General features: G+C 60.3%; 40 protein-coding genes. 25 read left to right on the forward strand and 15 right to left on the reverse strand.

What is annotated here, in order from left to right:
* Positions 1-229 precede the first annotated feature (229 nt).
* From HNQ83_RS24625 to HNQ83_RS24650, 6 genes are all read left to right on the forward strand, one after another.
* On the forward strand, positions 230-1141 hold the full coding sequence (locus HNQ83_RS24625) for a TauD/TfdA family dioxygenase (protein ID WP_175391358.1): 912 nt from the start codon (positions 230-232) through the stop codon (positions 1139-1141).
* Between the two features lie 33 nt (positions 1142-1174).
* Positions 1175-2287, forward strand: a complete 1113-nt coding sequence (locus HNQ83_RS24630; protein ID WP_175391359.1) for an ABC transporter substrate-binding protein — start codon at positions 1175-1177, stop codon at positions 2285-2287.
* A gap of 4 nt (positions 2288-2291) precedes the next feature.
* Entirely contained in the window at positions 2292-3197 is a 906-nt protein-coding gene (locus tag HNQ83_RS24635) for an ABC transporter permease (protein WP_175391360.1), read from the forward strand.
* Complete coding sequence (locus tag HNQ83_RS24640; protein WP_175391361.1) at positions 3194-3979, forward strand: ABC transporter permease; 786 nt, start codon at positions 3194-3196, stop codon at positions 3977-3979. Before HNQ83_RS24635 ends, HNQ83_RS24640 begins: the two co-directional genes overlap by 4 nt.
* A gap of 37 nt (positions 3980-4016) precedes the next feature.
* Complete coding sequence (locus HNQ83_RS24645) at positions 4017-4778, forward strand: ABC transporter ATP-binding protein (protein WP_175391362.1); 762 nt, start codon at positions 4017-4019, stop codon at positions 4776-4778.
* 78 nt (positions 4779-4856) lie between these two features.
* Positions 4857-6188, forward strand: a complete 1332-nt coding sequence (locus tag HNQ83_RS24650; RefSeq protein ID WP_175391363.1) for an LLM class flavin-dependent oxidoreductase — start codon at positions 4857-4859, stop codon at positions 6186-6188.
* A 108-nt stretch (positions 6189-6296) separates the two neighbouring features.
* Here the strand turns inward: HNQ83_RS24650 and HNQ83_RS24655 are convergent, their stop codons facing one another.
* Complete coding sequence (locus HNQ83_RS24655) at positions 6297-7181, reverse strand: LysR family transcriptional regulator (protein ID WP_218585556.1); 885 nt, start codon at positions 7179-7181, stop codon at positions 6297-6299.
* Between the two features lie 152 nt (positions 7182-7333).
* On the opposite strand from HNQ83_RS24655, the gene HNQ83_RS24660 reads away from it, so the two are divergent.
* Both HNQ83_RS24660 and HNQ83_RS24665 read left to right on the forward strand, forming a co-directional pair.
* Entirely contained in the window at positions 7334-8542 is a 1209-nt protein-coding gene (locus tag HNQ83_RS24660) for an MFS transporter (protein WP_175391365.1), read from the forward strand.
* 106 nt (positions 8543-8648) lie between these two features.
* Positions 8649-9326, forward strand: a complete 678-nt coding sequence (locus HNQ83_RS24665) for a DUF3313 domain-containing protein (RefSeq protein WP_175391366.1) — start codon at positions 8649-8651, stop codon at positions 9324-9326.
* A gap of 271 nt (positions 9327-9597) precedes the next feature.
* Here the strand turns inward: HNQ83_RS24665 and HNQ83_RS24670 are convergent, their stop codons facing one another.
* A complete protein-coding gene (locus tag HNQ83_RS24670) occupies positions 9598-10032 on the reverse strand; it encodes a VOC family protein (protein WP_175391367.1) in 435 nt (144 codons plus the stop codon).
* A 309-nt stretch (positions 10033-10341) separates the two neighbouring features.
* On the reverse strand, positions 10342-11958 hold the full coding sequence (locus tag HNQ83_RS24675) for an arylsulfatase (RefSeq protein WP_175391368.1): 1617 nt from the start codon (positions 11956-11958) through the stop codon (positions 10342-10344).
* Between the two features lie 655 nt (positions 11959-12613).
* Here HNQ83_RS24675 and HNQ83_RS24680 point away from each other — a divergent pair.
* From HNQ83_RS24680 to HNQ83_RS24690, 3 genes are all read left to right on the forward strand, one after another.
* Entirely contained in the window at positions 12614-12892 is a 279-nt protein-coding gene (locus HNQ83_RS24680; RefSeq protein ID WP_175391369.1) for a DUF2790 domain-containing protein, read from the forward strand.
* A gap of 273 nt (positions 12893-13165) precedes the next feature.
* Entirely contained in the window at positions 13166-13813 is a 648-nt protein-coding gene (locus HNQ83_RS24685) for a hypothetical protein (RefSeq protein ID WP_175391396.1), read from the forward strand.
* Positions 13814-13902: 89 nt separating this feature from the next.
* Positions 13903-14109: a co-regulatory protein PtrA N-terminal domain-containing protein gene (locus HNQ83_RS24690; RefSeq protein ID WP_175391370.1), complete on the forward strand. Its 207-nt coding sequence runs from the start codon at positions 13903-13905 to the stop codon at positions 14107-14109.
* A gap of 247 nt (positions 14110-14356) precedes the next feature.
* Here HNQ83_RS24690 and HNQ83_RS24695 read toward each other — a convergent pair whose 3' ends face one another.
* The 6 genes from HNQ83_RS24695 to HNQ83_RS24720 form a co-directional block, all read right to left on the reverse strand.
* Positions 14357-14821, reverse strand: coding sequence for a hypothetical protein (locus HNQ83_RS24695; protein WP_175391371.1), 465 nt, complete (start codon positions 14819-14821; stop codon positions 14357-14359).
* A 210-nt stretch (positions 14822-15031) separates the two neighbouring features.
* The gene (locus tag HNQ83_RS24700; RefSeq protein ID WP_175391372.1) at positions 15032-15604 is read right to left on the reverse strand and encodes a hypothetical protein; all 573 of its coding nucleotides are present in this window, start codon (positions 15602-15604) and stop codon (positions 15032-15034) included.
* A gap of 905 nt (positions 15605-16509) precedes the next feature.
* Positions 16510-16821, reverse strand: coding sequence for a Rieske (2Fe-2S) protein (locus HNQ83_RS24705; RefSeq protein WP_175391373.1), 312 nt, complete (start codon positions 16819-16821; stop codon positions 16510-16512).
* A 72-nt stretch (positions 16822-16893) separates the two neighbouring features.
* Positions 16894-18438, reverse strand: a complete 1545-nt coding sequence (locus HNQ83_RS24710; RefSeq protein WP_175391374.1) for a class I adenylate-forming enzyme family protein — start codon at positions 18436-18438, stop codon at positions 16894-16896.
* 1 nt (position 18439) lies between these two features.
* On the reverse strand, positions 18440-19597 hold the full coding sequence (locus HNQ83_RS24715; protein WP_175391375.1) for an acyl-CoA dehydrogenase family protein: 1158 nt from the start codon (positions 19595-19597) through the stop codon (positions 18440-18442).
* A gap of 10 nt (positions 19598-19607) precedes the next feature.
* The gene (locus HNQ83_RS24720) at positions 19608-20426 is read right to left on the reverse strand and encodes an IclR family transcriptional regulator (protein ID WP_175391376.1); all 819 of its coding nucleotides are present in this window, start codon (positions 20424-20426) and stop codon (positions 19608-19610) included.
* 243 nt (positions 20427-20669) lie between these two features.
* Here HNQ83_RS24720 and HNQ83_RS24725 point away from each other — a divergent pair, with 243 nt between their 5' ends.
* The 13 genes from HNQ83_RS24725 (at position 20670) to HNQ83_RS24785 (ending at position 36974) form a co-directional block, all read left to right on the forward strand.
* Positions 20670-21440 (forward strand): enoyl-CoA hydratase, encoded by a 771-nt coding sequence (locus HNQ83_RS24725; protein WP_175391377.1) that lies wholly within the window; start codon positions 20670-20672, stop codon positions 21438-21440.
* A 2-nt stretch (positions 21441-21442) separates the two neighbouring features.
* On the forward strand, positions 21443-22960 hold the full coding sequence (locus HNQ83_RS24730; RefSeq protein ID WP_175391378.1) for a 3-hydroxyacyl-CoA dehydrogenase: 1518 nt from the start codon (positions 21443-21445) through the stop codon (positions 22958-22960).
* Positions 22961-22985: 25 nt separating this feature from the next.
* Positions 22986-24185, forward strand: a complete 1200-nt coding sequence (locus HNQ83_RS24735) for a 3-oxoadipyl-CoA thiolase (protein ID WP_175391379.1) — start codon at positions 22986-22988, stop codon at positions 24183-24185.
* A gap of 10 nt (positions 24186-24195) precedes the next feature.
* A complete protein-coding gene (locus HNQ83_RS24740; protein ID WP_175391380.1) occupies positions 24196-25968 on the forward strand; it encodes an acyl-CoA dehydrogenase C-terminal domain-containing protein in 1773 nt (590 codons plus the stop codon).
* Between the two features lie 22 nt (positions 25969-25990).
* Positions 25991-27046, forward strand: coding sequence for an AraC family transcriptional regulator (locus HNQ83_RS24745; protein WP_175391381.1), 1056 nt, complete (start codon positions 25991-25993; stop codon positions 27044-27046).
* A gap of 287 nt (positions 27047-27333) precedes the next feature.
* Positions 27334-28389 carry a 3-keto-5-aminohexanoate cleavage protein gene (locus tag HNQ83_RS24750; protein WP_175391382.1) on the forward strand — a complete coding sequence of 352 codons (1056 nt, stop codon included), beginning with the start codon at positions 27334-27336 and terminating at the stop codon, positions 28387-28389.
* Between the two features lie 187 nt (positions 28390-28576).
* Positions 28577-29398, forward strand: a complete 822-nt coding sequence (locus HNQ83_RS24755; protein WP_175391383.1) for an SDR family NAD(P)-dependent oxidoreductase — start codon at positions 28577-28579, stop codon at positions 29396-29398.
* 27 nt (positions 29399-29425) lie between these two features.
* Positions 29426-30166 (forward strand): carboxymuconolactone decarboxylase family protein, encoded by a 741-nt coding sequence (locus tag HNQ83_RS24760; RefSeq protein WP_175391384.1) that lies wholly within the window; start codon positions 29426-29428, stop codon positions 30164-30166.
* A 111-nt stretch (positions 30167-30277) separates the two neighbouring features.
* The gene (locus tag HNQ83_RS24765; RefSeq protein WP_175391385.1) at positions 30278-31621 is read left to right on the forward strand and encodes an MFS transporter; all 1344 of its coding nucleotides are present in this window, start codon (positions 30278-30280) and stop codon (positions 31619-31621) included.
* 88 nt (positions 31622-31709) lie between these two features.
* Entirely contained in the window at positions 31710-33572 is a 1863-nt protein-coding gene (locus HNQ83_RS24770) for a DUF1302 domain-containing protein (protein ID WP_175391386.1), read from the forward strand.
* The gene (locus HNQ83_RS24775; protein ID WP_175391387.1) at positions 33572-34930 is read left to right on the forward strand and encodes a DUF1329 domain-containing protein; all 1359 of its coding nucleotides are present in this window, start codon (positions 33572-33574) and stop codon (positions 34928-34930) included. The genes HNQ83_RS24770 and HNQ83_RS24775 overlap by 1 nt, the downstream gene beginning before the upstream one ends.
* A 118-nt stretch (positions 34931-35048) precedes the next feature.
* Entirely contained in the window at positions 35049-36068 is a 1020-nt protein-coding gene (locus tag HNQ83_RS24780; protein WP_175391388.1) for a YeiH family protein, read from the forward strand.
* 42 nt (positions 36069-36110) lie between these two features.
* Positions 36111-36974, forward strand: a complete 864-nt coding sequence (locus HNQ83_RS24785; protein ID WP_175391389.1) for an MBL fold metallo-hydrolase — start codon at positions 36111-36113, stop codon at positions 36972-36974.
* A 68-nt stretch (positions 36975-37042) separates the two neighbouring features.
* Here HNQ83_RS24785 and HNQ83_RS24790 read toward each other — a convergent pair whose 3' ends face one another.
* The 6 genes from HNQ83_RS24790 to HNQ83_RS24815 form a co-directional block, all read right to left on the reverse strand.
* Entirely contained in the window at positions 37043-38416 is a 1374-nt protein-coding gene (locus HNQ83_RS24790; RefSeq protein ID WP_175391390.1) for a DUF1329 domain-containing protein, read from the reverse strand.
* 122 nt (positions 38417-38538) lie between these two features.
* On the reverse strand, positions 38539-39579 hold the full coding sequence (locus HNQ83_RS24795; protein ID WP_175391391.1) for a YeiH family protein: 1041 nt from the start codon (positions 39577-39579) through the stop codon (positions 38539-38541).
* Positions 39580-39634: 55 nt separating this feature from the next.
* Positions 39635-40048 carry a GFA family protein gene (locus tag HNQ83_RS24800; RefSeq protein WP_175391392.1) on the reverse strand — a complete coding sequence of 138 codons (414 nt, stop codon included), beginning with the start codon at positions 40046-40048 and terminating at the stop codon, positions 39635-39637.
* A gap of 25 nt (positions 40049-40073) precedes the next feature.
* Positions 40074-41462 (reverse strand): MFS transporter, encoded by a 1389-nt coding sequence (locus HNQ83_RS24805; protein WP_175391393.1) that lies wholly within the window; start codon positions 41460-41462, stop codon positions 40074-40076.
* Positions 41463-41533: 71 nt separating this feature from the next.
* Positions 41534-42532: a flavin reductase family protein gene (locus HNQ83_RS31325; RefSeq protein ID WP_256669174.1), complete on the reverse strand. Its 999-nt coding sequence runs from the start codon at positions 42530-42532 to the stop codon at positions 41534-41536.
* A 66-nt stretch (positions 42533-42598) separates the two neighbouring features.
* On the reverse strand, positions 42599-43660 hold the full coding sequence (locus HNQ83_RS24815; protein WP_175391394.1) for an LLM class flavin-dependent oxidoreductase: 1062 nt from the start codon (positions 43658-43660) through the stop codon (positions 42599-42601).
* 85 nt (positions 43661-43745) lie between these two features.
* On the opposite strand from HNQ83_RS24815, the gene HNQ83_RS24820 reads away from it, so the two are divergent.
* Entirely contained in the window at positions 43746-44669 is a 924-nt protein-coding gene (locus tag HNQ83_RS24820; RefSeq protein WP_175391395.1) for a LysR family transcriptional regulator, read from the forward strand.
* Positions 44670-44900 lie beyond the last annotated feature (231 nt).

Raw genomic sequence — 44900 nt, forward strand, 5'->3', positions numbered from 1 at the left:
GCCCGTGTCATCGTTGACGACCAACGCGAGCAGGCTCGCTCCTACAGAGGATTAATTTTTAAATAAGTTATTAGCTAATAACTAATGGCTTATATCGGTTAGTTGAATTTAATCATTCGATTGTTATATGACGCCTCTTCTATCTTTAGAATAATTTGTGATTAGTCATCGCTGCTTTTATGTCTTTATGATCTGTCCCACAACAACTCGTGAGACAGGAGGTAGCTCGATGACTATTCAAATCAAACCGGTCGCTGGTCGAATTGGGGCACAACTGGAAGGCGTGAAGTTGGGGGGTGATATCAGCGCCGAGGCATTCGAATTCATTAATCAGGCACTGCTGAAATATAAAGTGCTGTTCTTTCGCGACCAACATCTGGATGACGCCGAACACGAAGCTTTTTCCCGTCGCTTCGGGGATCAGGTCCCGCACCCGACCGTGCGTTCCGCCGAGCAGGGCGCTGCGATCCTGCATCTGGACGCCAAGGAAACCCGCGCCAATTCCTGGCACACCGATGTGACCTTCGTGGCCAATTACCCGAAGATTTCCATCTTGCGCGGTGTGGTTATTCCTCCTTTTGGCGGCGACACGGTATGGGCCAATACTGCAGCAGCCTATGCCGATTTGCCCGACCCGTTAAAACAACTGGCCGATAATCTTCGCGCCTTGCACACCAACTTATATGACTACGCAGCACCGCGTAATACCGATGAATCCGGACTCAAGCGTTACCGTGAACAGTTCACTGCTGAAGTTTACGAAACCGAACATCCATTAGTGCGGGTACATCCGGAGTCGGGTGAAAGAAGTTTGTTGTTGGGGCACTTTGTCAAACACATCCAGGGTGTAAGTACCAACGACTCCAAACAATTGATTCGCCTGTTCCACGATCGTATTACCCATGTCGACAACACCGTGCGCTGGCGCTGGCAGGAGGGCGATGTGGTGATCTGGGACAACCGCGCCACCCAGCACATCGCGATCAACGATTACGGCGATGCCCCGCGCATCGTGCGCCGCACCACCATCGACGGTGATGTGCCGGTCGGGGTGGATGGTCGCCTGAGCCAGGCGCTCAAGCCGAGTCCGGATGCGCGCTCGCCGAAAACCGAAGCCGACAAAAAACACCTCGCCGCCTGACGAGCGACTCTCATTGGTACAAGGAAGGCTGACATGAAGCTCAATGGCATTCGCCTGTTCAAAACAGGCAGCATCGCTGCAGCACTGGCTGCGATTCTTGCAATACCCGTAGCCGAGGCCGATGTGTTGCGCATCGGTGTGGCAACAGCCGGTGGCGGTGACCCGGTGACCTTTAGCGGTTCGACGCTGGGCATCGTGCGCAATCAGCAGTTGCTGGAGAAAGCCTTCGCCGGTACCGGGACCGAAGTGCAGTGGTTCTTCTTCAAGGGGGCAGGGCCTGCGGTCAACGAAGCCTTTTCCAACCAGCAACTGGACTTCGCCTACCAGGGCGATCTGCCTGCGGTCGTCGGGCGTTCCAACGGACTGGACACCAAGTTGCTGGCGGCGCTGGGTGTGCGCGCCAACCTGTATCTGGCGGTGCCCAAGGGCTCCCCCCTGAAAACCATCGAGGACCTCAAGGGTAAAAAAGTCGCGATCTTCCGGGGGACCAACGGCCACCTGGTGATGATCAATCTGCTGGCGGAGCACGGGCTGACCGAACGCGATATCAAGGCCATTAACCTCGATACCGGCAGCTCCCAGGCGGCCTTGATTTCCAATGGCGTGGATGCCGCATTTGGCGGACGCGAGTTGTTCAAGCTGCGTGACCAGGGCCTGATCGACATCGTTTACAACAACCCCCAACAGGACGTGCGCTACACCCGCCAGACGGCGCTGGTGGTTCGCGGGGACTATGAAAAAGCGAATCCGGACAAGGTGCAAAAGGTCGTCGACACGCTGGTGGACGCGGCGAAATGGACATCGGACGACAGCCACCGCGACGAAGTCTTCACCGAATGGGCCAAGAGCAATGACCCTGCGAGTTCGCTGCGTGCCGACTTCACCGGGGTCCCCCTCAGGGACAGGGCTTCGCCCCTGGTCGACAACTTCCTGCTCAGCCGTTACCAGGCCGTGGCGGATCAGGCCAAGGAAGAAAAACTCATCCGTCGCCCGGTCAGTATCGATGGCTGGTTCGAGACCAGCTATTTGCAGAAATCCCTCAAGGCCAAGGGACTGGAAAACTACTGGACACCCTATGGCCCGGATGGCAAGCAGCCTGCGGGTAATGCGGTAGCGGTCACGACGACCAGCAAGCAAGGGAGCTAGGCAAATGGCCAGGGCACAGACCGCAAGACTTGAGAAGTATGGGGCGCCGGCATTGCCGAGCGACAACGTCAAACGTCTTCCACCGGCACCCGCTCGCCCGGTCCGCAAGGTCGAGGTGCCACGCACGTCGGCCTGGTCCTTGAGTCTGGGTGACAAGGCCTTGCCCTGGCTGTTGCCACTGCTGTTACTGGGTTTGTGGTACCTGGGGGTGGAACGTGGCTGGCTTTCAGAGCAGGTGCTGCCACCGCCAGCCTACGTTTACCAGGCGCTGTCGGACCTGGTCAGCAGCGGCGATCTATGGATGAACGCGTCGGCCAGCCTGCAGCGGGTGGTCGTCGGCTTCAGTCTCGGTGCATTGCTCGGCGTGGCGCTGGGCCTGGCCATGGGACTGTCCCGAACGCTGGAGGATTACCTGCTGCCGACCTTCAACGCACTGGTGCAAATTCCGGTACTGGGCTGGCTGCCGTTTGCCTTGCTGCTGTTCGGCATCGGCGAGACGCTCAAGTATGTGCTGATTGCCAAGGCCGCCCTGGTGCCGATCACCCTGTGTACCTTGCAGGCGTTCCGCCAGGCGCCCAAAGGCTTGCTGGAAGTCGGCCGGACCTATGGCTTCAGCCGTCGGCAAAGCGTCACCTCCATCGTCCTGCCGGCAGCGATCCCGACGCTGTTTACCGGGTTTCGCCTGGGCTTCACCAAAGCCTGGCTGTCGCTGGTGGTGGTCGAGTTGGTGGCTTCGAGTGAGGGGTTGGGTTACCTGATCGTCTATGGACGCCAGCTGTTTCAACTGGATCTGGTGATGGCGGCGGTCGTGGTGGTGGGGGCTCTCGGTCTGCTGATCGATCGCGGTTTCGACTACGCGGAGAAACGCCTCAATCGCGGTCGGCCAACGGTTGGGGGGCGCCCGTCATGAGTGCAGCTTTGTCATCAGCTAACAGTAGCCACCGCTATCGCGGTTGGGTCTTGCCCATCACGGCGGTTGCCCTGTGGTGGCTGGCTTCGAACCTGGGCTGGAGCGAATCGGGATTGTTCGTTTCACCGGAAAAAGTCGCGGCGACCGCCTGGGATCAAATCACCTCGGACAAATTCTGGCGGGCGATTTCGGCGAGCCTTGCGCGCAACCTCAGTGGCTTCTTTATCGGTACCGCGCTGGGCCTGGTGCTGGGTTGCCTGCTGGGTCTTTCGCGGCATTTCGAACGCCTGGTCGGCCCGAGCTTCAATACCTTCAAGCAAATATCCCTGTTCGCCTGGATCCCGCTGATCTCGGTGTGGTTCGGCCTGGGCGATGTGGCCAAGGTGGTGTTCCTGTCACTGGCCGCGCTGGTGCCGGTGGTGGTCAACACCTGCGACGGCTTGCGCAACGTCCCGCCCAACCTGCTGGAAGTGGCGCGGGTGTACGGCTTCACCCGGTGGCAAACCATTATCGGCGTGATGCTACCCGCCGCCTTGCCGTCGATTTTCACCGGGCTCTACCTGGCGCTGGTCTACAGCTGGCTGGCGACTATCGGCGCCGAATACCTGCTGGTATCGGGGGAGGGGATCGGCAACACGCTGATCGATGGCAGCGAACATTTCATGATGGACCTGGTGCTGTTTGGAATGGTGATTATCGGCCTGGTGGGATGGGGTCTCAACGCCTTGGCCCGGGCACTTGAGCGGCGGATGCAGCGCCTGTACGGCATCGCTGTTCATTGATTACCGCATTGATTGCCACATTGAAAAGGATCGCAACATGAGCAACGGTCTGACCCTGGAACACATCAGCAAGCGGTTTACCTCCAAACCTGGCAGTTCGACGCAATTGCAGGTACTCGACAACATCTACCTCGACATCGCCCCCGGCGAGTTCATCAGCATCGTCGGCGCCAGCGGCTGCGGCAAATCCACGCTGCTGCGACTGATCCTCGGCCTGGACGAAGAGTTCGACGGACGCATCCTGCTCGATGGCAAACCCATCAAGGGCACGGGCCTGGATCGCGGCATCGTTTTTCAGGATCACCGGTTGTTCCCCTGGCTCAACGTCGAGCAGAACGTCGCGGTCGGCCTGAAGAACTCGCCCCTGAGCGCCGGGCAGAAGCGCGACACCGTACGTGAGCACATCGAGCTGGTCGGCCTGCAAGACTTCATCGAGTCCTACCCGCACCAGATTTCCGGCGGCATGGCGCAACGCGTGGCCATCGCCCGTGGCCTGGTCAATCGTCCAAGCGTGCTGTTGCTGGATGAACCCCTGGGCGCCCTCGACGCCTTGACCCGCGCACGCCTGCAGGGCGAGCTGCAGAACATCTGGGCCAAGGAAAAAATCACCATGATCCTGGTCACCCACGATGTGGACGAGGCGGTCTTCCTCGGCGACCGGGTGGTGGTGATGCAGCCCAACCCGGGGCGCATCCGGCGCATTGTCGACGTCGATCTGCCGCGTCCGCGCAATCGCAGCGACAGCCGCTTCATCGCCCTGCGCGATGACGTGTTGAGCGACTTTTCCGAGTTGCATTGAGTCGCGTGTTGTCCCGCCTTTTTCAGATTCGCTTACTCAGGTTCTCCCTCTACGGCTCTCTATTTCAGGAGAAAGGAAATGTCCGAACGCCAGCTCAGCCTCAACCTCTTCATCTACCCCAATGGTCATCACGAAGCCGCCTGGCGTCACCCGCAGTCGGTGCCGGAAGCGTCCATGGACATCGACTACTACCAACAGCTTGCACTGAGAGCGGAACGGGAAAAACTCGACGCGATCTTCTTCGCCGATTCACCGTCCCTGGCCGAGAGCGACCGTGAAGGCCTGCGCATTCGTTTCGAACCGGTGACCTGGCTGGCGGCGATTGCCGCCGTGACCCAACGCATCGGCCTGATCGCCACGGCCAGTACCACCTACAGCGAGCCCTACAACCTGGCCCGTTCGTTCAGCGCGCTGGATCACCTGAGCAAGGGCCGCGCCGGCTGGAACATCGTCACCACCTCCCTGGCTGCCGCCGCTGCGAATTTCGGCCTGGACCAACATCCACCAGCCCATGACCGCTATGCCAAGGCCGAAGAATTCGTGCAGGTAGTGGGCGACCTGTGGGACAGCTGGGAGGACGATGCGCTGGTGCTGGACAAGGCCGCCGGGGTGTTCGCCAACGGTGCGAAAGTGCACTCGATCGACCACGTGGGCAAGCACTACCGGGTCAAGGGCCCGTTCAACTCGCCACGCTCTCCGCAAGGTCGACCAGTGCAGGTGCAGGCCGGCTCGTCCGAGGATGGTCGTGATTTCGCATCAAGGCATGCTGAAGCGATCTTCACCGCGCACCAGACCCTGCAAAGCGCGACCGAGTTCGCCAACGACATCCGCGCGCGGGCGAGGGCAGTGGGGCGCGACCCTCGCCAGCTGAAAATCCTCCCGGGCATCAGTCCCTACATCGGCAGCACCGAAGCCGAAGCCCAGCGCAAGTTCGACGAACTCAACGAACTGGTATTGCCGAACGTCGCCCTCGGCCAGTTGCGCCGCCTGCTGGGTGTCGACCTGTCCGGTCAGGACCTGGATGCGCCTTTCCCGCGCCACCTGGTCAACTTTGAAGGCGGCGAGAGCCAGGCCAGCCGCTTCAAGCTGGTCATCGACATCGTCGACCGCGAGAAGCCAACCCTGCGCCAGTTGATCAACCGCCTGGCCGGTGCTCGCGGGCATTGGGTGCCGGTGGGCACGCCGGTGCAGATCGCCGACCTGATCGAGCAATGGTTCCGCAGCGGCGCCGCCGATGGCTTCAACGTGATGCCGCCGGCGTTCCCCGAGGGATTTGAAGTGTTCCTCGATGAAGTGCTGCCGATCCTGCGCAAGCGTGGGCTGTTCCGCGAGGAATATGCGGGCACCACGCTGCGCGAACATTACGGCCTGAGCCGCCCGGTTTCGCGGTTTGCGTTGAAGTCTGCGTGAGCCCCCCTGTGGGAGCGAGCCTGCTCGCGATGGAGGTTAACGATAACGCGGGCTGACTGAGTGCCCGCGTTGCTCAGACATTCTTCGCGCCATGCACCGCCCCATCAGTCACTCGCTCGCAGCCAGCGCTTGTGCAAGGCGTTCAGTCGCAAGCGCCAGAAAACAACGCGTCTTCGCTGGCAGCCTGCCCTGGTGTGCATAAAGCAAGTTCACCGGGGATGGCGCCGGCTCGTACTCCCTCAAGAGGCGGACCAGTGAGTTCTGCGCGAACTGGGAAGCGGCCTGGTAGCACAGCACTCGGGTGATACCAAGGCCGTTCGTGGCGGCGGCCACCGCCGTATCGGCGGTGTTGACGATCAAGCGCGAGCGAATCGGCACGCGGGTCGTGCCCTTCGCGTCGGTAAACGACCACGCTTGTGATGACGAGAGGCCCGCGAAGGTCACGCACTGGTGATTGCGCAAGTCGGAGGGCGTCTTCGGCGTCCCATGCTTCTCGAGGTAAGCGGGGCTGGCGCATACGACCCGGGTGATCTTGCCCACCTGCCTGGCCGTCAGGCCGCTGTCGGGGAGCGAACCAATGCGCACGGCCACGTCGATGTTCTCTTCCAGCAGGTTCGCGTTGGTGTCGCTGAGCACCAGGCGAACGTTCATATCGTCGGACCGACTCAAGAGCTCCGTGACAATCGGCAGCACATGTTCGCGCCCGAACATCAACGGTGCAGCGACGACCAGTTCGCCCCGTGGGTTCATGCTGCCGCCGATCGCAGTGCGTTCGGCCTCGGCCACACGATCCAGGATCTCGCGAGACGCGGCCAGGTAGTCACGACCGGCATCGGTCAGCGTCAGTTGCCGCGTCGATCGGGTCATCAATCGCACGCCAAGGTGCGCTTCCAGATCCGCCAGTTTTCGGCTGACCGAGGGAAGTGGCATCGCCAATCTCCGCCCCGCAGCTGAAAGGCTTCCTTCATCCGCTGCTGCGACGAAAACAGCCATGGCTTCTATCCGATCCATAATTTCATTTTCCGAGATACTGACTCTTAAATCGGCAGTCTAGTTCTCGATGTTGAGAGTGTCTACATTGCGCTGGCCGAGGAAATCCCGGCATCGCTGCTCTCTCGACGATTTGGAAATTTTGGAAAACTTCAATGACGGACAAAACATTACAGCTTGATGCTGCGGGGCTGAACCTTGAGGCCGATGCATCAACCAGGTGGAGCCTGACCACCTGGTTCGCAGTCCTTTCGATGGCGGCCACCAGCTTTGCATTGGTGTCAGCCGAGTTTTTGCCCGCGGGCCTGTTGACGCCAATGGCGCGCGATCTCGGCATCAGCGAAGGAACGGCAGGGCAGGTCGTCACTGCCACGGCGTCTGTCGGTGCCGTGATGGCCTTGTTGAGCAATGTGCTGATCGGTCGGCTGAATCGCAAGACGGTGCTGATGGGGCTCAGCGCCCTGGCGATCATTTCCAATCTCCTGGCGGCCGTGGGGACCGAGTTCTGGCAAGTCTTGTTGGGACGGGCCGGGCTGGGCATCGCCCTCAGCGGGTTCTGGGCACTTTCATTTGCCGTCGTGGCGAGGCTGGTGGGTACCCATGCGACAGGTCGGGGGATGTCTATCGTCACCCTCGGTGTCTCGCTCGCCACCATCGCCGCACCGTCGATGGGTGCATTGATCAGCGACTGGCTGGGCTGGCGCAGCGCCATGGCCATGACCGCGGGACTGGCGGCGCTTGCCCTGGTATTGCAGTGGCTGGCCTTGCCGGCGTTGCCCGCAAGCACGAGCAACAGCCTTGCCGATGTCCTGCGGCTGACGCGCCGGCGCGGCATTCAACTCGGCATGCTGGCGATCCTTTTGCTGATGACGGGGCATTTTGCAGGATCGGTCTATTTGCGCCCCTTCTTCGAACAGATTACTCATCTTGAAACCGGGCCGATTGCCCTGGCGTTGCTGGGTTTCGGTATCGCCGCTGTGATGGGTAACGTTGTGGGTGGCCGGATGGCCGATGACAATATCCACACGGCCGTCACGACCACCGCCGTATTGATGGCGTTCGCGGCACTCGCGCTGGTGCTTTGGGGCGTGCGCCTGGACGTTGCCTTCGGCTTCGCCGCGTTGTGGGGGCTGGCTTTCGGAATGGCGCCGGTGGTGCTTCCGATCAACCTGTCCCGTGCGGCGCCTGACGCACTGGAAGCCGCAGGGAGTTTGATGATTACCTCCTTCCAGGTCGCCATCACTATCGGTGCGGTTGTCGGTGGTTATGTCGTTGATACCTATGGCGCCATGGGGCCCTTGATTCTTACGGCTATGCTTGCTTCGTTGACCGTCGTGCTGGCGCTGCTACAGCCCCGAAGTTAGACCTGGCAATAGGGAGGGGCGGCGTCCGGGCCGTGACTGGAAACACGACTTGTCGTTTCTGATGTTCTGTTGACGGAACCCGCCTCAACCGTGGAGTGAACCCGCCATGACCTTGGTCCATAAATCGTTCGTTGGCACCGCACTGGCCTGCCTGCTACTCGCCGGTTGTACCTCCCAGGTCACTGAGCGCGAGCAGTACTCCGGTTTCCTGTCCAGCTACAACGACCTGAAGGAGGTGACCACCACCACGGGTGAGAAGTCGTTGCGCTGGGTGAGCCCGTCGTGGAACCCGGATGCGTACGACACCATTGCGTTCAGGACGCTGGAGTTTTATCCGGCTCCAAAACCCAATGAACAGGTCAATCGGCAGACGCTGGCCGACCTCCAGTACTACATGTCCAGGACGGCCAAAAGTGTGCTGGGCCGCAAATACAAAAGGGCGTCCAGCGCGGCCGCCGCACCGGCCGGGTCACGCCCCCTGATCCTGCGTGCGGCCATCACTGGCGTCAGCGCTTCGAACGAAGGCATGAAGTGGTATGAAGTGATGCCGATCGCGGCCGTTGTCGGAGCGACACAGGCCGCTACCGGCCACCGGGATCAAGACACGAATCTGTACATCGAAGCCGAGTTCATTGACGCGAAAACCAATCAGACAATGGCCAAAGTGGTACGCAAGGTATTTGGCAGCCAGCTGGAGAACGAGAGTCAGAAAATCACTACCAAAGACTTTAAAGCCGCTATCGACAAAATGAATACCGATCTCTGGACGTTCGTTCACAGATGAAGTGACTGCTTCAGGACATTGACGACCGTGCAGAACCCTGTGGGAGCGAGCTTGCTCGCGATGGTCGTCAACGATAACGCGGGCTGACTGAATGACCGCGTTGCTCAGACATTCTTCGTGAGCAAGCTCGCGCCTACAGGTCCGGATTCAGATCTTTCAGGGCGGATCAATCTGATCCAGCACCCGGTTCGCCGTGATCTAATGGGGGAGTGAAGGCGTCCTACACGAGGTGGAACCTTGGAAAACTGAGAAAATGCCTGGAGTGTTCCCCTTATTCAGGCTCTTGTTCAACTGCTCTGAAACCCAAGCTTTGAGAGAACCGCAACAGATAGCCATCTGGATCAAGCACCAGGAAATTAAGCTCGCCGTGCAGGCGCTCGTTATCTCGGTACCAACACTCTTCAATGGGTCTGCGCAATTCAATACCAGCATCTTCGAGGGCCCTGGCCAAAGCTTTGGTATCAGAGCACTGAATTGAAAGATTCATCCCTCGACCATAGGGAGATAAGAGGGGGCCCACACGCCATGGAGACTCTTGCAAGTCATCCTGCTCCAGCATCAATTGGCTCCCTTGAAAGGACAGGAAGGCGAATTTGTTTTCTGGCCGTTCATATTCAACGTGGAAGCCCAGGATCCGGCAGTAAAAATCCAGGCTTCGTTTTAAGTCAGAGACAATCATCTCTGGAACCAAAGTGTTCATCTTCATAAACGGACTCCTTGTCGTTGATAACGCACCCTCAAGCACTGGGGCGGCCTGTCCAACTCTGCTCGGTGCGGTTTGTACCACGATATCTACTTTTGATCGCCATTAAGCGACTGGCCGCAACGGGGCGAGGCTTTGCGAAAGGCCGCTTTGGGTCGGAATCAGCCGATTGTGGAAGGCGGAAATCGGCCAAAAGCTGCCGTTGGATGCAGGGGCATGCTTGGTTGTCGCTACAGCTGCCTATTCCATACGAGAATGGATGGCAGGCTCCGACTACCACCCATGACTATGCACTAACGTACCGGCGTTTTTTTACTTGGCCATCGCTGCTCTCGCGGCCTCGATCTTGGCTTTTACAGAGTCGAGGTTGAAACTCGCACCTTTTTGCATTGGTGGGAACTCGATGGCCGTTTCAGCCAGTTTTGCAACCTCCTGCTGAACGAACACGAAGCGCCAGAACTGGAATTTAAACCAATCGAAGTACTGCATGGAGCCATTGGCCGCCTGGTTCTGCGGCCATCCGGCGCGCTCGAATGGGTCCAGACGCAAGTTGGTCAGAACAGGCACGTCGACACTGGTCTTGGCGCCGAGCCAGCCATCAGGCTGATCGATGAAACGATACTTGTAGTCGTCGATACGCACCGCGCCCAAATTGCTTTCGCCAAAATAGAAAATTTCATGACGATTGGACGGACCTTTGCCGGTGATCATCGGGGTTTGGTCGTAGCCGTCCAGGTGAACCTTGTACGTCGTGTCTCCCAATTGTTTGCCTTTGAGCAGCTCGCTCGTGATATTCGGGTTGCCTGCCGCGGCAATGAAGGTCGGAAACCAGTCCAAACCCGACATGATGCCGTTAGCGATCTGCCCCGCAGGTACCTTGTTCGGCCAACGGATGATTGCCGGAACTCGGAAGCCACCTTCCATGACAGTCCCCTTGCCCATGGCAAACGGCGTCTGGCCGCCATCAGGCCAAGTGAAGTTTTCCGCGCCGTTGTCCGTGGTGAAGACCACGATCGTATTTTGATCCAGACCGTCTTTCTTCAACTTGGCCATGACGTCCCCGACGACGTCATCGAGTTGCGCCATACCGGCTTCCTGCTCGGACCAGCCATTTTCTGCATTGCGCATGGCCTGGTACTTGTCGGAGAGGTGAGTAACGATGTGCATGCGTGTCGGATTGAGCCAGACAAAGAAAGGTTTGTTGTCCTGCTTGGCCTTGTCGATGAAATTGAAAGCCTTGTCACGGATTTCGTCGTCGACGGTTTTCATACGGTCAGGGTAGAGGGTACCCGCGTCTTCGATTTTCTGTTTGCCCACTTTGCCCCAGCGCGGCATTACGGTTGCGTCATCAGTGGTGCTCGCCCAACTGTGGACCATATTGCGCGGACCGACCGTGGGCAGCAGCGCCTGCGGGTAGTTGGGGTGGGCCGGATCCTCCATGGCGTCGAGGTGATAGAGGTAGCCGAAGAACTCGTCGAAGCCATGCACGGTGGGCAGGAATTCGTTCAGGTCGCCTAAATGGTTCTTGCCGAACTGACCGGTGGAATAACCCATGGACTTGAGCACGGTGGCAATCGTCACCGCCTGGGAGGGAATACCGATAGGTGAGCCGGCCTGACCCACCGTAGTCATGCCGGTACGGATCGGCAGTTCGCCGGTAATGAAGTTGGCACGGCCCGCCGTGCAACTGGCTTCGGCATAGTAGTCGGTGAAGCGCATACCTTCGGAGGCAAGGGTGTCCAGATTGGGTGTTCTGCCGGCCATCATGCCCTGGTTGTAGACACCGATGTTCGACCAGCCGATATCGTCGCCCATGATAACCAGTATGTTTGGCACCGTTTTATCGTCCGCCAAGGATAATCCAGGCAGTGCGATCGCCGACAGCAGCGCTGTGGCTCCGAACACCGCAGAGAAAATGTTGTGGTTCATTTCGAACTCCTTTGCATTTTCGAGAGTATTTCGAGAGGTTCCCTCCAGCTGTCTTCCCGAAATACGGAAGTCCCCCGAAAGTAGCGTAGGTATGAATGCCGATCCTCCAGTGACGTATTTGAAATCGATGTGAAAACTGTTATTTCGATTCAATCTTTCATTTCAACAGCGCATACCGACAGCCGCTTTCAAGCCGATCAAAGTCTTGTGCCAATAATCACTCTAAAGTAAATGAATCGCCGGCCAATCGCCGTGGGCTAAGGTCTACCACAGGCATAATTATTGAGTACTTAGGTGGCGTACAGGCCAGTGTGAAGCACACAACTGACCAACTCAAATGTGAAGAATCCTACCCGATATATCTCCCTTGGCTCGCAGGCGCTTTTGGTCCACGCACTGTCACAGCCAATACGTGAAACCTTGGGCGAGAATTCGTCACAACATGCTATGACCTCATTCAGAAAAGGCGTTTTGCCCAGCAAATGCGGGGTTAATGGACGAATGGTCGAGAGGCGTCAAGCGCGGGAATTACCGGGAGCCTGAAGCCACTACAGGCGGCACAGATAGGTGCGTTCGTCGCGGTGAAGTGAACTTCACTTTCACCACGTGTCAGATTAAGTCCTCGTTAAGCGAACTTCAGTGGAGATATAGCCTTATGAATATGGCCACAGTTGTCAGTGCCGTGATTTCCAGTCTCGCGCCAACTGTCTTCGATCAGAACGGACTGCAAGAGCCAGGCGCGCATGTCTCATCCGTCGATTATCACTACGGAATGGAAATCGATGTGAAGCGGGTATTGAAGCGCACCGATACATCCAACAAGTCAGGCGTGGTACCGGTGACCCTGGTCTATGAAGATAGCCAAGGTGAGATTCACAAGATCCGTTTCCTCGAATGGGGCGCAAGCCCTGCCAACCCCACCAGCATTGCCTGATCCGCTCACCGATTGGATTCTGGCCTCGCCTACCCCAGAAGCGGAATTCAAACTTCATATGCACTAAGTGCGAATAATATTTTTGGTAGCTGAGCATGGACATGGTCGATTGATTAAAAATCAATTCGCGAGAAACGCTATTGTCTTGGCAGCATGATACTGCAAGATATATTTAATAGAAGTTGCTGGATTTTAATTGCCATCGGCAACGGTGAACTCCAGTTGAGCCGTGCCGTGAGCCCTATTGATTTGCTATTGAAGTCAGAGGAAGCCATGGAATTTATTATGCTTTCTTCGTCCACCGCGGAACACTTACGCTTGGGCGTTGTATATTTCCACCTTATCGCATGCTGTGTTGCAATCAGTCTTGTATTGACCAGTGATATTGCAATGGTCAAACAACTCCTGAAGGGGGATGCGTCAGATCACCATGATGACGCACATATGGAAAGCCTACAAAAAACTGTCGTGCTCGCGCTTGTAGCTCTTTGGATTACGGGTATTGGCATTATCGGGATAGATTATATCGGCAAGGGAATGGAGTATTTCCTCAATCCAAAATTGCAAGCAAAAATCGGGATGGTTGTACTGTTGACCTTTAACGGCTTCCTGTTACATAGCGCTGTATTGCCGGCGCTAAAAAAAGCCGGTTCGTTACTGAAACTTTCCTTCAGCCTGCGCATGCTGGCGCTTTTCTCGGGGGCGCTCTCTGGCGTGTCGTGGTTCTATGCCGCAATGCTGGGAGTGGGTCGTCCGCTGGCTTGGAAATACTCACTGGTCGAGTTACTGGCAGCCTATCCGGTTCTCATCGTCGGTGGATTCGGGGCAATGGTCCTGCTCACCGCCTGGGCAAAACGCAGAGATACCGAAGGGCACATGGAACAAGACACTTGGACAATACGGAACGCCGCCATAGCTTGATGGTAAAGCCAGATTGAATAAGCAAGTTCTGCTTTAGCAAATAAATACCGCTGTTATCTATTAATAAACTCTCACTTGAGGAAACCCAAATGAAATCCATGAAAGTACTCTTCGTAGCTGCCGCTCTGACCGCTTCTTCTCTGGCCATGGCATCAGGTGGCGGCGATCGGACCACCGCACGCATGGAGTCGGCCCGGAAAGTCTCGATGGAAGCTTTCCAGGTTGCACAGAAACAGAAGGCTGAAGCCGCAGTCGCCGAAAGCAAAGCCAAGGCGACCGATCACACCAACGGCTAATCTGTGAAACGCTTCCACAGGCTGACAAAAATGTGTGGTCTCAAGCGTCAAATGCAGCACCCAAGGTGCTACTAGCGCCGGTTTAACTAGAACCGGTGTATTGACCGCCCCGTTGAATCCACAGCCGCAAGAAGCCTTTCTCGAAGGGCTGCTTTGGGCCGGTTTCTGCCTGCCACGACCGGCTGAAACCGACCCAAAGCGGACATGACGACTAGAGGTACAAAAGAAACAAGTAACACAGCAACATTTATGGGCATTGTTGCTCTTCTAAAGTAACCACATAATCAGAGAAGTCGACATCACCAACGCCGTCACTGCATTCCAGCGTCATCACGCTACCGGCCTCACAGACACGCATTCCCGCATTTCCAACCCATGCACTCATGCCAAAAGTGCTTTTCCAAACGTTCCAGATTTTTAACGTGCTTCCAGATTTGGAATGCACTTCGAACTTCGCAATATCAGGACTGGAATCAGACCAAAAAACCACTTCGGGATAGCCGGCGTCAGCGCTGTCGACGACGATCTGCCCATTCGTTGCCTTTAACACCAACCCTTGCACCCGATCGTTTTTAGCGCTCGATCTGCGAATTGAAAAGACTGCTCTAGGCTTCGTTATCTTGATCTCTATGATCGCAACGACGGTTTGTCCATTGAAATTTATTGGTATGCCTTTAGTGCGTGCAAATATTGAAGAGAGAGATTCTTCCACTTTAAGTACCCAGGATTTCTTATGTCACTGAGTCAGCATGATCCAAGCGAGATCAGCGCGTCTATAGGGGGTGGGCATGAACGGCTGTTTTTGGCCGATCGATGCCTGTCGCGAAGGGCAGCGTGCGCCCCGAAACCGCCACCTAGATGGCGCCTGATTTAAGCCAAGTAGCTAAGCGGCTTCGGCTTGAACGAATTGTTAAATTCCGATTTATTCAAGGTTTCGACCAAACCATGAAAGGGATTTTTTATACGGGGAGAAAGTCGAATCGTAGATGTCGGAATACTGAATGACTATTTCCGTCTCGGAGAGTGCCAGTCGAGCAAGATCTCGAGGGATACTAAAGTTTGTTTCTTTCGGCCCTGCAGTTAGCTCTATTAGTACGATCTCTTTTCCGGGTAGAAGTGCCCGTCCGTCAATTACTTCCGTGAAGTTCGTCCAATGTACATCACCATGACCTGGTATGCAGTCTATTAAAGATTGGCGTGAGTTCCCATGGAACGTAGCGATGAAAGACTTGATCAACAATGGACCAGACCCATGGTTCCGAAGCTTCACCCGCAAGGAGTTTTCAAAGTCGCCAACCGTAATTTCCGGGATTGGCCTTACAGTTAAGATATTGTGAACCCTTTGCTGTTTGGCCGATATCAATGCCACCAAAACAGCGATAACTGAAATGAGAAGCGCAAGGATAGCCGCTGCAGCGCTTGTCATTGCGGCAGCGGCTGAGGCTGCGCTTTGATTTTTCTCTAAAAGCTCAAACAGCCCTGTCAGTTTATCCATAAGTCTCTAACACCTTAGTTAAGTCGAGCCGCGAAGTGGCATCTGAGTGGACGAATTGCTAGTTCGCACCCCAAATTTTCGCAGGAGGTGCAAACGTACCATATTTGACTTGCAGGAAGAGGGCGCCCACGCATAGCATCATAGGAAATACGTAACTCTGGAACCACACGTAGTAGTGACCGAACTTTGACAGCAAAGAGAAGCGACTGCCGGCATGCTCTAGGCGGTGTGTGTAGAGTTCAACGTTAGCCTTAAAGTCCGCGAAGTTTCTGCGATCCACCTCCGGAAGTAACTCAAAGGTAGTGGGCCATGACCGACTTTGCTCTAGTTCGTGCAGCTTTAGAATAAGAGGGACTGCGCCACGTATGAATTCTTTATCCAAAGTCATGTTGCTGCCGAAGTCAGACCAAATGGAACTCTCGGTGTACCAAAGGCGAAAAGCTGCCAAGTCACCGACCCAATTTATGGTCAGAGAGTACATGTAGTACACGACGAGCCCCAGGAGAACTGAGTCATACAGCGCGGCGGGCAACTCCATGCCCAAAACCTTGAGGTCGTTTAATGGCACATCGTAAAGCTTGGTGAGTATCGTCGCAGAGGCGATTACGAGAGTGCGTCTAAGCACCTTCTCGGTCGTCTCAGAAATGAGGGATCTTCCACTTACGCGAGGCATGCAAGCTCCTACGGTTTAACTATAAATAAGCACAGATTATGCCCTTAACAAAGCTGTTAAAACCGAACCTTACAAATCTAATTTAGCGGCACCTTGATTGAATATTCGGGCAGACCCCAAAATTTTCGGATTAATTGAACGACCGCTTCTGGCCGATTGCTGCCTGTCAGCATCGTGCTGATCAATACAAAATTCTCCATTCACATGATTGAAGTCAGTTCGGCCGGCTGCCTCAAGACTCAGACAGATCTACGATACAAACCTCGCCTTGCCAGTTGATTGGGTAGGCTTTTGCCTTGATACCCATCGCACCCGGACAACCTTCGTCGAGGTTGAACCGCAATCCATGGGCCGGGCACTGCAGGAAGGTCCCGTGCAGTTTGCCGGCGAACAGGGAGGCGCCGCTGTGGGGGCAACTGTCGTCGATGGCATGGAAGGTGCCGGCGACATTGAACAGCAGCACAGATTTTTCCTCATGGCGTAGCAGGACGCGCTGTCCTTCGACGGGCAGGCGGTCTGCGGGAATTTCGAGCAGTCGTTTCATGGGGGACTTCTGTCAGTGAACAGTCAGATCCGTGACGAGGCATCCGATGTGGAGGCCTCGTCACGGCCAGGTTCAGAGCGCTTCGGCCTGAGCCTTGAGCTGATGCTTGAGGATCTTGCCCGACGCAGTGGCTGGCAGGCTGTCGAGCAGGTGGATATGACTCGGGCGTTTATAGGGAGACAGGCGTTCGGCCAGGAAGGCCTTCAAGGCCGTGGTATCGAACGCCTCGCGATTGGCGACCTGAAGGAATGCCACGACCTCCTCATTGCCTTCCACTGGTCGGCCGACGACAGCGGCAATCACCACACCCGGGAACGCCGCGATGACGGCCTCGACTTCGGGGGGGTAGACGTTGAAGCCAGAGCGGATGATCAACTCCTTGCTGCGCCCGGCGATGAAGAGTGCGCCATCGCTGTCCTGGCGGGCCAGGTCGCCGGTGTTCAGCCAGCCATCGGTTGTCAGGACTTCCAGGGTTTTGTCTGGCGCCCGGTAGTAACCCTTCATCACATTGGGGCCGCGTACCCACAACTCGCCGACTTCGCCCTGCGCAACGCAGGCACTGCGGTCGTTGTTCATCAGGCGAATGTCCAGACCGGGAATCGGCAGGCCGATGGAGGTATCGCTGCGCGGGGCGTCGATGCGCGTCTGGCTGATTGTGGGCGAGCTTTCGGTCAGGCCATAGCCGTTGTGCAGCGTCAGGCCGAAGCGCTGTTCGACGGCAGTTTTCAGGGTCATGTCCAGCGGCGATCCGCCGGCATACATGAAGCGCAGCTTTGGCGCGTACAACTCGATCTGGCCAGCGTCCGCCAGTTCCAGCAGCCTGGCGTACAGGGTCGGAACGCCTTGCATCAGGGTAATGCCGTCATCACGCAGGGCGCGGGCCAGTTCCTGTGGGTCGAAGCGCGCTTCCAGTTGCAATGCTGCGCCGGCAAACAGGCTGGCGAGGCAGACCGCCGACAGGCCGTACACATGGGAAATCGGCAGTACCGCGTAGACCCGGTCCTCGCTGCACAACTGGCGCAGCAGGCTGGCGGAGTGGGCAATGTAAAGCAGGTTGCGGTGGGTCAACATGACGCCTTTCGGCGCGCCGGTGGTGCCGGTGGTGTAGATCATGAGTGCCACCTGGCGCGACGGATCGTTCTCGACGAACTCAGGCTGGCAATCTTCGTTCAAGGGGCCAAGGTGGTAGCTGTCCAGGTGGGTCGCCATACGCAGCACGGCGTTGGCGCGCTCGGCATGGCCGGCGGCGTCCTTCGAGGTAGCGCTGCCGTACAAGACCCGGCGGGCACTGCAATGGGCACGGATGTTATCGATTTCCCCCGCTGACAGTCGCGCATTCACGACCACGGACCAGGCGTTCAGGCGACTGAGGGCTAGCAGGGAAGCCACCAGCAGGCGGCTGTTCTCCGCGACCAGCATGACCCGGTCGCCAGCACGGATGCCGTCGCTTTCGAACTGCTTGGCCAGTCGAACGACCGCCTCGCGCAATTGGCCATAGCTGAGCGTCTGTCCAGACTCGTGCAGCGCCGGAGCGTCATCGTGACTGGAGGCGTGGCGGTCGAGGATCTGGTGCAGGTAATCCGGCAGGCCAGCGAGTACATCTTCACGGGTCAGCATGTTATTTGAGCCCCGCGCGGCGAATCAGCTGGCGGGCGATCACCAGTTGCTGGATCTGCGTAGTGCCTTCGTAGATGCGGAACAGGCGCACATCGCGGTAAAAGCGCTCGATGCCATATTCGCTGACGTAACCGGCTCCGCCAAAGATCTGCACGGCACGATCGGCCACGCGACCGCACATTTCCGAAGCGAACATCTTGCAGCACGACGCTTCCATGGACACATCCTGCTTGAGATCGCGCTTGCGCGCGGCGTCGATGACCATGCAGCGGGCGGCGTAGATGTCCGCCTGGCTGTCGGCGAACATCGCCTGGATCAGTTGGAACTCGGCCAGCGGCTGGCCGAACTGCTTGCGTTCCAGGGCGTAGGTCAGGGCGTCGTCGAGCATGCGTTCGGCGGCGCCGACGCAAATGGCGGCAATGTGCAGGCGGCCCTTGTCGAGGACCTTCATGGCCGTCTTGAAGCCGACGCCCTCGACGCCACCGATCAGGTTGGCGGCCGGAATTCGGCAGTTTTCGAAGATGACATCGCAGGTGTGCGCGCCTTTCTGGCCCATCTTCTGGTCGATCTTGCCCAGGGAAACTCCTGGCGTGCCGGCCTCGACGATGAACGCGGAAATCCCGCCGGCGCCCTTGATCTCGCTGCTGGTGCGGGCCATTACCGTGAAGATGCCGGCTTGCGGGGCGTTGGTGATGAAGCGCTTGGTGCCGTTCAAGACGTAGAAATCACCGTCGCGCTCGGCACGGGTCGTCAGTGAGGCGGCGTCGGAACCCGCGCCCGGCTCGGTGAGGGCGAACGAGCCGATCAGTTCGCCGGCGGCCATTCGTGGCAGATAGCGCTGCTTCTGCTCCTCGGTGCCGTCGATGATCAGGCCTTGGGAGCCGATGCCGTTGTTGGTGCCGATCAGGGAACGGAATGCGGGCGAAGTCTTGCCCAGTTCGAAGGCGACCAGGACTTCCTCTTCCATGCTCAGGCCGAGGCCGTCGTATTCCTGCGGGATGCACAGGCCAAACAGGCCCAATGCGCGCATCTCATCGACAATGTGCCGGGGAATCCGGTCGGTTTCCGCGACTTCGGATTCGGCGGGCACGAGGCGCTCGCGGACGAAGCGCGACAGATTGTCGAGCAGCAGGTTGAGTGTTTCCTGATCGTTGATCATGCATGACCTCTTATTGGAATTGTCGGCCCAGATTGGCCTGGACATTGCGCACCATGTGCGAAAGGCGTGGCCCCAGGTCGTCTTCCAGCATGTGCTGGCGCAGGGCGAATGCCGGGCCGCCGCAGCTGAAGGCGACGACACCGGAGCCGTCAGGTTTGATAAGTGGAACGCCTACGGCGTTGATGTCCTTCTCCCAGCCACCGAGGGACAGGCAGAAGCCCTGGTCCTGGTACTGGCGGAAGGCTTTTTCCAGTTGTTCGCGGATGGCCGGCCATTGTTCCTGGTCGCGGGCGCGCAGTTGATCGAGCAGCAGATCGCGCTCCTGTTCCGGCAAGGCGGCGAGATAAGCGCGGCCCATGGCGGTGCTCGCCAGGGGAATACGGGCGCCGATGTCCAGGCGCAGGGTCAACGGGCCGCTGCCCTGGCAATTGTCGATGTAAACCATGCTCAGGCGATCGCGCGCGCCGAGGGACACCGACGTCTGGGTCTGCTCGGCGAGTTCGGCCATCAGCGGTCGTGCCGCCCGGCGAATGTCCAGCCCGCTCAGATGCGCGTAGCCGAGGGCGAGCACGCCGGTGTCGAGGGCGTACTTGCCCATGCTGGCGACGTATTGCAGGTAACCCAGGCGCACGAGGGTGTAGGTCAGTCTCGATACTGTGGCCTTGGGCAAGCCGCTGCGTACCACCAGTTCCTGATTGCCCAGCAAGCGCTCGCCCGGGCCAAAGCAGCGCAACAGCTCCAGTCCGCGGGCGAGGGCGGTGACGAACTGGCGGTCCTGTTCCAGGTCCTGCTGGTCGAGTTCGGTGTCGAAAGGCGTGTGCTGGGTCATGGTCAATCCTCATGCGTCGGACAGTGGTTCGCCGATCGCCGGCCGGATGCTGGCACAGGCGAAAAGCGATAGTCAATAAAATAGAATCAAGTTTCGCATAGCGGAACATCTAGCGCCAGCTAAAATTTCAACGCTTGTCGTTTTCACTGCACGTTTGATTGCAAAGCGCAGGATAACTTGCGTAGGCTTATTTTTAATTGCAAAACATAGTTCCGCATAGCGGAACAATAACAAGAGGCAGTTATGAACGAGACCTATGTCGATCACCCCATGACGGGCGTGGCGCGGATACATCTCAACCGACCCGAGGCGCGCAATGCACTGAACCAAGCGGTCCGTGAGCAACTGGCGGAACACTTCAGCGTGCTGGGCGTCGATCCCGAAGTGAGGTGCATCCTGCTCACCGGCGGTGACCAGGTGTTCGCCGCCGGCGCGGATATTCGCGACATGGCGGAGCGGGGTGCCATCGACATGATGCAGCGCCAGACGCAACGGCTGTGGGCGGCGATCGCCCAGTGCCCGAAACCGGTGATCGCGGCGGTCAATGGCTTCGCCCTGGGCGGCGGCTGTGAACTGGCGATGCATGCCGACTTGATTGTCGCCGGCCGTGGCGCCCGTTTTGGTCAGCCGGAAATTCGCGTCGGCATCATGCCCGGCGCCGGCGGCACCCAGCGCCTGACCCGCGCGGTCGGCAAGTTCCAGGCCATGCGCATGTTGCTCACCGGTCTGCTGGTGAGTGCCGACGAGGCCCTGCGCATGGGCCTGGCCAGTGAAGTGGTGGAAGACGACCAGGTCCAGGCACGCGCACTGGAACTGGCCGCGCTGATTGCCGGCATGCCGCCACTGGCGGTCATGCAGATCAAGGAAGTGTTGCTGGCGGGCCAGGACGCCTCGCTGGACACCGCGTTGATGCTGGAGCGCAAGGCCTTCCAGCTGCTCTTTGATTCCACCGACCAGAAGGAGGGCATGCGCGCCTTCCTCGAGAAACGCCAGCCGGTCTATTCGGGGAACTGAGCATGAATGCACGAAAGATTAATCGCATGGCGGTGGTCGGTGCGGGCGTCATGGGCGCCGGCATCGCGCAGATCGCGGCGTTGGCCGGCGTAACGGTGCAACTGTTCGACAGCCGCGAAGGCGCCGCGAAAACCGCTCGCCAAGGCATCGTGACGACCCTCGAAAAGCTTTGCGCCAAGGGCAAGTTGAGCGAACAGCAGGTACAGGCCGCCGCGCAAAATCTGCTGGCGGCGAACGCCCTGGCCGAACTGGCTGATGCCCAGTTGGTAGTGGAAGCCATCGTCGAGAACCTCGAGATCAAGCGTGCCTTGTTCGCCGACCTCGAAGCCGTGGTAGCCGACGATTGCCTGTTGGCCACCAACACCTCGTCGCTGTCGGTGACCGCCATCGCCGCGCAATGTCACGTACCCGGGCGAGTCGGCGGCTTCCACTTTTTCAACCCGGTGGCGCTGATGAAGATCGTCGAGGTGATCGATGGCCTCAAGAGCGAACCCTGGGTCGGCGCGACCTTGCTGGCACTCGGCGAGCGATTTGGTCATACCGCCGTGCGCGCCCAGGACACCCCGGGTTTCATCGTCAACCATGGCGGTCGTGGTTATGGCACCGAGGCCATGCGCGTGTTGAGCGAATCGGTGACCGACCCGCTGACCCTGGATCGCATCCTGCGCGAGCAGGCCGGTTTTCGCATGGGCCCGTGCGAGCTGTTCGATCTCACCGGGCTGGACGTATCGCACCCGGTTACCGAATCGATCTTCGAGCAGTATTACCAGGAGCCGCGTTATCGGCCGACGGTGATCACTCGCCAACGCCTGGACGCCGGGTTGCTCGGGCGCAAGGTGGGGCAGGGTTTCTACCGCTATGTCGAGGGTGTGCAGCAGGTGCCCGACGAGGCCGCGGCACCGGACGTGAAGCTGCCGACGGTGTGGGTCAGCGCGGCGCGGCCCCAGGCCCGTGACGCCGTGATTGATCTGCTCCGGCGCCTGGGTGCCCACATCGAGACGGGCCTGCGGCCAAGCCCGGACGCACTGTGCCTGGTGTTGCCGCTGGGAACGGACGCGACGCACGCCGCCATCGCCGAAGGGCTCGACCCGATGCGCACCGTGGCGCTGGACACGTTGCTGCCACTTGAACGCCGCCGCGTCGTGATGACCACGACCATCACTGCGTCGGGCTGGCGCGATGCGGCCCACGCCCTGCTGGCCGCCGACGGCAAAGCCGTCAGCGTGATCCGCGACAGCGCCGGGTTCGTTTCGCAGCGGGTATTGGCGCATATCGTCAATATCGCCTGCGACATGGCGCAGCAAGGGGTGGCCAGCCCAAGGGACATCGACAGTGCCATTCGCCTCGGCCTGGGTTATCCGCTTGGCCCGCTGGCGTGGGGGGATGCCCTCGGCGGCGACACGGTGCTGCAGATCCTCGACAACCTCCACGATTACTACCGCGACCCGCGTTATCGCCCCAGTCCCTGGCTGATGCGCCGCGCCCGCCTGGGTCTGTCTCTGCTCACCGCTGACATCTGATACCGACAATAAGGAACAATAAAAAATGCTCGACGCTTATATCTACGATGGTTTGCGTACGCCTTTCGGTCGCCATGGCGGCGGCCTGGCGCCGGTTCGCCCGGATGATCTGGCTGCCCAGTTGATGCGGGCCCTGGTGGAACGCTCGCCGTTTTCTGCCGAGCAGATCGAGGACGTGATCCTCGGCTGCACCAACCAGGCGGGTGAAGACAGCCGCAACGTCGCGCGCAATGCGTTGCTGGCGGCGGGGCTGCCGGTCAGTGTGCCGGGGCAGACCGTCAATCGCCTGTGCGCCAGCGGCCTGGCCGCGGTGCTCGACGCGGCCCGTGCCGTTACCTGTGGCGAGGGCGAGTTGTATCTGGCGGGCGGTGTGGAAAGCATGAGCCGCGCGCCCTTTGTGTTGAGCAAGAGCGAGTCAGCGTATAGCCGTGAGGCGAAGCTCTTCGACACCACCATCGGTGCGCGTTTCCCCAATCCGAAAGTCAATGCGCAATACGGCGACGACACCATGCCGGAAACCGCCGACAACGTTGCCCATGACTACCGCATCGGGCGCGAGGCGGCTGACGCTTTCGCCCTGGCCTCGCAGCAGCGCTATGCGAAGGCGCTGGCCGACGGTTTCTTCGCCGATGAAATCCTCTGCGTGCAGGCGCCGGCCGGTCGCAAGGGTATCGCCACCGTGACGGCTGACGAACATCCACGTCCGCAGGCCAATGCCGAGGACCTGGCCAGGCTCAAGCCGTTGTTCGAAAACGGTGTCGTCACCGCTGGCAACGCTTCGGGCATCAACGATGGTGCCGCTGCCTTGCTGATCGGCAGCCGTGCATTGGGTGAGCGCCATGGCGTCAAACCACGTGGGCGAATCCTCGCCGGCGCCGCCAGTGGCGTCGAACCCCGGGTGATGGGCATCGGCCCGGCCTTCGCCATTCCCAAGGCGCTGGAACGTGCCGGCCTTAGCCTGGCCGACATGGACCTGATCGAGATCAACGAAGCCTTCGCCGTGCAGGTCCTGGGCTGTCTGCACTTGCTCGACTTGCGTGCCGACGATCCGCGGGTCAATCCCAATGGCGGCGCCATTGCCCTCGGCCATCCGCTGGGGGCTTCCGGCGCGCGTCTGGCGCTGACCGCGTTGCGCGAACTGGAACGCCGGGGCGGCCGTTATGCGGTGGTCAGCCTGTGCATTGGCGTCGGCCAGGGGCTGGCCGTCGTGATCGAACGTCTATAAGGAGGCGACCATGGCAACGTACAACGCACCGCTACGGGACATGCGCTTTGTCCTCGATGAAATGCTGCAAATGGAACGCTACGCCGACCTGCCGGGCTTCGCCGAGGCCACCCCTGATGTCGTCGCCGCGATCCTCGAAGAAGCTGGCAAGCTCGCCAGTGAAGTGCTGATGCCGCTGAACGCCGTGGGCGATCATCAGGGTTGCACGCTGGTCGACGGTGAAGTGACGACCGCGCCAGGTTTTCGCGAGGCCTACCGGCTTTACGCGCAAGGCGGCTGGACCGGCCTGACCGCTTCGCCCGAATTCGGTGGCCAGGGTCTGTCGCACCTGCTGGGCATTGCCGTGCGGGAAATCATGACCAGTGCCAACCTGGCCTTTTCGATGTTCGCCGGCCTCAGTCATGGCGCGGTGAACGCCATCGCCAATGGCGGCACCCCAGCGCAAAAGGCGCTGTTCATGCCGCCGATGATCGAGGGCCGTTGGACCGGCACCATGAACCTCACCGAGCCGCACTGCGGCACCGACTTGGGTTTACTGCGCACTCGCGCCGAACCGCAGGCAGACGGCAGTTACCGGATCACCGGGACGAAGATTTTCATCTCCGCCGGTGAGCATGACCTGGCCGAAAACATCATCCATCTGGTCCTGGCCCGCCTGCCGGATGCGCCGCCGGGCGTGAAGGGCATCAGCCTGTTCATCGTGCCGAAGGTTCTGGTCAATACCGATGGCTCGCTGGGCGAGCGCAACGCGGTGCGTTGCGGTTCCCTGGAAGAGAAGATGGGCATCCACGGCAACCCGACCTGCGTGATGAATTACGACAGCGCCACCGGTTACCTGATCGGCCAGCCCCATCAAGGTCTGCGCGTGATGTTCGTGATGATGAACAGTGCGCGACTGGCGGTCGGCGTTCAGGGCCTGAGCCTGGCCTCGGTGGCCTATCAAAATGCTGCCCGCTATGCCCGCGAACGCCTGCAGGGCCGTGCGCCGGGTGGTGCGGTGTCGCCCGAGCAGCCAGCCGATCCGATTGTGATGCACCCCGACGTGCAGCGAATGTTGCTGACCCAGCGGGCGTTTATCGAAGGGGGAAGGGCGCTGACTTACTGGGCCGGCCTGCAGGTCGATCTGGCTCACAAACACCCGGATCCAGAGATGCGCGAGACCGCCAGCGACCTGCTCGGTCTGCTCACCCCGATGATCAAGGCTTACTGCACGGACAAGGGCGTGGAATGCACGGGAATGGCCATGCAGTGCTTTGGCGGACACGGCTATATCCGCGAGTGGGGCATGGAGCAATTTCAGCGCGATGCACGGATCACGCCGCTTTACGAAGGGACCAATGGCGTACAGGCCATGGATCTCGCGGCTCGCAAGCTCAGGCTCGACGATGGCCGGGCGATGCGTCGTTTTCTTGAGCGGGTGGACGAGTTCTGCGATGAGCAGGGCAGTGAGCTGAAGGAAGTACGGGCGCTGCGCCTCGCGTTGGCAGATCTGGTGATGGCAGTCGAATACATGGGCAGCGCCGATGCGACTGACACTGCCGCCGGTGCGGTCGATTTCCTGCACCTGACCGCCCTGGTTGCGTTCGGTTTGCAATGGGCGAAGATGGCCGTCATTGCCCAGCGCCACCTGGCGCAAGGCTCAACCGATGGCGATTTCTACCGCGCCAAGCTGACCACTGCCCGGTTCTTCTTCGAGCGTATACTGCCGGAAACCACGATACACCTGCAGCGAATCGGCACTGGCGCCGAAACCCTCAAGGCATTTGACCCCGGGCAGTTCTAGCGCCATCCACGGAGGTCCGGCGATGAAACGAGCGAGTCCACGGGTTGCGGATAAATCCATTCCGGTGGGTGCGCTCGTCTCGTTGCCGGTGGTGTTGCAGGAACACGGTGTCGATCCCTGGCCATTACTGGCTGGCTTCGGCATTCATCCTGACTCGTTCAAGCAACACCTGAGCCCGCTGCCGGTCATCACCCACGGCAAAATTCTGGAAGCGGCGGCCGAGTTGTCCGGCTGCGATCATCTGGGCTTGTTGCTTGGTCAGCGGGCCAACCTGCAGAACGCCGGCCCGCTGCGTTTTCTCGTACTCAACGCCGCCACGGTACGCGCCGCCACCGAAAGCCTGATCCGCTATTGCGGGTTGTGGTATCGCGGTCTGCACGTGAGCCTGGTCGAGGAGCGGGGCTACGCCGGCATGCGCCTTTCCATTGCCGGCAACGTGCCGGGCAGCGAGCAATTGCTGACGGCTTACCTGGCCGCCATCGTGAGCATCATGCAACTGATCGTCGGCCACGCCTGGCGACCCGCATTGGTGCGCATCGCCTATCGCAAGCCGCGCTCGGCGGGGCTGTATGAACAATTTTTCCGCTGCCCGGTGTGGTTCGGCCAATCGCAACACGAAGTGCTGTTTCCCCAGGCGTTGCTGGACAAACCGCGCGACGGTCACGATCGCCAACTCGAAGACTTCCTGCGCGGTCACCTCGACGAACTGCAAGGCCGAGAAGGCAAGGATCTCGCCAGCCGGGTACGCCAGGTCATTGAAGCCTTGTTGTTGCAGGGGGATTGTTCAGCTGAGCGGACAGCGGAATTTTTTGCCGTGCACCGCTTTACCCTCTATCGCTACCTGAGCGAACAACAGAGCAGTTTCGAGTTGCTTCTGGAGCAGACTCGCAAGGACATGGCTACCCGCCTGCTACCGGACCCGGACCTGCCTATCGCCGAGGTTGCCAGTCGGTTGGGCTATGAAACCCAGGGCAACTTCACCCGCGCCTTCAAGCGTTGGTTCGATTGCACACCGCGTGAGTGGCGCAAGGCCCGCGCGACTATGGTCGCGCCTGCCCAGACACGCGCAATCGGCTGACCTGCGGTAACGCCGTTCGACTGGCTTTTCAATTCCCCCCGTGGGAGCGAGCCTGCTCGCGAAAGCAATCTGTCATTCACCATCGATGTTGACTGACACGCCCCTTTCGCGAGCAGGCTCGCTCCCACATTGTTGAGTTTTTTCCAGGCACCCAAATGTGCCGAAATGATAAAAGCTGGTGCCAGGATGATAAAAACATCCAGCCCGAAACCAGTAACTTTTCAGTCATGCGAGCAGCTACACCGCTCATTCGTTCAATAACGATAAGACAGGACGGAGAAGTTACGATGCATTTCCTTGATGACAGCTTGTTCCCGGAAAACCAGGAAAAACTGGTGATTCAGGTCGCGCCTTATGGTCCGCAATGGACGCCCGCCGATTCGGATGACATCCCGGTCAGCATGGACGATCAGGTCCAGAAAGCGATCGATTGCTACAACGCCGGCGCCACCGTGCTGCACGTTCACGTGCGTGAAGAAGACGGCAAGGGCTCCAAGCGTCTGAGCAAATTCAATGAAATGCTCGGGCTGCTGCGCCAGGCGGTGCCGGACATGGTGCTTCAGGTCGGCGGTTCGATTTCCTTCGCCCCGGAAAGCGAAGGGCAGGCCGCCACCTGGCTGGATTACGACACCCGTCACATGCTTGCCGACCTGTCGCCCAAGCCGGATCAGGTGACCATCGCCATCAACACCAGCCAGATGAACATCTGCGAGCTGCTGACGGGCGATGACATCGCCGGCACCATCCTGGAACAGCCTGCGTACTTCAACGCTTATCAGGAAATGGTCTCCGACGCGCGCCCGTCGTTCTTCATCGAGCACCTCAAGCGCCTGCAGGCCTCCGGCATCCAGCCGCACTTCATGCTCGGCCACGTGCACCAGCTGGAAACGGTAGAACGCTTGATTCGCAAGGGCCTGTACACCGGTCCCCTGATCCTCAACTACGTCGCCATCGGCGGTGGCGCGGCGGGCCTGGATCCGGCCGACATGATCGAGTTCGCCAAGCGCACCCCGCCGGGCTCGGTGCTGACCATGGAAAGTGCCATGCGCGCCGTGCTGCCGATGAACGCCATGGCAATTGCCATGGGCCTGCACGTGCGGGTCGGCATCGAAGACACCTTGTGGGGTCGCAAGGGCGAGCGCATGACCTCGGTGCAGCAGATCGAACAGACCGTGCGCCTGTCCCGCGAGCTGGGCCGCGAGATTGCCAGCGGCAAGGAAGCGCGCGAGATCTACAAGATCGGCGAAACCTATACCAGCGCTGACGAAACCATCGCCCGGCTGGGCATGGCGCCGAACCGCAAGCCGGGCCAGCGCGGTTTCACCGTGCCGGGACAGTTCTGATTCGCGCGAGGTCCCGCGGGTCATTCACTGTGGCGAGGGGATTTAGCGAAACGTCGCACCGCCCCGCTGGGCCGCGAAGCGACTCCAACAATGGGCCTGTGTACGGCAACGGGGATAAATCCCCTCGCCACAAAAAATGAGTGCTTGTTCTTAAGTGAGCAGCACTCCATGTATGACGAGGTATTCAATGAGTCTTTTGAATAAGGTTGCCCTGGTGACCGGCGTCGGTCCTGGCCTGGGCAAGGCGTGCGCCGTGGCCTTTGCCAAGGCGGGCGCGAAGGTCGTGATTTGCGATGTCAGCGAAGAATCGCTGTCGCAGGCACGGGATGCCGTCGAAGCGCAAGGTGCCGAGTGTCTGGCAGTGCGTTGCGATGTGTCGTCGAGTGCCGAGGTGGACGTGTTGTTCGAACAGATCGTTGCGCGTTTCGGCACTCTGCATGTGTTGGTCAACAATGCGGCGCTGACGCCGAACCGCGAGGTCGATACCGAACGTCGCAACGCGTTGTACCGCTACATGTCGAACCCCGAACCACGCCGCTCGCTGGGTTTCACCAGCGCGATCAGCGACGAGGAATGGCATCGCTACTGGGGCGTCAATGTCCACGGCCTGTTCTATTGCACCCGTGCGGCACTGAGGCTGATGGAGCCGCAACGCGACGGCAAGATCATCAACGTCGCTTCGATTGCCGGAATCTCCAGCAAGAGCGCGCACAGCCCGCACTACTGCGCCACCAAGGGCGCAGTGATCGCCTTCACCAAATCGGTGGCCTACGAGGTGGCTGGCGCCAATATTTTCGTCAATGCCATGGCCCCGGGCGGCGTTGCGACGCCGGCGTTCAACGCCTACCTGGATGCCATCGGCGAAGAAGCCCGCAACCGTTTGTGGCAAGGGGTTCCGCTGGGTCGCTTCGGTACGGTCGAGGAGTACGCCGGCACCGTGCTGTATCTGGCCGGCGAGCATTACCTGGTCGGTCAGGTGCTCAGTCCGAATGGCGGCGGCGTGATCTGACCTCATCTCAAAGCGAGTAGAACGACAATGAGCGATACCCCCAATTACAACGCGCTGCGCGCCGCCGGCTTGTTCGATGAAAGCCTGGACCGCATGGCCGAGTGGGATGGGCCATGGACCGAACGGTTCATGGCGCTGGTCGAGGACAGTCAGGTCAACGACATCCTCGATCCGAAACTGGTGGCGCTGATCCGCCTGAACATCGACGTCACTGCCACCCATTTGTATGCCCCCGGCGTGCGCCGCCATGTACGTGACGCGCTGCGCCTGGGCGTGACCCGGGCCGAGATTCTCGAAGTGTTCAAGCTGGCCAGCGTGGTCGGCATCCATGCCTGCGCACTCGGGGTGCCTATCCTCGCCGAGGAACTGGCCAACGCCGGAATCGACGATGAGCCGGTGGCGGCGGGGGCGACGCCGGTCTGCGATGCGGTGCGGGCCAACGGGATGTTCAACCCGCTGTGGGAGACCCTCTACAAGTGGGATCCGGCCTATCTGGAGAAATTTCTCGGCATGGGCTTCGGGCTATGGAAGGACGGCATCCTGCCGCCGCTGTGGATCGAGTTCCTGTGCATTGCCGGCGATGCTGCCATCACGCACCTGTATGGCCATGGCACGCGGCGTCACATTCAAGCGGCACTGCAACTGGGCGCGACCCGCGAGCAGGTGCTGGAAGTGCTGAAGATCGTCAGCCTGCAGGGGATTGAAGCCTGCGAGCTGGGTGTGCCGATGCTGGATGAAGAACTGCGCGCGTTATCCGCTGCGCAATGAAGGCGGACAGGGCGGGTCGTCCTGTCCTGTCCTGTCCCAGTCGCGCCGCCGGGCGTGTGAAAAATAACAACAAGAAATGTTTCCAATGCGTTTGTCGCAGGAGCAGAAGCAATGACTAGCGTGGTTGAACGAGGCCAGTGCCTGACGGGCGAGGCAGCTGCACACGAGGTACAACAGATTTTTCGCAAGATTGCCTGGCGCCTGTTGCCGTTCCTGTTTGTCGCCTATGTGATCAACTCGATCGACCGCATCAACATTTCCTTCGCCAAGTTGCGCATGGCTGAAGACCTCGCGCTGAGCGACGCCGCCTATGGGCTGGGTGCGGCGGTGTTCTTCGTCGGCTATCTGCTGTTCGAAGTGCCGAGCAATCTGTACATGCAGCGGGTGGGCGCGCGACTGACCATTATGCGCATCATGATGTTGTGGGGCCTGGTGACCATCGGCACCAGCCTGGTGAGCTCCGCGACCGGGTTGTACATCGCGCGCTTTTTGCTGGGCGTTGCCGAGGCGGGTTTTTTCCCCGGCGTGATCCTGTACCTGACCTATTGGTTCCCGGCCTCGCGCCGTGGCCGCATCACGTCGATCTTCATCATGGCCGGTATCTTTGCCGGGATCGTCAGCGGGCCACTCGCCGGTTGGATCATGACCCATTTCCATGGCTGGGCAGGGCTGCGGGACTGGCAGGTGCTGTTCGTCTTCGAAGGTATCCCCGCAGTGCTCTTGGGTCTTTTCGCCTGGTTCTGGCTGGTCGACAAACCGCAGGACGCGCCCTGGCTCAACGATCATGAGAAGGCCGTCGTCCAGGCGCAGCTTGAAGTAGAGAATGTGATCAAGGGCAACTCCCATGCTTCGTTTCGTCAACTGCTGCGCGATCCCCGCGTGCTGCTGGCCGGCCTGGTGTTCTTCTGCATCTATTCGGGCACCAATACCGTGGCGTACTGGATGCCGAGCCTGATCCAGAGCTTCGGACTGGCCGACATCGGCCGTATCGGGCTGATCAGCAGCCTGCCGTATTGCATTGCCCTGGTCGCCATGTACCTGCTGGGCCGCAGCTCGGACAAACACCTTGAACGGCGCTGGCACCTGGCGTCGACCATGCTGGTGGGCGCTGGCAGCTTCGTGTTGCTTGGCCTGTTTCAGGGCAATCTCGAGCTGTCGGTATTGTTCATGAGCGTGGGTGCCGCCGCTTGTCTGTCGGCCGTGCCGTTGTTCTGGACCATTCCACCGGCCTACCTCAGCGGACCGGTCGCTGCCGGCGGCATCGCGCTGATCAGCAGTCTGGGCGGCATCGCCGCCATGGTCGCCCCGGTCCTGGTCGGAGCCGTCAAGACCCAGACCGGCAGCCTGTTCGTCGCCTTTGATGTGATCGCCGGCCTGCTGGTGTTCGGCGCGACCGTCCTGCTGCTGGGCATCCCCGCGAAAGTGCTGCACGAGCACACCCGTAACCCAATCTAAAACGCCACACCACGCTGACTCACGCTGGGGCTTAAAGGCCCCGGTGCGGGGAGCGCTTCACCATTAAAAACAAAAAAAGGTGACATGCATGTTGAGCAGTACCGCCATCTCTACCCTGCATCTCTCTACCTCGTTAAGCAGGCGTTTTACCCCTTGCCTGCTGGCTGTCGGCGTCGCTCTGGCGACCTTCGCCTGCCCACCGGCGTACGCCGCGACTTTCGAGGTCAATGAGGACTGGTCGCTGACCACCAACACCACCTTGACCTACGGTCAGAGCTGGGCGTTGCGCAACCCGGATCCGGGCATGCTGTACGCCCCGGATGCCAGGAGCATCGGCAAGAACGGCAAGGGCATCGACACCAACGGTGACGACGGCCGGCTGAACTTCTCCAAGCACGACACTATCTCCCAGGTCTACAAGGGCTTGACCGAGTTCGACCTGAACGATGGCAACCAGGGCGCCTTCATTCGCTTCAAGTACTGGTATGACCATGCTCTGGACAGCGGCAACGGCGATTTCAAGAAGTTCGACGACTCCGGCTGGCCGGACATGGCGAAGTTCCAGGGCTTCGAGACCCTGGACGCCTATGTCTGGAAAAACTTCGACGTGGGCGACCATCCGCTAAGCGTCAAGGTCGGCAAGCAGGTGCTGAGCTGGGGTGAAGCACTGTTCTTCCAGAACGGCATCAACGCCATCAACCCGCTGGACGTGTCGGCGTTCAACCGTCCGGGTGTCGAGCTCAAGGAAGGGCAGTTGCCGGTCGAGATGGTCTCGTTCAACTTCGGCTTGAACGACACCCTGAGCCTGGAAGGTTTTTATCAATACAACTTCCGGCCTTCGGTGCTGGACGGTTGCGGCACCTTTTTCCAGTCCGCCGACTTTGCACCGGAAGGCTGCGGCCCGATCGTTGCCGGCCTGACCGGCGACAAGACCACGGCGACCGCTCTACAAGCCGGCACCTTCGTGCCGCGCGGCCAGACCGATTACGCCCATGACGGCGGCCAGTACGGTCTGGCCTTGCGCAAGGTTATCGAGAGCCTGAACGATGCCGAGCTGGGCCTGTACTACGCCAACTACGCCAGCCGTTTCGCCTCGTTCAACGGTACGGCGGTCAGCCGGCCGATTTCCGGGGCGGGCGGTTCGCTGTCGAACATCTCGACGGCCAGTTACAACTCGGTCTACCCCGAAGACATCCGACTGTTTGGTGTGAGCCTCAGCGGCGTAGTCGGCAGCACGGCAGTGTTCGGTGAGTTGAGCTACCGGCCCAACCAGCCATTGGGTTTCAACGGCAACGACACCATTCAGTTCCTGTTGCGCAGCCCCAACACGCCGTTCACCAACCCGGGCGTCACCCCGGCTCTGGGGGCGCCGATCGAAGGCTACAAGCGCATGCCGGTATCGCAGTTCTCGCTGGGTGCCACCGACAGCGTGTCCAACGTATTGGGCGCGAGCAAGTTTTCCTGGGCCGCCGAGGGCGCGGTCAACCACATCAGTGACCTGGGTAACGAGCGCTTCGGCCGCAGCGGTGCCTATGGCCGAAGCGAGTTGACCACCACGTCGTTCAACCCGGCGGTGCCGGCCAGCTTCTGCGTCACGCCGGGCACGGCCAACCTCAACGCCGGCCAGATCGCCAACCTCAACGCCGACAACTGCAACGACAACCGCGGCTTCTACACCGATTGGTCCTGGGGCTACCGCCTGCGCGGCGCCCTGGCCTACGAAGGCATCCTGCCGTCGACCGTCGTCACGCCCAGCATCAACTTTCGCCATGACGTGAACGGGTATGGCCCCAATTTCCAGGAAGGACAGAAAGCAGTGGGTCTCTCGCTGCTGTTTGAGTACCGCACCAATTACTCGTTGGAGTTCAACTACAACGATTTCTTCGGCGGTGACTTCAGCACTCTCAACGACCGCGACTTTGCATCGGTCAACCTTAAGGTGAGCTTCTGATGAACATGAAACTGAAAAGACTGCCCCTCGTACTGACCGTCCTGGCTTCGGCATGCCTGAGCACATCGCTGTACGCCAAGAACACTGACACTTCAAAGCTGGGCACGACCCTCAATGCCATGGGCGGCGAGCGTGCCGCCAACGCTGACGGCACTATCCCGGCCTGGGACGGCGGACTTAAGCCGGGCAGCCTGAGCGCCAGTGCCAATGGCGACTACACCGATCCTTTTGCCAGCGAAAAACCGCTGATGGTGATCACCTCGGCGAACGCCGGCCAATACGAAAAGCTGCTGACGCCGGGGCAGGTGGCGATGCTCAAGCGTTTCCCTGCGACGTACAAGATCAATGTCTACCCGTCGCACCGCACCACGCACATGCCAGACACCATCAATGCCGCCACTCGCGACAATGCCGGCAAGGTAACGCTGGCCGACAATGGCTACGGCATCATCGGCTACAACACCGGCGTGCCGTTCCCGATGCCGACCGAACCTTTGGAAATCATGTGGAACCACCTGGCGCGTTATATCGGTAGCTCGGTGCAGCGTGAGATGGCCTCGGCCACCGTCGAGGACAGCGGCGCCAGTACCCTGGTGACCTATGAGCAGAGCGTGCATTTCCGCTCGGCGGTCAGCGATCTGCAACCGGAAGAAAACGCTCTGTACTTCAGCATGATCCGCGCCTTGAGCCCGTCGCGCGTGGCCGGTGAGATCACCATGGTCCATGAGCCGGTCAACCAGGTCGCCGAACCGCGCGGTGCCTGGCAGTACATTCCCGGCCAGCGTCGAGTGCGTCGTGCGCCGACCGTGGCCTACGACAACAGTGCCCGCTACAGCTACGGCCAATTGACCTCCGATGGCGTGGGTGGCTTCAACGGCGCCCCGGACCGCTACGACTGGAAGTTGATCGGCAAGCAGGAACGCCTGATCCCGTACAACAGCTACAAGCTGGCGAGCAAGTCGCTGAAGTACGCCGACCTGCTGAAAAAGAACAGCCTCGACCCGCAATACGTACGTTACGAGAAGCACCGCGTCTGGGTGATCGAAGCGACCCTCAAGCCCGATGCCCGCCACGTCTACGGCAAGCGTCGTTTCTACATCGACGAGGACAACTGGCAGATCGCAAGCTCGGAGATGTATGACAGCCGCGGCGAACTGTGGCGCATGTACGAAAGCTACCCGATCCAGCTGCCGGATGTGGATGTGCCGTTCCAGGCGATGGAAGCCACCTATGACTTCATTTCGGGCCGCTACTCCACCAACTACATGACCAATGAGAGCCAGCAGAAGATGGTCTTCAACCAGTTGGCTTCGAAAGAAAACTACAGCCCGGCAGCGCTGCGCCGCTACGGCAAGTAATTCGCCGATTCACGACGCTGTGCCCTTTACCGCTGCTTCGGCAGCGGTTTTTTTAGCGTCGCAGGCGCCTCGCAGACTCCTTCGAATTTTTTTGGCCCGATCGGGCCGGGATTTGCTCATGCTCGTCGCAAGCCTTCGTTCTCCCTTCAACCTGCTTGCGGGCCTCGCTGGCAGTCTCGCAGTGGCCGCTTTCGCCCTTTGGCTCGCCGCTGCGCCGATGCTTCACGGCAGTGGTCTTGGCGCACTGACACTGGCCATGCTGATCGGCCTGGCGCTGGGTAATCTGACGCCAAACATCGTCCACTACGCGCTGGCCAGTGGCGTGCAGTTGTGCAAGCAATCAGTGCTGCGCGTCGGCGTCGCGCTCTATGGCTTTCGCCTCACCGTGCAACAGGTGCAGGCGCTGGGCGTGCAGGCCTTCGTCATCGATGTGCTGTTGATCCTGTCCACACTGGCCCTGGCCATCTGGCTGGGTGTTCGCGTCCTGCGCATGGATCGCGGCACAGCCCTCCTGATCGGCGCCGGTCACGCGATTTGCGGTGCTGCGGCGATCCTCGCCAGCGCCGGAGTGGTGCGGGCACGCAACGACCAGGTCGCCATTGCCATTGCCTGCATCGTGCTATTCGGCACCTTCGGCATGCTGGCCTATCCGTGGGTGTTCAGCCTTGCGCCGGGGTTGCTGGGCGACAGCCACGCCTTTGGCGTCTTCACCGGCGCCACCCTGCATGAAGTCGCCCAGGTCGTGGCCGCCGGCCAGGCCATGAACCCGCAGGCTGCCGAGGCGGCCATCGTTGCCAAGCTCATCCGCGTCTTGCTGCTGGCACCGGTATTGATCGGCATCGGGCTGTGGTGGTCGCGGGGAAGAACCGGCCATGAAGCCACGGCGTCGGTCAAGGTGCCGGTGTTCGTGCTGGGCTTTGTGATCTGCATGTCGATCAATTCCTGGATGCCGCTGACGCAGGGTGTCCGGCAGATGGTCGTCGGCCTGGATGATCTGCTCCTGGCTTCGGCCATGGGCGCGCTGGGGTTCAGCACCCGTCTGCAGGACCTGCGCAAGGCGGGTATCAAACCGTTGATCCTGGCGTTCGTGCTGACGGCGCAGCTCATCGTAGTCGGTGGTGTCCTTGCGTTGTTGTGACTGGACTCGGTCGGAAGACGCGAATTCAAAGAGGGAAGGGTTGTGAACCGTCGTTTATCCACGCTGATTGGTAGAAGTCGCAAGCTGGACGGTGGGGTGATGTTCGGTCATACGCCCAGGCAGGTCTGGGCCGACTGGATGAGGCCCGACCATCACAATCGGGTGCAGCTTGCTTCACGGGCATTGCTGGTCCAGCAAGGGGACAGGAACATCCTGGTGCTGGCGGGAGCGGATGCATTGCTCGCGCCACCACCCCGGACCTGCACCTGCCAGAAACATGCCCCCGGCCTGCTGGAAAGCCTGGCGCAACAGGGGCTGGCGGAGGGTGACATCCATGCGGTGGTGCTCACTCATCTGCAGGCGCAACTGAGCCCGGAACTCCGTGCGGCGATTGACGATGGCGATACCCCGCGGCTGTTGTTTCCCGCCGCGCGGTACATCATCGGGGAGCGTCACTGGCTTCGTGCCCGTCACAACCATCCCCATGACCGTGCTCTGTTCGTCCGGCAGATCGTGCACAGGCTCGAAGGCACTGACCGACTGATACTGCTCCAAGGAGGGCGCTGCAAGGAACTGGGTGACGGCTGGCGGTTCCACTTCAGCGATGGCTACACGCCCGGCCAATTGATCCCGGAAATCGCAATGCCGGCAGGTCCGGTGATTTTTGCCGGCGACCTCATTCCCGGTACCCACTGGCTGAACCTGGAGGTCACCACTGCCAACGACCGCAACCCGGAAGGGCTCATCGGGGAAAAGGAGCGCTTGCTCGATTACCTGGTGGCGTGCGGTGGCCGCCTGTTCTTTTCCAGCGATGCCGACATTGCGATGGTCAAGGTGATGCGTGACCGACAGGCGCGTTACGTGCCGTTTGATACGTACGCGACGCTCAATCGATTCGAGTCTTGATTGGCTCATTTAAAAAGGCGGCTGTCTAGCCGCCCAAAAACAACACCCCATGCAGCTAATTCACGGCATCAACGGATGCCCGCCTGGCGCAACGCGGCCGGGGTGTAATTGTTTGCCGACGCTACGGCGCCGAATTCAATGCTGCGCTTCTCTTCGTTTTTCAGGCCCAGTACCGAATAGCGGCCGGACTGCAGGTCATAGAGGGCTTCAGCGGTATAGCCAGGCACTTGCTTGTGGTAGTACTGCTGGGCATGCCCTTCACCCACGCGCCACAGTTGGCCGCGCCCGTCGTAATGGTCCACTTCTGCCAGTTGCCAGGTGTCTTCATCGAAGTACATGTGTCGTGTCGCGTAGATGTGACGTTCGCCTGGCTTGACCTTGGCCACCACCTCCCAGACACGGTGCAGTTCGTAGCGGGTCAGGTCCTGATTGATGTGCCCGGCCTTGAGGATGTCGGCGTACTTGAGGTTCGGTGAGTCGAGCTTGTAGCTGTTGTAGGGGATGTACAGTTCCTTTTTCCCGACCAGTTCCCAGGTGTACCGGTCAGGGGCGCCGTTGAACATGTCGTAGTTGTCCGTCGTGGCCAGGCCATCGGCGGCAGTGGCCGGGCCGTCATAGGCAACCTGCGGCGCGCGGCGCACGCGGCGCTGTCCGGCGTTGTACAGCCAGGCATCACGGGGTTCCTTGACCTGGTCGATGGTTTCGTGAATCAGCAACACGTTACCGGCCAGCCGGGCCGGTCCGGTCACGCGCTGGAGGAAGTAGAACAGGATGTTCTCGGCCTTGCTCTTGTCCAGGTCAGGCAGCTCACGCGGGTAGGAGATCTCGTCCTCCAGTTGGATCATGCTGAAGGCCCCGTCCGTTTGCGGTTGGACGCGGGTGGCCAGGCGGTTGACGTTGCCGCCGCGATAACGAGTCATGTGGTTCCACAGCACTTCGATGCCATTTTTGGGCACAGGGAACGCGTAGTAACGGCTATCGGAAAAACCGGTCAGTCCGTTGCCGCCATCCACCTCTTCAGTCTTCACCGCACTGGTCTTGATGACCGAATAGATGTCTGCGGGTACCGCTGCGGTGCGATGGGTGGGGTAGACCGGAATTTTGTAGCTCTGCGGGTACCGTTTGAACATCGCCAGTTGGCCTGCGGACAGCTTGTCCTTGTATTTTTCGGCCGTGTCCGCCGTGATGACGAACAAGGGCTTTTCGTTGGCAAAGGGGTCGCTCAAGAAGCCTTTGCTGTCCACGGAGCCGGCGGTTGTGGGCAGTCCTCCGGTCCAGGCGGGAATGCTGCCATCAGCGTTCGCGGCTTTGACGCCACCCATTGGCGTCAGTGTCGTGCCCAGCTTTGCGGCCTCCTCGGGAGAGACCTTGGCCATGACGGCCGTGGCCAGAAGCGAAAGCGCCAGGACGCCGGATTGCACGAGTATTTTTGTTGTTTTCATGTCGTTGCTCTCAAGTTGTGGAACCGCGTGGGAATGCACACCCGCGCGAGCGCAACAGCGTCGCGATCGATGGGGGTGCTGTGTGGGTACTGCCGAAGAATCAGGTGCAGGGCTGGGTCAATTCATCGCCCCAGAAAAAGCAGGCCTATCACCAGTGCTGCGAGAAACAGCGTCTCGCCCACCAGTAAGGCGATCGGGCGCCAGCCGACTGAAGCGAGTTTTTGCAGCGAAGTTTTCAACCCCAGGGCGGCGATGGCGATCACCAGGCAACCACGGGACGTTTCACTCATTGCGCCGGTCAGAGAGGGGGGCAGAAAACCGCTGCTGTTGACTGCGACCAGGCAGATGAAAGCCACCAGGAATCCCGGGATCAGCGGTATCCGCCGCCCGCTGTCCGCTTGTGCGCCTTGCTGTCGGCGAAACAGCCAGGCCACCACGACGACGGCGGGCACCAGCAGTGCCACTCGCAGCAGCTTCACAACGGTGGCGATATCGCCGGTGGCCGGAGAAATCATGTAGCCGGCGCCGACCACCTGCGCCACGTCATGAATGGTGCCACCCAGAAAGATCCCGGTCTGTTCAGGTGACAGGCCCAGCAGTTTGCTGATGATGGGATAGGTGATCATCGCCACGGTCGAGAGCCCGGTGACACCCACTACCGTCAGCAACGTATCGCGCTCACTGTGCTCATGCCTGGGCAACACAGCGGAAATCGCGAGGGCCGCCGACGCGCCGCAAATGGCGACGGCGCCACCGGTCAGTACGCCGAAGTCGGCACGCACGTTCAGCAGGCGAGCGCTTATCCAGCCGACGGAAATGGTCGCAGTGACTGCAAACACGGCGGCCAGGACCGTTTCCCAACCCAGCGATCCGATTTGTTCGAGGGTGATACGCGCCCCCAGCAGGGCCACGCCGATGCGCAGAATCGTCCGTGAGGTGAACTCGATGCCCGGAAGGCAGCGGCTGTCCTCGCTCAGAAAATGGCAAGCCATACCGAAAAGCAGGGCGTACAGCAGCGTGGGACCGCCGTAATGATCGGCGATGAAAGCCGAGGCCATGGCGATCGCCAGGCTGACCATCAAGCCGGGACCGAGGGTCTGCAGGCGAGCCAGCAGTTTCCGGGGAGCACTGGCAGGAGCGGCGTAAGGCGCGTCTTTGATCATGGGCGACATCTCGTGTTCGACCGGCTTCGACAGGGCTCGGCCGGGTCCTGGTGTTTCACTCGGTGGGAGCCTGCTCGAAGCACGGCAGTGAGCGGTCGATGACCACCCAGGGCTGTGCCGACGCGCACCACAGGTGCAGATTCGGCGGGGTGTTGGCCGGCTCGGCCAGGGTGCCGGCCTTGACCGCCAGCACGCCGGGCATTGCCGTGATTTCGGAGTACAGCGCCGAGCCACAGCGGGTGCAGAAATAGCGCCGCACTGGCAGGCCGCTACCGCCGGCCTTGGCGTAGCAACCCAGACCTGCGCCCTGGACCAGGAAGCCTTCGGCCTGCACCAGCAGGTTGACCGAGAAGGCGCTGCCGGTCTGCTTCTGGCAGTCGCTGCAATGGCATACCGCTGTGGACAGCGGGTTGAGGTGGCTGGAGTAGTGGATGCCGCCGCACAGGCAGCTCCCTTTGATCATGTTCATAAGTGTTCTCTTCAGTTGGGAGGGGTCAGGTCGCGGTGGCGCTGGCGGGCTGCCATTCGCGGGCCTGCTGGGCGGTGTGCTTGAAACTGTTCCGGGCGCGAAGCAGAAGCGGACAGGCCAGGGCGCAGGCGATCAGCGTGACGATCAGGATCGAGTAACGAATCGCGGCGGGGTCGACCAGCACGTAGTCGGTGATGACGCCAATCGCCAGCGGGCCGACGCCCACACCGAGCAGATTGAGCACGCCGGTGAACAGGGCGATGAATTGTCCGCGCATCGGTGCGGGTGCTATTTCGACGATCAACGCCGGGCCGATGCCGAACAGGCAGACCCAAAGGGCGGCGGAGAGGGCGAGGAACGGCATTGCCGATAGGGCGTTGGGCGCCAGCAGTAGCGGTGTGGCGAACAGTGGCAGGACGATGCTGGCGCTGATCGCCACGCGCAGGTTGCCATTGGCCACGCCACGGCGGCGCCAGTATTCACCCAGCCAACTGGCACCGAGCACACCGAGCGGCGAGCTGACACACATGATCAGTCCCATCACGGTGCCGGCCTTGGCGTACGTCCATCCGAACTCCCGGACCAGATAGCTGGGGACCCAGGCGCCGCTGCCGTACACCGCGGCGTTATAGCAGCCCATGCCGACCAGAATGGCGACGAAGGTGCGCCGGTTGGCGCGCAAGAACGCCAGCACTTCATCCAGTCGCACGCCCGGCGCCACCGAGGTCGGCGTCGCCCGTCCGGCGCGACTCAGTCGCGGCTCCGATACGCCGGACATCAGCAGCAGGACGATCAGGCCCGGCAGGCCGATCGACATCAACGTGGTTTGCCAAGGGGCGAGGGTGCCAAGGAAGGGCAGGGTCAGTGGATGGGCGCTGAAATAGCCGAGCACCAGGCCGGTGGCGAGTAAACCACCACCAACACCGATCGGGCCTCCGGCGCCAAAAACGCCGAGCGCGCGGCCGCGTTTCTCCGGCACGAACAGGTCGCTGATCAGCGACACGGCACCCGGCAGCAGCACCGCCTCGCCGACCGCCACCCCGACGCGTGCCAGCAGCAGGTGCCAGAACTCACTGGCAAGACCGCTGGCTGCGGTAGCCAGGCACCACAAGCCAATGCCGACCATGATGATCAGGCGTCGATTGCCACGATCGATCAGGCGCGCGATCGGCAGACCGGCCAAGGAGTAGAAAGCGGCGAAGGTGAAGCCATGCAGCATGCCCATCCAGGCATCGTTGACGTGCAACGATTGCTGGATCGGCCCGACCAGCAGGCTGAGGACCTGCCGGTCCATGATTGAGAAGACGTAGGCCAGCAGCAGCACGCCGAGGGCATAGTGGGCCTGTCCACGGCTGGGCAGCGATCGTGCCGCGCAGGGCGTGGCCGTGGCCTTGATAGTGGTGGTGCTCGTCATCGACGGTTACCTCTTGGGCTGGTTCTTGTCATCGAAGCTGCGCGGCGTGCAGGTCGCCGCGCAGTGCTGCGTCAGCGCGTCGAGACGATGGCGTCGGATTGCTGCCAGAGGTTGTTGTCCTGCCAGATGTTTTCCTTGCGCCAGTGCACCGGCAGCTCGGCGCCGGTGTGCTGGATGACGCGGCCGATCAAGAGCTTGAGTTGTTGCGCTTCGTCGAAAGAGAGTGCTTCCAGAGCAGCCATCTCGGCGGCCTTGGCGAAGGCCAGCCACTGGATGGCCAGTTGGCGTCCCTTGTCGGTGAACAACACGCGATGGTCCTCCAGCGTCAGCAAGTCCTTCTGCAACCAGACCGCCAGTTGGTCTTCCGACAGCACCTTGCCGGTGAACTCGAACACCTGGAACAGCTCGTCCAGGGTCCGGCCTTCGCTGAAGCTGAGGATGCCCAACAGCTCGAAGTCCTGGTCCTGCATGCCCATGGCCTTCAGTTGCTGGCGAATGGGGATTTGTAGTTGGTAATAGGCGCGACCCAGCAGGAAACCGAGCCAGTTTTCGCCGTAGTTGGCACTTTCCTGGTCCTGCGCGGTGGTGGTCAGCAGGCGTCGGTAGCCGCCGCTGTGGAACACCAGCGGCGCACCGTCGAAGCGGTCGAACGCCAGCACTTCACCGACCAGGATGATGTGGTCGCCACCCTCGTACTGATAGGTGGTCTTGCACTGGAAACGCGCCGAGCAGCCTTCCAGTAGCGGAATTTCGCAGGGGCCGCGTTGCAGGTCGAGACCGCTGAATTTGTCGGCACCGCTTTTGGCGAAGCGGTTGGACAATGACTCCTGATCAGTTGCCAGGATGTGCACGGCGAAGTGCGAACCTTCAGTGAAGGCGTGCGCCGACGAGGAATCCTTGTTGATGCTCCACAGCACCATGGGCGGGTCGATCGATACCGAGTTGAAGCTGTTGGCGGTCAATCCGTAATCCTGCCCATCCGGGCCACGGGTGGTGACGATGGTCACGCCGGTGGTGAAGGCGCCGAGCGCCTGGCGGAACTGCTTGGGATCGAATGGGGTGGTGTTCATCGCAAGGGACTCCAGTTGCCGCCGGGCGTGCCGGCGGCTGATTGTTATTGGATAGGAGTGAGTGGCTCAGCGGCTGAGCAGCGGCATGACCAGGCGGCCGAAGCGCTCTGCTTCCTCGTGGTGCGGGTAGCCGGACAGGCAGAAACCGCTGCAACCGGCATCGACAAATGCCAGCAACTGGTCGGCGACCTGCTGCGGGTTGCCCACCACCGCAATACCGGCACCGGGGCGCACTTCAGTGATGCCGGTCCACAGGTGCGGCGTCATCTTGCGGCCATCGGTTCTGGAAAGTTCCTTCATGCGTTGGTTGGCAACGGATTCGGCCATCATGGTCTTGACCTGTTCGGTCCAGGCCGGATCGGCACCGTTGACCAAGGTATCCGCCGCGGCCCAGGCTTGCTCTTCGGTTTCCCGGCAGATGATCTGCAGGCGCATCGCGAACTCGATTTCCTCACCGCGACCATATTTGGCAGCCCGCTCACGCATGTCCTTGATCTGTTCGGCGATGCGCTCCGGGTAGTCGCCCCAGAACAGGTGCACGGAGGAGTGCTTGGCGGAAATTTCCGCGGCTTGCTCCGAGCCACCGCCCAGGAAGAACGGCGGGTGGGGTTGCTGGAAGGGGGCGGGTATGACTTTCGGGCTGTAGGCGCGGTGGTACTTGCCTTCGTACTCCACGCCTTCTTCGGTCCACAGCCGTTTCATCAACTCGACTTCTTCTTCCAGCTGTTCGTAGCGCTTTTGCTTGGACGCAATCTGGCCTTCGGCGTAGGCGTCTTTCTCGCTGAGGCCGGCGATCAGGTTGATGCAGATGCGCCCCTTGGACAGTTGGTCGAAGGTGGCGAACATCTTGGCCTGGGCGACCGGGTGGATGAAGCCGGGCTTCACGGCCACCAGGGCCTTGAGCTTCTGGGTACGGGCGATGACAAAGGAGGCGGTCACCCAGGCATCCCAGCAGAAGGGGGTAACGGGAACCAGCACGTAGTCGAATCCGGCCTGTTCGGCGGTGACGGCTACCCGTTCGAAATGCTCGAGGGACTGCGGGATGCTTTGACTTGGATCGCTGAACGCAGTGGTGTCGCCAATCGTTGGAATGAACCAACCCATCTGCAGGGGTTTTTTATTGTTCATGCTAGGGCTCTTGTACTCAGGGAACGATGGAGCCACTACATCAAAGCCGGTACAGTGAGGGAAATGAATAGATGGAATTCTATGCATGCACAATATAAATACCCGTACCCTCGATCTGAACCTGCTGGTGGTCTTCGCGACGCTGTGGGACACGCAGAACGTCACACGCGCCGGCGAACGCCTGGCACTCAGCCAGCCAGCGGTCAGTCATGCGCTGCGGCGACTGCGCGAGCGCCTGGGGGACGAACTGTTCGTCAATGGGCGTCATGGCCTGGTACCCACCGCACGGGCTGCCGAACTGATCGGCCCTGTGCGCGAAGCACTGAGCCGCCTGGACGAAGCGCTGCAAGGCTCTACGCCCTTTGTGCCGGCAACGGCGCAGCGCAAGTTTCGAATTGCCTCCGGCGATTTCGTCGAGTTCCTGATCTTGCCGCGGCTGATCCAGCACATCGCCCGGGAAGCACCCGGGGTGATGATCGAGGTGGTGCCGATTCCGTCGAACAATGCCTTGCCACCGCTGTTGGAGAACGGCGAAATCGACCTGGTCATCAGCACGCCGATGACGCTGGGTGCAGGCCTGTGCGAGGAGTCGATCACCACGGTTTCGCTGCTCACGCTGATCTGGCAGCGCGAAGGCCTGTCGCCTGGACGCTTTCCGCTTGATCTCTACCTGGAGCGGCCGCAGGTGATGATCGAAATGCACCAGCGGGAGGGCAATATCATCGACGCGACCCTGCAGGCTCAAGGGCTGGTTCGTCGTGTGGGCGTGCTGGTGCAGAACTTCATGGCGATGCCGGTGATCGCTTCGCAAACGGGTTACATCTGCAATCTGCCGGGGCCCATCGCACAGGCGTTCGCCGAGACGTTCGGCCTCAGCTGCCACGAGCCGCCCATCGATTTCCCCGCCCCCGAATTGATTGCCCACTGGCACGCCCGGTTCGATGCGGATCCAGGCTTGAGATGGTTGCGTGAACAGATAAAGGATTGCGCAGTCACCCGCCCTGAGTGAGGTCATCCCCTGTGGGAGCGAGCCTGCTCGCGAAGGCGGCGTGTCAGTTACCCGTGATGTTGGATGTGCTGGCCCTTCGCGGGCAAGCCCGCTCCCACAGTGGATTGAAGTCGTACACACATCTTGCGTACGGCACAAAAAACTGTGGGAGCGGCGGTGCGACGATTCGACTTGCCCGCGAAGGACGTCAACGATAACGCGGGCCGTCTGGATGAACGCGTTGCCCAGACA

Origin of the sequence: Pseudomonas sp. C2B4, assembly GCF_013359695.1 — a bacterium.
In the GTDB taxonomy this organism is placed as follows: Bacteria; Pseudomonadota; Gammaproteobacteria; order Pseudomonadales; family Pseudomonadaceae; genus Aquipseudomonas.

Excerpts from the sequence above, each read along its gene's own strand:
- HNQ83_RS24800 (WP_175391392.1), bottom strand. The coding sequence starts at position 40,048 with ATGAACATGATCAAAGGGAGCTGCCTGTGCGGCGGCATCCACTACTCC.
- HNQ83_RS24775 (WP_175391387.1), top strand. The coding sequence starts at position 33,572 with ATGAACATGAAACTGAAAAGACTGCCCCTCGTACTGACCGTCCTGGCT.
- HNQ83_RS24755 (WP_175391383.1), top strand. The coding sequence starts at position 28,577 with ATGAGTCTTTTGAATAAGGTTGCCCTGGTGACCGGCGTCGGTCCTGGC.
- HNQ83_RS24780 (WP_175391388.1), top strand. The coding sequence starts at position 35,049 with ATGCTCGTCGCAAGCCTTCGTTCTCCCTTCAACCTGCTTGCGGGCCTC.
- HNQ83_RS24705 (WP_175391373.1), bottom strand. The coding sequence starts at position 16,821 with ATGAAACGACTGCTCGAAATTCCCGCAGACCGCCTGCCCGTCGAAGGA.
- HNQ83_RS24760 (WP_175391384.1), top strand. The coding sequence starts at position 29,426 with ATGAGCGATACCCCCAATTACAACGCGCTGCGCGCCGCCGGCTTGTTC.
- HNQ83_RS24725 (WP_175391377.1), top strand. The coding sequence starts at position 20,670 with ATGAACGAGACCTATGTCGATCACCCCATGACGGGCGTGGCGCGGATA.
- HNQ83_RS24795 (WP_175391391.1), bottom strand. The coding sequence starts at position 39,579 with ATGATCAAAGACGCGCCTTACGCCGCTCCTGCCAGTGCTCCCCGGAAA.
- HNQ83_RS24715 (WP_175391375.1), bottom strand. The coding sequence starts at position 19,597 with ATGATCAACGATCAGGAAACACTCAACCTGCTGCTCGACAATCTGTCG.
- HNQ83_RS24815 (WP_175391394.1), bottom strand. The coding sequence starts at position 43,660 with ATGAACAATAAAAAACCCCTGCAGATGGGTTGGTTCATTCCAACGATT.
- HNQ83_RS24630 (WP_175391359.1), top strand. The coding sequence starts at position 1,175 with ATGAAGCTCAATGGCATTCGCCTGTTCAAAACAGGCAGCATCGCTGCA.
- HNQ83_RS24635 (WP_175391360.1), top strand. The coding sequence starts at position 2,292 with ATGGCCAGGGCACAGACCGCAAGACTTGAGAAGTATGGGGCGCCGGCA.
- HNQ83_RS24685 (WP_175391396.1), top strand. The coding sequence starts at position 13,166 with ATGGAATTTATTATGCTTTCTTCGTCCACCGCGGAACACTTACGCTTG.
- HNQ83_RS24770 (WP_175391386.1), top strand. The coding sequence starts at position 31,710 with ATGTTGAGCAGTACCGCCATCTCTACCCTGCATCTCTCTACCTCGTTA.
- HNQ83_RS24790 (WP_175391390.1), bottom strand. The coding sequence starts at position 38,416 with ATGAAAACAACAAAAATACTCGTGCAATCCGGCGTCCTGGCGCTTTCG.
- HNQ83_RS24690 (WP_175391370.1), top strand. The coding sequence starts at position 13,903 with ATGAAATCCATGAAAGTACTCTTCGTAGCTGCCGCTCTGACCGCTTCT.
- HNQ83_RS24625 (WP_175391358.1), top strand. The coding sequence starts at position 230 with ATGACTATTCAAATCAAACCGGTCGCTGGTCGAATTGGGGCACAACTG.
- HNQ83_RS24650 (WP_175391363.1), top strand. The coding sequence starts at position 4,857 with ATGTCCGAACGCCAGCTCAGCCTCAACCTCTTCATCTACCCCAATGGT.
- HNQ83_RS24655 (WP_218585556.1), bottom strand. The coding sequence starts at position 7,181 with ATGGCTGTTTTCGTCGCAGCAGCGGATGAAGGAAGCCTTTCAGCTGCG.
- HNQ83_RS24745 (WP_175391381.1), top strand. The coding sequence starts at position 25,991 with ATGAAACGAGCGAGTCCACGGGTTGCGGATAAATCCATTCCGGTGGGT.
- HNQ83_RS24730 (WP_175391378.1), top strand. The coding sequence starts at position 21,443 with ATGAATGCACGAAAGATTAATCGCATGGCGGTGGTCGGTGCGGGCGTC.
- HNQ83_RS24750 (WP_175391382.1), top strand. The coding sequence starts at position 27,334 with ATGCATTTCCTTGATGACAGCTTGTTCCCGGAAAACCAGGAAAAACTG.
- HNQ83_RS24640 (WP_175391361.1), top strand. The coding sequence starts at position 3,194 with ATGAGTGCAGCTTTGTCATCAGCTAACAGTAGCCACCGCTATCGCGGT.
- HNQ83_RS24665 (WP_175391366.1), top strand. The coding sequence starts at position 8,649 with ATGACCTTGGTCCATAAATCGTTCGTTGGCACCGCACTGGCCTGCCTG.
- HNQ83_RS24645 (WP_175391362.1), top strand. The coding sequence starts at position 4,017 with ATGAGCAACGGTCTGACCCTGGAACACATCAGCAAGCGGTTTACCTCC.
- HNQ83_RS24675 (WP_175391368.1), bottom strand. The coding sequence starts at position 11,958 with ATGAACCACAACATTTTCTCTGCGGTGTTCGGAGCCACAGCGCTGCTG.
- HNQ83_RS24700 (WP_175391372.1), bottom strand. The coding sequence starts at position 15,604 with ATGGATAAACTGACAGGGCTGTTTGAGCTTTTAGAGAAAAATCAAAGC.
- HNQ83_RS24710 (WP_175391374.1), bottom strand. The coding sequence starts at position 18,438 with ATGCTGACCCGTGAAGATGTACTCGCTGGCCTGCCGGATTACCTGCAC.
- HNQ83_RS24805 (WP_175391393.1), bottom strand. The coding sequence starts at position 41,462 with ATGACGAGCACCACCACTATCAAGGCCACGGCCACGCCCTGCGCGGCA.
- HNQ83_RS24720 (WP_175391376.1), bottom strand. The coding sequence starts at position 20,426 with ATGACCCAGCACACGCCTTTCGACACCGAACTCGACCAGCAGGACCTG.
- HNQ83_RS24765 (WP_175391385.1), top strand. The coding sequence starts at position 30,278 with ATGACTAGCGTGGTTGAACGAGGCCAGTGCCTGACGGGCGAGGCAGCT.
- HNQ83_RS31325 (WP_256669174.1), bottom strand. The coding sequence starts at position 42,532 with ATGAACACCACCCCATTCGATCCCAAGCAGTTCCGCCAGGCGCTCGGC.
- HNQ83_RS24660 (WP_175391365.1), top strand. The coding sequence starts at position 7,334 with ATGACGGACAAAACATTACAGCTTGATGCTGCGGGGCTGAACCTTGAG.
- HNQ83_RS24670 (WP_175391367.1), bottom strand. The coding sequence starts at position 10,032 with ATGAAGATGAACACTTTGGTTCCAGAGATGATTGTCTCTGACTTAAAA.
- HNQ83_RS24820 (WP_175391395.1), top strand. The coding sequence starts at position 43,746 with ATGCACAATATAAATACCCGTACCCTCGATCTGAACCTGCTGGTGGTC.
- HNQ83_RS24680 (WP_175391369.1), top strand. The coding sequence starts at position 12,614 with ATGAATATGGCCACAGTTGTCAGTGCCGTGATTTCCAGTCTCGCGCCA.
- HNQ83_RS24735 (WP_175391379.1), top strand. The coding sequence starts at position 22,986 with ATGCTCGACGCTTATATCTACGATGGTTTGCGTACGCCTTTCGGTCGC.
- HNQ83_RS24740 (WP_175391380.1), top strand. The coding sequence starts at position 24,196 with ATGGCAACGTACAACGCACCGCTACGGGACATGCGCTTTGTCCTCGAT.